A 50,068-nucleotide genomic window follows, 5' to 3' on the forward strand; every position below is an offset into this window, starting at 1 on the left:
TAACACAACCGTGTCGTATCGCTGCCCGGGGGCAACAATTTTCGTTGCGTCGGGGGCCGCCGTTAGCCTTTGGTTGATGTTTGCCTCGCTATGCTGCCGGGGGTTTTGTTGCGGGAAATAATCGAATGAAGATTGCGGTGCGGATAATCATTTCGCTTCTGTGCTTTGCCGGTGCGGTATTCTTTTACTTTCAGGCCAAGCAGGTTTTTTGCCAGCAGGTCTCTTTTATCCTGGATCCCACCTACCGTTGCGGCACGCTGGGTTGGTAAGCGCGCGGATTATCAGCGGATAACCTGCGGGTTTTACCGAATCCTGTGCGGGAGATCGCATCCTGCGCTAAAATTCAGTATGTTATGTCGTCAAATTATAAATCATCTCACTGTATTTATTAATGATTCATCGATTGATGCCGTCTATGGCAATGATTGAACGGAAGATGCGGTTGTTACTTTTATTGATCCTGCGCATCAAGTAGAATGCCGTTCAACGAGAACCCGTACCAACAGAAGTATTACTCGAAGCAATGACCCTGCTGGCGTTAGGTATAAATCACAAAACCGCACCGGTTTCTCTGCGTGAAAGGGTGACCTTCTCGCCAGAGTCTATCGATCAGGCGCTGACCAGCTTGCTCCAACAACCGTTGGTGCAGGGCGGCGTCGTGTTGTCCACCTGCAACCGCACCGAACTGTACCTTAGCGTGGAGCAGCAGGAACACATGCACGAGCAGCTGGTCGCCTGGCTGTGCGCCTACCATAACCTGCGTCCGGAAGAGGTGAAGAAAAGCCTGTACTGGCATCAGGGCAACGACGCGGTCAGCCATCTGATGCGGGTGGCGAGCGGGCTGGACTCACTGGTACTGGGTGAACCGCAGATCCTCGGCCAGGTGAAAAAGGCCTTCGCCGAGTCGCAACGCGGCCAGTCGCTGTCCGGCGAACTGGAGCGTCTGTTCCAGAAATCCTTCTCCGTCGCCAAGCGCGTGCGTACCGAAACCGACATCGGTGCCAGCGCGGTCTCCGTGGCGTTCGCCGCCTGTACCCTGGCGCGCCAGATCTTCGAATCGCTGGCCGATCTCAACGTCTTGCTGGTGGGTGCCGGTGAAACCATCGAGCTGGTGGCACGCCACCTGCGGGAACACAAAGTGCGGCATATGATCATCGCCAACCGTACCCGCGAGCGCGCGCAGCTGCTGGCGGACGAGGTCGGCGCGGAAGTGATCACCCTGCCGGAGATCGACGAACGCCTGGCGGACGCCGACATCATCATCAGTTCCACCGCCAGCCCGCTGCCGATCATCGGCAAGGGCATGGTGGAGCGGGCGCTGAAGGCGCGCCGCAACCAGCCGATGCTGCTGGTGGATATCGCCGTACCGCGCGACATCGAACCGGAAGTCGGCAAACTGGCCAACGCCTATCTGTACAGCGTGGACGATCTGCACGCCATCATTCAAAGCAACCTGGCGCAGCGCAAAGCGGCGGCGGTGCAGGCGGAGTCGATCGTGCAGCAGGAAAGCACCAACTTCATGGCCTGGCTGCGCTCGCAGGGCGCGGTGGAAACCATCCGCGACTACCGTTCGCAGGCCGACCAAATTCGCGCAGAGATGGAGGCCAAAGCGCTGGCCGCCATCGCGCAGGGCGCCAACGTGGAGCAGGTTATTCACGAGCTGGCCCATAAACTGACCAACCGTCTTATTCATGCTCCCACCAAATCCCTCCAGCAGGCCGCCGGCGACGGCGACGTGGAGCGGTTGCAGTTATTACGCGACAGCCTCGGGCTGGATCAGCATTAGTTTTCTTTATTAACAGGGTTTATTACCACGCATGAAGCCTTCTATTGTTGCCAAACTGGAAGCGTTACAAGAGCGCCATGAAGAAGTGCAGGCGCTGCTCGGCGACGCCGGCGTTATCGCCGACCAAGACCGGTTCCGCGCGCTGTCGCGAGAATACGCGCAGCTGACCGACGTCAGCCGCTGCTTCCTGGAATGGCGCCAGGTGCAGGAGGATCTGGAGACGGCGGAAATGATGCTGGACGATCCGGAAATGCGCGAGATGGCGCAGGAAGAGCTGAAACAGGCGCGGGCGGCCAGCGAAGCGCTGGAACAGCAGCTGCAGGTGTTGCTGCTGCCGAAAGATCCGGACGACGAGCGCAGCTGTTTCCTCGAAGTGCGCGCCGGCACCGGCGGCGATGAGGCGGCGATCTTCGCCGGCGATCTGTTCCGCATGTACAGCCGCTATGCGGAAAGCCGCCGCTGGCGCGTCGAGGTGATGAGCGCCAATGAAGGCGAGCACGGCGGCTTCAAAGAAGTGATCGCCAAAGTCTCCGGCGACGGCGTGTACGGCCAGCTGAAGTTTGAATCCGGCGGCCACCGCGTGCAGCGCGTGCCGGAAACCGAATCCCAGGGGCGCATCCACACCTCCGCCTGCACCGTGGCGGTGATGCCGGAAGTGCCGGAAGCCGAGCTGCCGGACATCAACCCGGGCGATCTGAAAATCGACACCTTCCGCTCCTCCGGCGCCGGTGGCCAGCACGTTAACACCACCGACTCGGCAATCCGCATCACCCACCTGCCGACCGGCATCGTGGTGGAGTGTCAGGACGAGCGTTCACAGCATAAAAACAAGGCCAAGGCGATGTCGGTGCTGGGCGCGCGCATTCGCGCCGCCGAGATGGCCAAGCGCCAGCAGGCCGAGGCGTCCACTCGCCGCAACCTGCTGGGCAGCGGCGATCGTTCCGATCGCAACCGCACCTACAACTTCCCGCAGGGGCGAGTGACCGACCACCGCATCAACCTGACGCTCTACCGTCTGGACGAGGTGATGGAAGGCAAACTGGACATGCTGATCCAGCCGATCGTGCAGGAGTATCAGGCCGATCAACTGGCTGCGCTGTCCGCCGAGCAAGAGTGATGGACTATCAACACTGGCTGAAAGCCGCCGCCGCGCGTTTGACCCACAGCGACAGCGCCCGGCGCGACGCGGAAATCCTGTTGGGTTTCGTGACCGGCAAGGCCAGAACCTTCCTGATGGCGTTCGGTGAAACCCTGCTGACGCCCCCGCAGCAACAGCAGCTGGAGACGCTGCTGGCGCGCCGCGAACGCGGTGAGCCGGTGGCCTATCTGGTGGGCGAACGCGAGTTTTGGTCGCTGCCGCTGTCGGTTTCGCCCGCAACGCTGATCCCGCGCCCGGATACCGAATGCCTGGTGGAGCTGGCGCTGGCGCGCCTGCCGCCGCAACCCTGCCACTTCCTCGATCTTGGCACCGGTACCGGCGCCATCGCGCTGGCGCTGGCCAGCGAGCGCTCCGATTGTTCGGCTATCGGCGTTGATGTGCAGCCGGAGGCGGTTGCGCTGGCGCAGCACAATGCGCACAAGCTCAAGATCGACAACGTCCGATTTCTACAGGGCAGCTGGTTTGCGCCGGTGGCGGGGCAACGCTTCGCGCTGATCGCCAGCAATCCGCCCTATATCGACGCCGCCGATCCGCATTTGTCGCAGGGCGACGTGCGCTTCGAGCCGGGCAGCGCGCTGGTCGCCGCCGATCATGGGTTGGCGGATCTGGCCGCCATCGTGCGCCAGGCGCCGCACCATTTGCAGCCCCAGGGCTGGCTGCTGTTGGAGCATGGCTGGCAGCAGGGCGAGAGCGTGCGCGCGCTGCTGCAGGCCGCCGGATTTTCCGCTGTCGCCACCCACCGTGATTATGGCGACAACGACCGCGTGACGCTCGGCCAATGGCCGGGATAAGCGCCTCTCATAATAACGACGCCCGGGCTATTTAAGGGAGCATCATGACTGCATACACCGCGTTGAAACATTTCCATTTGCTGACGGTCGCCATCAGTATTACCTTGTTTGTGCTGCGTTTCTTTTGGCAGTGGCGCCGCTCGCCGATCCTGGGCCGCCGCTGGGTCAAGATAGCGCCGCACCTGAATGATACGCTGCTGTTCGTCAGCGGCATCGCGCTGGTGGTGACGTTCGGGTTTTATCCGCTGCTGGGTATGGACTCATGGCTGACCGAGAAGCTGTTTGGCGTTATTATCTATATCCTGCTTGGCTACGTCGCATTGGGCAAGAAGACCAAAAGTCAGCGGCTGCGAACCGTGGCGTTCGTGCTGGCGTTGGGCTGTCTGTATCTGATAATTAAACTTGCCACGACGAAAATACCGTTTCTGATGGGATACCTATGAGTAGCATTGCTGATTTTGAATTTAACACCTCGCCGCTGAGCGAAGGGGTGATCCTGGTGTCGCAGTCGGTGCGGCGCGATTTCCCGGCTGCCGACGTGGAGCGCAAGCTGCAACAGCTGGTGGACGAAGCGCGTGCGCTGGTGCCGGCGGATATCACTCAGGAGCAGCAACTGGATGCGCTCATCGAGCTGTTCTACAAGACCTGGGGATTCGGCGGCGCCAGCGGCGTGTACCGTCTGTCGGACGCCATCTGGCTGGACAAGGTGCTGGAGGGGCGGCAGGGCACGCCGGTCTCGCTGGGCACCATCTTCCTGCATATCGCCAACGCGCTGGATCTGCCGCTGCTGCCGGTGATTTTCCCCACTCAGCTGATCCTGCGTGCCGACTGGCTGGACGAAGAGCTGTGGCTGATCAACCCGCTGAACGGCGAAACCCTGAGCGAGCACCAGCTGGAAGTGTGGATCAAGGGTAATCTGGGGCTGGGGGCAGAGCTGGAAGACGACGACCTCGACGAGTCGGAAAACGTCATGGTGGTGCGCAAGATGCTCGATACGCTGAAGGCCGCCCTGATGGAAGAAAAGCAGCTGGAAATGGCGCTGCGCACCAGCGAAACGGTGCTGTGCTTCGATCCGGAAGATCCGTACGAGATCCGCGATCGCGGGCTGATTTACGCCCAGCTGGAGTGCAACCATATCGCGATTTCCGACCTCAACTATTTTGTCGAGCAGTGTCCTGAAGATCCGGTCAGCGAAGTGATCAAAGTGCAGATCCATTCGATTGAACCGAAACAGGTGACGCTGCATTAATTCAACGACTCCGTGCAGTTTGCAAGGCGACGGTTACAACCTTAACAAAGGCGAAAGCATGAAACAGAAAGTGGTTAGCATTGGCGATATCGACGTAGCAAACGATCTGCCGTTTGTGCTGTTTGGCGGTATGAACGTGCTGGAATCGCGCGATCTGGCGATGAGCATCTGCGAACACTACGTCACCGTGACGCAAAAACTGGGCATCCCTTACGTATTCAAAGCCTCTTTCGACAAGGCCAACCGTTCTTCCATCCACTCGTACCGCGGTCCGGGCCTGGAAGAAGGGATGAAGATCTTCGAAGAGCTGAAAAAAACCTTCGGCGTGAAAATCATCACCGACGTGCATGAAGCGGCGCAGGCGCAGCCGGTGTCCGAAGTGGTTGACGTGATCCAGCTGCCGGCCTTCCTGGCGCGCCAGACCGATCTGGTGGAAGCGATGGCGAAAACCGGCGCGGTGATCAACGTCAAGAAGCCGCAGTTCGTCAGCCCGGGGCAGATGGGCAACATCGTCGACAAGTTCAAAGAAGGCGGCAACGACCAGGTGATTCTGTGCGATCGCGGTAGCAACTTTGGCTATGACAACCTGGTGGTCGACATGCTGGGCATCAACGTGATGAAGAACGTGACCGGCGGCCATCCGGTGATCTTCGACGTGACCCACGCGCTGCAGACCCGCGATCCGTTCGGCGCCGCGTCCGGCGGCCGTCGCGCTCAGGTGGCCGAGCTGGCGCGTGCCGGCATGGCGGTCGGCTTGGCCGGCCTGTTCCTCGAAGCGCACCCGGATCCGAATAACGCCAAGTGCGACGGCCCGTCCGCGCTGCCGTTGGACAAGCTGGAGCCGTTCCTGGCGCAGATGAAAGCCATCGACGACCTGGTGAAGAGCTTCCCGGAGCTGGATACCAGCAACTAAGCGCGCATCGCCATAAAAAAAAGCCCGACTTGTCGGGCTTTTTTACGTTTAGGCGCCGGTGGCCGCCAGCGCTTCCGGCAGCGTCGGGTAGAACTGCAAACGGCCCTCAATCGGCTGCACTCGCGCGCGCGCCAGGGTTTTCAGCGGCTGGAACGGCACGTCGGTGATCACCAGCTTTTTGCCCGCCGGCAGCACGTCGATAAAGCGCCGCAGGGCGCTCAGGCCGCCGGCGTCGAGCACTGGTACCGCATCCCACTGCAGCACGATCGTCCGGTAGCCTTCACTGCGCGCCAGCAGTTCGGTAAAGATGCGCTCGGCGGCGGCGAAGAACAGCGGGCCGTTTACCCGCAGCACCAGGCGGCCGTCGGCGGCGCTCAGCTCACTCAGCCGCGTCATGCGCGCGATGCGGCGCATAAACAGCAGCGACGCCAGCACGATGCCTACGGTAATGGCGATCACCATGTCGAACAGCACCGTCAGCGACATGCACAGCAGCAGCACCAGAATGTCGTCCTTCGGCGCCCGGCGCAGCAGATAAATCACCTTGTGCGCCTCGCTCATGTTCCAGGCGACCATCAGCAGCAGTGCCGCCATCGCCGCCAGCGGCAGGTAAGAGAGCCACGGTGCCAATACCAGCAGCGCCAACAGCACCAGCAGCGCGTGGATGATGGCGGACACCGGCGAGGTGGCGCCGGCGCGCACGTTGGCCGCCGAACGGGCAATCGCGGCGGTGGCGGTAATGCCGCCGAAGAACGGCGCGATGATGTTGCCCGCACCCTGGCCGATCAGCTCGCTGTTCGAGTTGTGCTTCTTGCCGGTCATGCCGTCGAGCACCACCGCGCACAGCAGCGATTCGATCGCGCCGAGCATCGCCATCGAAAACGCCGCCGGCAGCAGGGCGGAAACGGTTTGCCAGCTCAGGGTGAACGGCTGCCCGCCGCCGCCCGGCAGATCCCAGGGCAGCAGCAGCTGCGGCAGGATAGGCGGAATGCCCTGGCCGCTGCTGCCGTCGGCCAGCAGGTAGCTGAAGCGTGAGCCGATGGTCGCCACCGGGTGATCAAACAGCGCCAGCAGCCCCATCAGCGCGGTGCCCGCCAGCAGCGCCGGCAGGTGGCCTGGCACCCGCAGGCCGAGCTTGGGCCAGAAGATCAGGATCAGGAGCGTCACCGCGCCGATCAGGGTATCGCCGAGATCCAGCGTCGGCAGCGCCTGCAGCAGGGCGTACAGCTTGCCGACGTAATTTTCCGGCGTGTGCGCCAGCTGCAGGCCGAAGAAGTCTTTGATCTGCATGGTGGCGATGGTGATGGCGATACCGGAGGTAAAGCCGAGCGTCACCGGCAGCGGAATGTACTCGATCAGCCGGCCAAAGCGCGCCAGCCCCATCAGCAGCAGAAACACCCCGGAGATCAACGTGGCCACCAGCAGGCCGGCCAGGCCGAACTGTTGCGAAACCGGATAGAGGATCACCACGAAGGCGGCGGTGGGGCCGGAGACGCTGTAGCGCGAACCGCCGCTGACGGCGATGACGATACCGGCGATGGCGGCGGTATACAGGCCGTACTGCGGCGGCACGCCGCTGGCGATCGCCAGCGCCATCGCCAGCGGGATGGCGATAATGCCGACCGTCACCCCGGCGATAGCGTCTTTCAGCAACCGCGCCAGGCTATAAGGTTCCCGCCAGCAGGCGTCGATCAGCGCGCTGAAGGGGCGAATTTTGTTTATTTCATGCGTTTTCATCTACGGTGCGTACCAAATCTTCAAAAGTGAAAGGAATGGCGGGCCCGATGAGGTCCGTCTTGTCACGTGACAGATACCATACGCCTTTTGTTCAGCGGATTACCAGACCTGCATCAATTTGGCGCAGGAAATCAGAGAGTCGCCGTTTTATCCGGCGCTAAATGTCATGAATAGATAAGTCAGCCGCAGAATATGCGGCTGATCAGGAAAGGAATAATCAAGGTTTCAACGGTTAGTGTCAGGTGGGCAGGGATAAGCCGAGAAAGTGGGCTAAAGTGCTCACCAGCAACTGATGGTCTTCTTTCTGCGGCGCGCCGGAAATGCTGATGCTGCCGACGCAGCCGAGGCCGGTCAGGATGAGCGGGAAGGCGCCGCCATGCACCGAATAGTCGCGCACGTTCAGCCCGTAACGCTCCTCCAGCGACGTTTGTCGTTGCTGCAGGCGCAGGCCGATGGCGTAAGAGCTTTTGTGAAAATGGTTCACCAGATTGCGCTTGCGCCGCACCCAGTCGGCAATGTCCGGCGTGGCGCCCGGCAGGGCGTAATAAAACAGTGTCTGCCCGGCCAGCTGGATCTCGATGGCGATGCTCAGGCCGCGCCGCTCGGCGGCGGCTTTCAGCGCCGCGCCCAGCTCCCAGGCGGTGGCGGCATCAAAATGGGTAAAGGCCAGCGTCGCTTCCTGTTCGCTGAGCGCCTGCAGTTCATCGTCGATATTCATGCGGTTCTCCCCCGATAACACCAGGCACAGAGTAGCCTGAAGCGTGCGCCGTGAGATAGACGGCTTGGCGATAAGATAGAACTGCTACTCTATTAATAGATTGTGTAAAATCGCCGCCGCCGAAGCGGAGACGACAGGGATGCGTTATTCAACGTTTGCACATCAACCCCTGTCGAACCGAGGAGCGCGCTGACTATTTATGACTTACATTGCGTCTATTCCCGCCATTTACAGCGACGCCTGCATCACCTATGCCACGCTGTCGGTAAGCTATTTCGTTCTCAGTAAAAACGCGCCTTTCTCCTACCGTTCCGCGCTGTGGAAGCGCATCGTATTCGGCCTGCTGGCCGGGGTGGCGGTGCTTTATCTCAGCCAGGATCGGTTGGAGCTGACCGACAAGGTACACTACAGCTTTGCGATGATCCCGATGATCCTGGTGACTTTTTTCGGCGGCGGGATCAGCGGGCTGGTGAGCTTTTTGTTCGCCATGGCGCTGACCGGCGGTTTCACCGTCGATAATCTGTTTATCGCCTCAATCCTGGTGCCGCTGCTGCTGTCGCGCGTGTGGCTGAAGAAATCCCACTGGGTGTTTTACCTGACGATCGGCACCATCGCGCTGTACCGCATTGCGGTGGTATGGCTGCTGGTGGACATGAGCGGGCTGTGGTTGGACGTGTTGCTGTACCAGGCGGTTTCCGCGCTTTGCCTGGCGATCTGCTACCATGCGCTGAATTTCAAAGAGCGCCACATCTACGCCTATTTCGCGATGCGCGCACGCGCCACCACCGACAGCCTGACCCATATCAACAACCGCGCCAGCGTCGATTACCACCTGATGCTGCAGCGCGCCGAACGCCGTCCGTGCGGGCTGATGATCCTCGATCTGGATGACTTCAAAAAGATCAATGACACCTACGGCCACCCGGCCGGCGATGTGCTGTTGGCCAGCGTCGGCCGGCTGCTGCAAAACAGCGTGCGCAATGAGGATTTCGTCGGGCGTTACGGCGGCGAGGAGTTTATGGTGATCACCGCCAGTTACGATCCGCAGGTTATCGGCGGGGTGGCGGAGCGCATTCGCAGCGCGGTGGAAAGTTCGACGTTCTTGCTGAATGCGCAGGACGAGGTGCACATCACGCTGTCGATCGGGGTGTCGCTGTATCTACCCGGCATGACGCTGGACAAGGCGATCGCCATGACCGACGAAGCCTTGTATCAGGCGAAGCGCAGCGGTAAAAACCGAGTGGTGACCAGCCGCGTGATGCAACTGGCGCCGCTGGGCGCCGGTTTCCCGCGCGAGTAAGCCGCCTCCCGCCGCGCTGGCGGGAGGCGTTGGCTCAGGCCGCCAGCGTGTGTTCGCGGAAGGCCTCCAGCAGCTCTTCGGTGAACGTCAGGCGTTTCTGGCGATCGGCCAAATCGAGCGTGAATTTCAGCTTGCTCGGGCCGTCCAGGCGGTAAACCTGCGGATTGCCCTGCAACAGACCGATCAGATAACCGGGATCGACGCGGTTGTTGTCGCCGAACTCGATAAAGCCGCCGCGCTCGTTGCTCTCGATGCGCTTGATACCCAGCTTCTGCGCATGCAGGCGCAGCGCCGCGCACTGCAACAGGTTGCGCGCCGCGTCCGGCAACTGGCCGAAGCGGTCGATCAGCTCGACCTTCAGCTCATCCAGCTCGCCGTCGCTCTTCGCGCTGGCGATGCGCTTGTACAGCGACAAGCGGGTATTGACATCGGGAATGAAGTCTTCCGGTAGCAGCGTCGGCATACGCAACTCCACCTCGGTTTGGCTGCTGGTGAGATCTTCGAGCGACGGCTCGCGACCATTTTTTAACGCATCGACGGCGCTTTCCAGCAGTTCCATATAGAGCGAGAAGCCGACGGTGGTCATCTGGCCGCTCTGGTCTTCGCCCAGCAGCTCGCCGGCGCCGCGGATCTCCAGATCGTGGGTCGCCAGCGCGAAACCGGCACCGAGATCTTCCAGCGATGCGATGGCCTCGAGCCGTTTGTGAGCGTCGGTGCCCATGGCTTTCGGGTTCGGCGTCAGCAGATAGGCATAAGCCTGGTGGTGCGAACGCCCGACGCGGCCGCGCAATTGGTGCAGCTGCGCCAGGCCGAAACGATCGGCGCGCTCGATGATGATGGTGTTGGCGCTGGGGATATCGATGCCGGTCTCGATAATGGTGGTGCATACCAGCACGTTAAAGCGCTGGTGGTGGAAATCGTTCATCACCCGTTCCAGATCGCGCTCGCGCATCTGGCCGTGGCCGATGGCGATGCGCGCCTCCGGCACCAGTTCCGCCAGGCGCTGCGCCGCTTTCTCGATGTTTTCCACGTCGTTGTAGAGGTAGTAAACCTGGCCGCCGCGCAGCACTTCGCGCAGGATCGCCTCGCGCACCACCAGACTGTCGTATTCGCGCACGAAGGTCTTCACCGCCAGGCGGCGCGCCGGCGGGGTAGCGATGATCGACAGATCGCGCATGCCGCTCATCGCCATGTTCAGGGTACGCGGGATCGGCGTGGCGGTCAGCGTCAGGATATCGACGTCGGCGCGCATCGCCTTGATGCGCTCCTTGTGGCGCACGCCGAAGCGGTGCTCTTCATCGACGATCAGCAGCCCCAGGTCTTTCCAGCGCAGATCGCTCTGCAACAGCTTGTGGGTGCCGATGATGATGTCCACCTTGCCTTCGGCCGCCTCGTCCAGCACCTGCTGCTGTTCTTTGGCGCTGCGGAAGCGCGACATCATCTCGATACGGATCGGCCAGGTGGCGAAGCGATCGCGGAAGTTGTCGAAGTGCTGCTGCGCCAGCAGGGTGGTCGGCACCAGCACCGCCACCTGCTTGCCGTTTTCCACCGCCAGGAAGGCGGCGCGCATCGCCACTTCAGTTTTGCCGAAGCCGACGTCGCCGCACACCAGGCGATCCATCGCCAGCGGCTGGCACATGTCGCTCAGCACCGCATTGATCGCCTGTTCCTGATCCGGCGTGGTTTCGAACGGGAAGCCCTGGCAGAACAGCTGGTACTGTTCGCGGTTGTGCTTGAAGGCGAAACCGGCCTTGGCGGCGCGCTGGGCGTAGATATCCAGCAGCTCCGCCGCCACGTCGCGCACCCGCTCGGCCGCTTTTTGCCGCGCGCGCGTCCAGGCATCGCCGCCCAGTTTGTGCAGCGGGGCGTTTTCGTCCGCGCCGCCGGCATAACGGCTGATCAGATGCAGTGAAGAAACCGGCACGTACAGCTTGTCCTCACCGGCGTAGGCGAGGATCAGGTACTCGGCCTTGATGCCGCCGGCTTCCAGCGTGGTCAGGCCGACGTAGCGGCCGACGCCGTGCTCCAGGTGCACTACCGGCTGGCCGGGATGCAGCTCCGCCAGGTTGCGGATCAGGGTATCGGTGTTGATGGTGCGCCGGTTGTCCTGCCGGCGGCGGCTGACGCGCTCGCCGAGCAGATCGCTTTCGCAGATCAGCGCCCGCCGGCGCAGGCCGTCGAGGAAGCCGTGTTCGGCGGCGCCAACCATCATGTAACGGCCCGCCGTTTCCGCCTGATCGAGGCGCTGAATCAGCGCCGGCGCCAGCTTGATGCGGCCGAGCAGATCCTGCAGCGTTTCACGCCGCCCCTCGCTCTCGACGGAGAAAATCACGCTGCCGTCGAAGCCTTCGATAAAGCGCCGCAGGTTATCCAGCGGGGATTTATGCTGCGCCTGTACCGCCAGGTCGGGCAGGGTATGGTAGTCCAGATTGGTATTGCCGGCCTTGGCCGGCAGCTCATCGGTTTTCAGCGCGATGCGCGGCCAGGCCTTCAGCTCGCCGAACAGCGCATCGACGCGCAGCCACAGCGTATCCGGCGCCAGCAGCGGGCGCATCGGATCGACGCGGCGGCTTTCGTAACGCTGGTTGACGTCTTGCCAGAAACGCTCGGCGGCGCTTTCCAGATCGCCGGTGTTGACGATCAGCGTATTGGCCGGCAGGTAGCTGAACAGCGACGGCAGCGGCTGGCTGAAGAACAGCGGCTGCCAGTATTCGATGCCGGCCGGCCAGGCGCTTTTGCTGACCTGCTGATAAATGTGCTCGGCGTCGCGGCGCACCTCAAACTGCTCGCGCCACTGGCTGCGGAACAGCTCGATGGCGTTCTTGTCGGTAGGGAACTCGTGGGCCGGCAGCAGATTGATGGCCTCGACTTCGCTCAGCGTGCGCTGGGTATCGACGTCGAAGATGCGCAGGCTGTCGATTTCGTCATCGAAGAAGTCGATGCGGTAAGGCTCTTCGCTGCCCATCGGATAAAGATCGAGCAACGCGCCGCGGGTGGCGAATTCGCCGTGTTCCATCACCTGATCGACGCTGCGGTAGCCGGCCTGTTCCAGCTGCGCGCGCAGCTTGTCGCGCGACAGGCGCTGGCCTTTCTTCATCACCAGCGCATGGCCGTGCAGGAATTCGTGCGGGCAGACGCGCTGCATCAGGGTGTTGACCGGCAGAATGATCACGCCGCGCGCCATGGTCGGCAGGTGATATAGGCTCGACAGACGGGCGGAGATGATTTCCTGGTGCGGCGAGAAGCTGTCGTACGGCAGGGTTTCCCAGTCGGACAGCGTGGTCACCATCTGGTCGGTGAACTGCTGGATCTCGTCGCGCAGCCGCAGGGCGTTTTGCATGTCCGGCGCGATCAGCATCACCGGGCCAGGGTGGCGTTCGACGATCTCGGCGCACTCCACGGCGCAGGCCGCGCCGGTCAGTTGCCCCAGCTGGCGCAGATCGCCCGCGCGTTCGGGCAGAGAATAACGGGGGGATGAGGAACGGTTACGGTTATCGGAAGTGCTCATTCAGGTATCTTTAATCAATGTGTTAGATTGCGTCCCGGCACGGATAACCCGGCGCCTTTATGCTGTTTATAGTAGCCCAGCGGCCGCTAAACTGACACAGCAAAAAGCGCTGCACCCCGATGTTTCGCCTGATATTTGACCGGTTGAGCGCGTTAATTTTCGCCGGCCAGGGCGAGATAGTGTGCCATCTTGTCAACGTCGAGGTTGCCGCCGCTGACGATAACACCGACCTTTTTATCGCGCAGATCGAGCAGGCCGTTCATCGCCGCCGCGGCCGCCAGGCAGCCGGTCGGCTCAACCACCATTTTCATCCGTTCCATAAAGAAGCGCATTTGCCGACACAGCTGGGCGTCGCTGACCGTCAGAATGCCTTCGACATATTCTTGAATGATCGGGAAGGTCAGCCGCCCGACCTGTTGGGTCTGCGCGCCGTCGGCAATGGTTTTCGGCACCGGGATATGCACCGGTTCGCCGCGCTGAAAGGCTTGCTGAACGTCGTTGCCGGCTTCGGGCTCGACGCCGAACACCCGGCAGCCCGGCGACCAGTGATGCGCCGCCACCGCGCTGCCGGCCAGCAGGCCGCCGCCGCCGGTGCACACCAACAGCAGATCCAATGGCCCGGTCTCTTCAAACAGCTCCTTGGCGGCGGTGCCCTGGCCGGCGATCACCTGCGGATAATCGTACGGCGGCACCAGCGTCAGGCCCTGCTCTGCGGCCAGGCGCTGGGTGATTTCTTCACGATCTTCGCTGTGGCGCTGATAGATGACCACGTTGGCACCGTAGCCGCGCGTCGCCGCCAGCTTGGCCGCCGGGGCGTCGTGAGGCATCACGATGGTGGCGCTAACGCCCAGTTCGCGCGCCGCCAGCGCCATCGCCTGCGCATGGTTGCCGGAGGAAAAGGCGATCACCCCGGCCTGGCGCTGTGCCGCGCTAAGTTGCGCGATGGCGTTATAGGCACCGCGAAATTTGAAGGCGCCGATGCGCTGAAAATTCTCGCACTTGAAGAACAGCTGCGCGCCGGCGATCCGGTCGGCCTGGCGCGAGGTCATGACCGGCGTACGCAGGGCATGCCCGGCGATAACGTCGGCGGCGGTGGCAATATCGGCGGCGGTGATGCTGTGTGGGGCTGAACTCATGACGACCTCGCGCTGGTAAGTGATGGACGATGCGTTGCCTGGTGTGGATTTTTAATTTACTCTTTGTAAAATTATTGTCAAATGGTTAACTCAATGAGCGATCTCAGGCAGGAAAATGCGCTGTTGCTGCGCGAAGCGGAAAAAATTGTTCAGGCGCTGGGCGTGATGTTCGCGCCCGGTTGCGAAGTGGTGCTGCACGATCTGACCCAGCCCGATCATGCCATCGTCGCCATCGCCAACAATCTGTCCAACCGCCGCATCGGCGACGCCGCGACGGAAATGGGGCTGGAACGCATCGCGTCACCGGAGTTTCCTGACGTGGTGCAGAACTACGCCAGCGTGTTTCCGGACGGGCGCCCGGCCAAGAGCACCTCGATCGGCCTGCGCAATAGCCAGGGCCGCTTTGTGGCGGCGATTTGCCTCAACCTGGATGTGTCCATCTTCAACAGCGTCACCGCTATCCTGCAGCAGCTGACGGCGGTGGTGCAAAGCGCCGCGCCGCAGGCGGCAGAGAGTGCCCGCTCGCTGTCGGACATCGCCGCGGCGATCAACGCGTTCGCCGCGGCGCACGCCACCCAGCCGCGCGCCTTGTCTTCGGAACAGCGATTTCAGGTGGTGCAACAGCTGAAGCAGCAAGGGTATTTGCAGCTGCGCGGCGCGGCCACCATGGTGGCCGAAGCGCTCGGCATTTCGCGGGTATCGGTCTATAACCTGCTTAAGCGCGACGCCGGATGAGAGGCCGCCTGGCGCAATAAAAGGCCGTCGGGTGTTCCCTAAACGCGGGAGAGCCTTTATTATCCATGATCACTTTGCTTAAGCCACGGCTATCAAACGGATTTCATGTATCAACCTGTCGCGTTATTCATTGGCCTGCGCTACATGCGCGGGCGAGCCTCAGACCGCTTCGGGCGGTTTGTTTCCTGGCTTTCCACCATCGGCATTACGCTGGGGGTGATGGCGTTGGTCACCGTGCTGTCGGTGATGAACGGTTTCGAAAAGGATCTGGAAAACAACATCCTCGGCCTGATGCCGCAGGCGTTGGTCACCAGCCCGCAAGGATCGGTCAACCCGCAGCAGCTGCCGGCCTCCGAGGTGCAGAAGCTGCAGGGTGTTACGCGCGTTGCGCCGCTGACCACCGGTGACGTGGTGCTGCAAAGCGCCCGCAGCGTGGCGGTCGGGGTGATGCTCGGCGTCAATCCCGACGAGACCGATCCGCTGACTCCGTATCTGGTCAACGTCAAGCAGCAGCAGCTGCAGCCGGGCCAGTACAACATCATCATCGGCGAACAGCTGGCGGGGCAACTCGGCGTCAAACGCGGTGATGCGCTGCGCGTGATGGTGCCGAGCGCCAGCCAGTTTACGCCGATGGGCCGCATTCCCAGCCAGCGCCTGTTCACCCTTATCGGCACCTTCCACGCCAACAGCGAGGTGGATGGCTATCAGCTGCTGGTCAACCAACAGGACGCTTCGCGCCTGATGCGCTACCCGGCCGGCAACATCACCGGCTGGCGCCTGTTCCTGCAACAGCCGCTGGCGGTCGATACCCTCAGCCAACAGGCGCTGCCGGCGGGCACCGTCTGGAAAGACTGGCGCGATCGCAAGGGCGAGCTGTTCCAGGCGGTGCGCATGGAGAAAAACATGATGGGGCTGCTGCTCAGCCTGATCGTGGCGGTGGCGGCGTTTAACATCATTACCTCTCTCGGGCTGCTGGTGATGGAGAAGCAGGGCGAGGTCGCCATTTTGCAGACCCAGGGGCTGACTCGGCGCCAGATCATGTCGGTGTTCATGGTGCAGGGCGCCAGCGCCGGCATCATCGGTTCGCTGCTCGGCACGCTGCTCGGCGTGCTGCTGGCCACCAACCTGAATAACCTGATGCCGATCCTCGGCGCCTTGATCGACGGCGCTTCGCTGCCGGTGGCGGTCGACCCGCTGCAGGTGACGATCATCGCCGTGGTGGCGATGGCGGTTTCCCTGTTGTCCACGCTTTATCCTTCATGGCGCGCTGCCGCCGTACAACCCGCTGAGGCTTTACGTTATGAGTAACCATCTTTTGCTGCAGTGTGACAACCTGTGCAAGACCTATCAGGAAGGCAATCTGCACACCGACGTGCTGCGCAATGTCAGCTTTGCCATGCAGCAGGGCGAGATGATGGCGATCGTCGGCAGCTCGGGTTCCGGCAAGAGTACCCTGCTGCACCTGCTGGGCGGGCTGGATTCACCGACCTCCGGCGAGGTGATCTTCAAGGGCGCATCGCTGAACGCCATGTCTTCGGCGGCCAAGGCCGAGCTGCGCAACCGCCAGCTGGGCTTCATCTATCAGTTCCACCACCTGCTGCCGGACTTCACCGCGCTGGAAAACGCCGCCATGCCGCTGCTGATCGGCGGCGCCAAGCCGGCGCAGGCGCAGGAGAAGGCGCGGGAGATGCTGGCGGCGGTCGGGCTGGAAAAACGCAGCCAACACCGCCCGTCCGAACTCTCCGGCGGCGAGCGCCAACGCGTGGCGATCGCACGCGCGCTGGTCAACAACCCGGCGCTGGTGCTGGCGGACGAACCGACCGGTAACCTGGACAAACGCACCGCGGACAGCATCTTCGATCTGCTGGGCGAGCTGAACGTGCGCCAGGGCACCGCTTTTCTGGTGGTGACGCACGATCTGCAGCTGGCCAAGCGTCTGAGCCGCCAGCTGGAAATGGCCGACGGCCACCTGCAGGCGCAGCTGACCCTGATGGGGGCCGAGTAATGGCGGGAGCCTCACTGTCCTTCCTGACGGCCCTGCGTTTCAGCCGCGGCCGTAAACGCGGCGGCATGGTGTCGCTGATCTCGGTCATCTCCACCATCGGCATTGCGCTGGGGGTGGCGGTGCTGATCGTCGGCCTGAGCGCGATGAACGGTTTTGAGCGCGAGCTGAAGAACCGCATTCTGGCGGTGGTGCCGCACGGCGAACTCGAGCCGGTCAATCAGCCGTTCAGCGGCTGGCCGTCGATTCTGCAGCGGGTGGAAAAGGTGCCGGGCATTGTGGCCGCCGCGCCGTACATCAACTTTACCGGCCTGATGGAGAACGGCGCGCAGCTGCGTGCGGTGGAAGTCAAAGGCGTTGATCCGCAGCAGGAGAGCCGGCTGAGCGCGCTGCCACAGTATGTGCAGGGCGACGCCTGGGCCAACTTCAAGCCCGGCGAGCAGCAGGTGATCCTCGGCAAGGGCGTGGCCGACGCGCTGGGCGTCAAGCAGGGCGCCTATGTGACGGTGATGATCCCCAACAGCGACCCGGAAATGAAGCTGCTGCAGCCGAAGCGCATCCGTCTGCACGTGACCGGCATTTTGCAGCTCAGCGGCCAGCTCGATCACAGCCTGGCGCTGGTACCGCTGGCCGATGCGCAACAGTATCTCGATATGGGTGACAGCGTCACGGGGATCGCCATCAAGGTGAACGACGTATTCGCCGCCAACAAACTGGTGCGCGACGCCGGCGAAGTGACCAACGCTTACATTTACATCAAGAGCTGGATCGGCAAGTACGGCTACATGTACCGCGATATCCAGATGATCCGCGCCATCATGTACCTGGCGATGGTGCTGGTGATCGGCGTGGCCTGCTTCAACATCGTCTCCACGCTGGTGATGGCGGTGAAAGACAAAAGCGCCGACATCGCGGTGCTGCGCACCCTGGGCGCCAAAGACGGCTTTATTCGCGCCATCTTCATCTGGTACGGGCTGCTGGCCGGGCTGCTGGGCAGCCTGAGCGGCGTAGTGATCGGGGTGATCGCTTCGCTGCAGCTGACCAACATCATCCGGGGCATCGAGAAACTGGCAGGCCACTCCTTCCTGTCGGGCGATATCTACTTCATCGACTTCCTGCCTTCCGAGCTGCACTGGCTGGACGTGCTGATCGTGCTGGCGACCGCTATCGTGCTGAGCCTGTTGGCCAGTTGGTATCCGGCCAGGCGCGCCAGCCGCATCGATCCGGCGCGGGTGCTGAGCGGACAATAAAACCCACGGGGAGGCAGCGATGCCGCCCCGTTTTTTTAGCCTGGGGATGGCTTATGTACTACGGTTTCGATATGGGCGGCACCAAGATTGAGCTGGGGGTATTCGACGACAACCTGCAGCGCATTTGGCAAAAGCGGGTGCCGACGCCGCGTGAAGACTACCGGCAACTGCTGGCCACGCTGTGCGATCTGACCCTTGAGGCGGATGCATTTTGCGGCCGGCGCGGCAGCGTCGGCATCGGCATTCCGGGCCTGCCCAACGACGATGACGGCACGCTGTTTACCGCCAACGTGCCGGCGGCGATGGGGCGACCGCTGCCGCGCGATCTGGCGGCGCTGATCGGGCGCGAGGTGCGGGTCGATAACGACGCCAACTGCTTTGCGCTGTCGGAGGCCTGGGACGACGAGTTTCGCCGCTACCCGACGGTGCTGGGCATCATCCTCGGCACCGGCGTAGGCGGTGGGCTGATCGTCGACGGCAAGACGGTGCCTGGGCGCAACTATATCGCCGGCGAGTTCGGCCATCTGCGCCTGCCGGTGGATGCGCTCGAGGTGCTGGGGCGTGATGTGCCTCGCGTTGCCTGCGGGTGCGGCCACCAGGGTTGCATTGAAAACTACATATCGGGCCGCGGTTTCGAATGGATGTACGCCCATTTCTATGGCCGGCACTTGCCCGCCACCGAGATCATTGCGCATTATCTGGCGGGTGAGCCGCAGGCGGTGGCCCACGTTGACCGCTTTATGGACGTGCTGGCGATCTGTCTGGGCAACCTGCTGACGGTTCTGGATCCGCACCTGGTGGTGATCGGCGGCGGGCTGTCGAACTTCGACGCCATTTACCAGGCGTTGCCGCAGCGGCTGCCGGCGCACCTGCTGCGGGTGGCCCGGCTGCCGCGCATCGAGAAGGCGCGCTATGGCGACGCCGGCGGCGTGCGCGGCGCAGCGTTCCTCAATTTGGTAAACAGGGAAAAGTAAGGAGAGAGTTAATGCACACTCGCCATCGGCTGTGTCAGTTTCGCAAGAGTAAGCATGTGCTGCATCAGCGCTTTCGTTCACGCATTTTTCACCGTGACACCATGGCGGCGGCCGAGCTGAAAAAGCCGTTTGTGGTGGTGTTGACCGGGGCCGGCATTTCGGCCGAGTCGGGCATTCGCACCTTCCGCGCCGCGGATGGGCTGTGGGAAGAGCACCGGGTGGAGGACGTCGCCACGCCGGAAGGTTTTCAGCGCGATCCGGCGCTGGTGCAGGCGTTTTACAATGAACGCCGCCGCCAGCTGCAGACGGAGGAGATCGCTCCGAATGCCGCGCATCGCGCGCTGGCGGATCTGGAAGAGTGGCTGGGGGACAACTTCCTGCTGGTCACGCAAAACATCGATAATCTGCATGAGCGCGCCGGCAGCAAGCGGGTGCTGCACATGCACGGCGAATTGCTGAAGGTGCGTTGCACCCAGTCGGGCCAGGTGTTCGAATGGCCCGGCGATCTCAGCGTTGACGACCGTTGCCACTGCTGCCAGTTCCCGGCGCCGCTGCGGCCGCACGTGGTGTGGTTCGGCGAGATGCCGCTGGGCATGGACGATATTTATCAGGCGCTGAGCAAGGCCGATTTCTTCGTCGCCATCGGCACCTCCGGCCACGTCTATCCGGCGGCCGGCTTCGTGCATGAGGCGCGGCTGGGCGGCGCCTACGCCATGGAGCTGAACCTGGAGCCGAGCCAGGTGGAGAGCCAATTCGACGAGAAGCACTACGGCCTGGCCAGCGAAGTGGTGCCGCGTTTTGTGCACAAGTTCCTGGTGGGCAAGGTGGCGCGGGCCGACAAGCCCTGAGAAAGGCATCAGGGCGCACTGCGCGCCCTGATAGGATGGCGGGGCGTGTTAGCGCCCGGCTTTCAGCTTTTGGAAGTAGCTTTCGTACAGCGTGCTGGCGTCGCCGACGTCGTTTTGCCACTCGCCGTGCTCAATCACCGCCTTATCCGGGTAGAGTGACTTGTCGTTGGCGATCTCCGGCGACAGCAGCTTCTTCGCCGCCAGGTTCGGCGTCGGATAACCGATGGTTTCCGCCACCTGCACCGCGATTTCCGGCCGCAGCAGGAAGTCGATCAGCTTCAGCGCCCCCTCGACGTTGCGCGCGTTGGCCGGAATGGCCAGGCTGTCCATCCAGAAGATCCCGCCTTCCTTCGGCCAGACGATCTCCAGCGGCGTGCCGGCCTGGCGCGCCACGAAGGCCGAACCGTTCCACACCATACCGACGTTGACTTCCCCTTCCATAAACGGGTTGCCCGGGTTGTCGGAGTTGAAGGCCAGCACGTTCGGCATCAATTTCTGCAGTTCGTGGTAGGCGGCTTCGATCTCTTTCGGGTCGGTGGTGTTGCCGGAATAGCCCAGCTTGAGCAGCGCCATCTGGAACACTTCGCGCGCGTCGTCGGTCAGCAGCAGGCGGCCTTTGTACTGCGGCTGCCACAGATCGGCCCAGGACGTGACGGTAGAGGGCTCCTGCGCATCGCTGTTCACGCCGATGGCGGTGGCGCCCCAGATGTAAGGGATGGAATAGTCGTTATTAGGATCGAACGGCTTGTTCAGCAGGGCAGGATCGAGATCCTTGAAGTGGCTGAGCTTGCTCTTGTCGATTTTTTGCAGCATGCCTTCCTTGCTCATCTTGGCGATGAAGTAGGTGGAAGGCACCACCAGATCGTACGCGCCGTCTTTATAGGTCTTCAGCTTGGCGTACATGCTTTCGTTGGATTCATAGGTGGAATAGATCACCTTGATGCCGGTTTCCCTGGTGAACTGCTCCAGCAGCCCCGGCGGGACGTATTCAGTCCAGTTATAGAAATACAGCGTTTTGCCGTCAGAGGCGTTTGCAGAGCAGAAACTCAGCGCCATCATCCCGGCTGCGAGCAGATGTGACCACTTTTTCATGCAGCGTATCCTTCAGCAGTAATGAGCCGAACCCGTATGGGCAAACCGTTTGGCGGCCGCGCCATACCCCAGAAAGGGGCCATTATAGGGGCCGGGGCGGGGTGGGTAAAGGCGGTTATCCCAGCGGCAAATCAGCGGGTTAACCGAGCCTGGCCGATCAAAAACGGCCGCAGTCATATCACTGCGGCGAATGAAAGAGGCGGGCGCCACCGCGCCCGGCGGCAAGGGTTACTCGGCCTTGGGCGAGCGATCGCGCATCACCCACTGGCTGGCGATCACCAGCACCAGCGACAGCAGCAGCAAAATGGTGGCCAGTGCGTTGACCTCCGGCGAGACGCCGACTTTGACCATCGAGTAGATCTTCAGCGGCAAGATTTCGTAGCTCGGCCCGGTGACGAAGGAGGAGACGACCACGTCGTCCATCGACAGGGTGAAGCTCAGCAGCCAACCGGCCGCCACCGCCGGCATCGCCAGCGGCAGGATGATTTTGCGCAGAATGGTGAGCTCGCTGGCGCCAAGATCGCGCGCGGCTTCCAGCATCTTCACGTCGAAGCCTTTCAGGCGTGCGTAGACGGTCACCACCACGAACGGCAGGCAGAAGGTGATGTGCGAGAACAGCAGCGACCAAAAACCGAGCGAAATGCCGAGCAGCATGAACAGCACCAGCAGCGAGATGGCCATCACGATATCCGGCGACATCATCACTACGAACAGCATACCACCGACGAACGGCTTGCCGCGGAAGCGATAGCGGTACAGCGCCACCGCGGTCAGCGAGCCGATCAGCGTGGCGAAGGTGGCGGAGAGCACCGCCATGGTCAGCGAGTGGCCGGCGGCCTGCAGCAGGCTGTCGTTATTCAGCAGCGTGCTGTACCACTGAGTGGTGAACCCTTGCCAACTGATGCCGAAACGCGAGGCGTTGAAGGAGTTGACGATCAGGATGACGATCGGGATATACAGATAGGCGTATACCAGCGTCATAAAGCCGCCGCGCAGCAGACGTCCGATCATGCCAGATCCTCCTTCTTGTTCAGCAGGCGAGCGGCCCGGTAGTAGACCAGCAGCAACAGCCCCATCACCAGCGTCAGACAGATGCTGGTGGCCGCGCCGAACGGCCAGTCGCGGATATTGAGGAACTGGCTTTTAATCACGTTGCCGATCAGCAGATTCTTGGCGCCGCCCATCAGATCGGCGACGAAGAACAGCCCCATCGCCGGCAGCACCACCAGCAGGCAGCCGGCGATAATGCCCGGCATGGTCAGCGGCACGATGATGCGGATAAAGGTCTGCAGCTTGCTGGCGCCGAGATCGCGCGCCGCCTCCAGGCAGGACTTATCGAGTTTTTCGATGCTGGAGTAGAGCGGCATCACCATAAACGGCAGCAGGATATATACCAGGCCGAGGATCACCGCTTCCGAGGTGTACATGATGCGCAGCGGCTTGTCGATGACGCCGATCCACAGCAGCGCGTCGTTGAGATAGCCGCGGGTGCTGAGAAACAGCTTCAGGCCGTAGATGCGGATCAGCGAGTTGGTCCAGAAGGGCACGATCAGCAGAAACAGCAGCAGCGGCCGCACCTTCTGCGGCAGCCGCGCCAGGATAAAGGCGAACGGGTAGCCAATCACCAGGCAGCACAGGGTGGCGATCAGCGCCATGTTCAGCGAGTGCAGCAGCACCTGGGCGTACAACGGATCGAACAAGCGCCGGTAGTTGTCCAGCGTGAACACCATCTGCACCAGATTGGCGTCGTCGCGGGTCAGGAAGCTGGTGGCGATGATCATCAGGTTCGGCATGAACACGAACAGCAGCAGCCAGGCGACGACGCCGACGATCACCACATTCTGGAAGACTTTACGCGATTTCTTCATCGGCCAGCACCACCTCCCAGCTTTCAACCCAGGTCACCGCCATCTTCTGGTTGAGCGAGTGGTCGACGTCCGGATCGTCTTCATTGAAGAACTCGCTGACCATCACCGTCTTGCCGCTCTCCAGCTCAACCACTGACTCCAGCGTCATGCCTTTGTAGTTGCGCTCGCGCACGTAGCCGATCAGCCCGTCGTGCTGCGCGCTGTCGTTCACTTCTTCTACCCGCAGATCCTCCGGGCGCAGCAGCACCTTCAGCTTTTGGCCCGGCTCTACCGGCAGATCGGCGTAGATGTCGCACTCGCGGCCTTCGACGTTGGCGCGTACCCGCTGCGGATCGAGGCGCTGCAAGACCACCGCGTCGAAGATGTTGATCTCACCGATAAAGCTGGCGACGAACAGGTTCTTCGGCTCTTCGTAGATCTCACGCGGCGTGCCGTCCTGCTCGATGCGGCCTTCGCGCATCACCACGATGCGATCCGACATGGTCAGCGCTTCTTCCTGATCGTGGGTGACGAACACGAAGGTGATGCCCAGCTTGCGCTGCAGCGCCTTCAGCTCGTTCTGCATCTGTTTGCGCAGCTTGTAGTCCAGCGCCGACAGCGATTCGTCCAACAGCAGCACCTTCGGTTTGTTAACCACCGCGCGGGCGATAGCCACGCGCTGCTGTTGGCCGCCGGAGAGCTGGCTCGGCCGCCGCTTGGCGAACGCATCCAACTGCACCATGCGCAGCGCCTCTTCGACGCGTGGCGTCAGCTCCGCCGCCGGCACCTTTTGCATGCGCAGGCCGAAGGCGACGTTGTCGAACACCGACATGTGCGGAAACAGGGCATAGCTCTGAAACACGGTGTTGACGTGGCGATGTTCGGCCGCAATGGCGGTGATGTCCTGGCCGTCGAGCTCAATGCGGCCCCGATCGGCGTCTTCCAGACCGGCGATCAGGCGCAGCACCGTGGTTTTGCCACAGCCGGAGGGGCCGAGAATGGTGAGGAATTCGCCGTGGTTAATCGTCAAATCGAGATCGGCAATGATAGTTTTGCCATCGAACGCCTTGCTCAGGGCATGCAGTTCAACAAGGGGAGTCAGAGAGGATGTCTCAGTCATTTATCGTATTACTCTATCCCGTGGGCTAATGCAGATAGAACCGCAACTGGAAAAGACTGCCGGAGCTTGCGGGAACGCCCGCGATTCAAAATGAAGCTCAAACCAGTTGCGCCAATGGAAATTTTTCGAGCGCGCATGATAGACGCTGAATGCCGGAATTGAAAGCCGATCCGGCCCAGATGCCGCGTTTTTCATCATGATAGCGACAAATGACCCTGTGATGACAGTGTTATTTCCCTCAGAAATCATCACAAAGATTAATGATATTGGCGAATTCTGGTTAAAAATGACCTGACGCAATATTTGATCCTGATCGGTTCCGCATAATGAAACGCGATATTCTGAGGGGCCGCTACCATGGACAAATTACTTGACCGCTTTTTCAACTACGTCTCTTTCGACACCCAATCCAAAGCGAACGTAAAGCATGTGCCGAGCACCGACGGGCAGTTGAAGCTGGCGCGCGCGTTGCAGCAGGAAATGATCGCGCTCGGCTTCGAGCGGGTGTCGCTCAGCGAACACGGCTGCGTGATGGGCACCTGGCCGGGCAACGTCGCCTGGCCGGTGCCGGCGGTCGGTTTTATCGCTCATCTGGATACTTCGCCGGATTTCAGCGGCAAACACGTCAATCCGCAGATCGTCGAGAACTACCGTGGCGGCGACATCGCGCTGGGCATCGGCGATGAAGTGCTGTCGCCGGTGATGTTCCCGATCCTGCACCAGATGCTGGGGCAGACCCTGATCACCACCGACGGCAAAACGCTGTTGGGCGCTGACGACAAGGCCGGCATCGCCGAGATCCTCACCGCCATGGTGCGCCTGCGCGCGCGCAAAATCCCGCACGGCGACATCCGCGTGGCCTTCACCCCGGACGAGGAGGTGGGCAAGGGGGCGCAGCTGTTCGACGTGGCGGCCTTCAATGCCGAATGGGCTTACACCGTGGACGGCGGCGGCGTTGGCGAGCTGGAGTGCGAAAACTTCAACGCCGCCTCGGTGACGATCAAAATCCTCGGCAACAGCGTGCACCCCGGCAGCGCCAAGGGTGTGATGGTCAACGCGCTGTCGCTGGCCACCCGCATTCATCAGGCGCTGCCGGCGGACGAAACGCCGGAGACCACCGAAGGCTACCAGGGTTTTTATCACCTCAGCAGCATCAAGGGCAGCGTAGAGCGCGCCGAAATGCACTATATCCTGCGCGACTTCGAGCGCGAGGGGTTTGAAGCGCGCAAGCGCAAGATGGTGGACATCGCCCGCGAGGTCGGCAAGGGTTTGCCGCGCGATTGCTATATCGAAGTGAGCATCGAAGACAGCTATTACAACATGCGCGAACAGGTGGCGGAGCACCCGCACGTGATCGCGCTGGCGCAGCAGGCGATGCGCGACTGCGACATCGAACCGGTGATGAAGCCGATCCGCGGCGGCACCGACGGCGCGCAGCTGTCGTTCCGCGGCCTGCCGTGCCCGAACCTGTTCACCGGCGGCTACAACTACCATGGCAAGCACGAATTCGTGACCCTGGAAGGCATGGAACAAGCGGTGGCGGTGATCATGCGCATTGCGGCGCTGGCCGCCGAGCGGGCGCGGTAAACGCCTTTGTTCCCCGGCCGGCTTGCGCCGGCCCGCATTCCCTCTTCTGATATGCCTATGCCCGGCGGGGCTCAGTGGGCCTGCCGTTCTCTTAGCGTTCCCTACCTCATTGTTGTCGCCTTCACCACACAACCCGTGGTGAGGGTACCCCATTATCCTTCGATATAGAGTGCTGGTTATGCATACAGGCTTACTGTGTGCTTAACCGGTTTTACAGCTTCGGTGCGGTGAGCCCAGTGGCCTGGGAGTACTGCGGGAATGAGCGCTGTTAACCGCCATCAAACAGGACGTAAGAGGGGAACAATCATGGCAGAAGGAAAGAAAAATGCGCAGGTGATTAACGGCGTCAACGACGACATTACCGAGCTTAAATCATTGTCTACGCTGCGCCAGCGCGTGGTCAGCGACGGTGAAATCGTCTCCAAATCGGCCAATGGCTTTCGACTGGCAAATGGCAATACCGGGGTGATGCTGCGTAATGATGGACACGATTTTTATGCGCTGACGACGCCGGGAGGGCAGGCACTTAACGGGCAGTGGAATACCCTGCGCCCGTTCTCATTCAATTTGGCCTCTGGCCGGGTGGCGCTGCGCAATGGGGTGGATATTTCCGGTGGGGCGGTGGTTTCGCATAACGATGGCATTGCCGCAGTAACTACTGGACCCGCTTCCCTTATTAACGGTCAGACGTATAGTGCCCCTGCAATGAATACCAATTTCATTAGCGGCAATGTGACAACCACGATGGTGATGTCCACCCGTCTTGTAGCGGGAAAAGAAGATATGGGAGTGCTTGCCTATCGTGACGTTAAAGGGACATGGAATGAAATCCAGATAAGGCCAAACCATGAGCTATCGGTAGGGCAGTTGGTAAAGCGAAATGTCAATGGCTGGATTGTCGCAGCGGGAAATCAGACGGTTAATAACAATACAGAACGCACCACTAATGGCTTAAGCATTCAGGGGAATGGTGGCTTATTTGCCGAAACTTACCACCTTGAACGCATTGGGCAACACCAACTGATGGTGCTGCATGTCGGCAAAACAACTGGAGGTGAGGATGGGTGGTATGAGTTTCGTGAGAGGGGCAATGCCTACACCAACGGCGCCTGGCACAGCAGCTCCGATGCCCGCATGAAAACGGACATCACCCAAATTGCCGGCGCATTGGACAAGCTGGCCAATATTGGCGGCTACACCTACCTCAAACAGGGCGTGCCGGAGGCCGGGGTGATCGCTCAGGAAGTGGAGAGCGTATTGCCGCAGTCGGTAACCCAAACCGAATTGAAGCTCAACGACGGCAGCGTGCTGAAGGATGCCCGGGGCATCAATATCAACGGCGTGGTGGCGTTGCTGGTTGAGGCGCTTAAGGAAGAGCGAGCGGCCCGAGAAGGGTTGGAATCGCGGTTGGCGGCGTTGGAAGGCATGATTTCCAGCCAATAACGATAATAAAACGGCGATTTATTCAATCTCTGTGAGCTGGAAATAAAATTGAGCGTCCATCGACGCGGAAATATTTTTGCATGTCGACGTTTGCCAGACAGGGAATAAATCGCCTTCAGTGCATCTGAAGGAATAGTAATATCCAGGAGAAAATAATATGCCACAGGAACTGAATGGCCATGGCCCTACCGCCGGAGATTATATGGGCGGCAGCGGCGATAATCTCAATGCTCGACCTGATGGTTCGACGCCAGGCGGCTCGAACGGTAATGGCGGCAGAGACAGTAGCATCAGTGGGAACTCTCGGGAAGCCGCTAAGCAACGGCAGGTCAATGCTATCAAAAATGATCCTAACGTTAAGAATATACTGGGAAGCTTGCTGAAAATAAGACGAGCCCTTGCACCTTATGCCTCAGTATCTTTGACGGGGTTGGATGATAGCGGCAGATTGCAGGTTCAGGTCAATGACGTTCGCGCTGTTGATGAAATAGGTGTGCGTAACGCATTAAAGTCTGAGCCACAATTAAAAAATGTCATTGGTTTTGATTTTAATAAGTCTGGAGTGACCGGTTTTGTCGGTCATATTGATACTGGCCATAAGATCGGTAATTATCAGAGTGCACCCAACGGGAACAGTAATGGTAACAATTCTACCGCTGAAGATAAGGTGTCATTAGCCACCTATTCCGAGATGCTTAATGGAAAAATCCCACCGGGTTTCTGGCTTGATAATAATAGGGTGATGACTGAAATTACGGAACGGTATGAGATCAACGGAGGCGGAAAAGGGAGCGATCGCACAGGTTACCGGCAACGTAATGTCGAAGTGCCTTCTTTGACCTCGGCCTACCAACAATTTAAACAGGTAGAACGAGAAGTGGCTGAAGTGGCTCGTAAAGCTGAGGAGGCCCGTAAAGCTGAGGAGGCCCGAAAGGCTGAGGAGGCCCGAAAGGCTGAGGAGGCCCGCAAGGCTGAAGAGGCTCGCAAGGCTGAAGAGGCCCGCAAAGCTGAAGAGGCTCGCAAGGCTGAAGAGGCTCGCAAGGCTGAAGAAGCCCGCAAGGCTGAAGAGGCCCGCAAGGCTGAAGAGGCCCGCAAGGTGGAAGCCGCAAGAAAAGCGTTGTTCGCCAAAGCGGGGATTCTGGATGCACCGGGCTACTCCCCGGAAAAGCTAAAAGCGGCCAATGCGGCACTGGCTGCCGCAGGCGCCATGGTGCTTAACCGCGCGCCCGCGATGCTGCAAACGTCGACGGTCGGGCAAGGCGTGATGACGACCACGAGCGAACTGGCCGGCTGGGCAGCGAGCGCGTCGTGGCGGGCGGCTTATGAAGTTGGCAGTATACGCGCCGGCACCGTAGTCGCCGCCGGATCGGTGCTGGGGGCTTTTGCCCTCGGCTTCTACCCGACAGAGGCCGGAGCCGGGAGTGCCCAGGTGCCCGGGCGGGATGTCAATCTGTTTGCCCTCCAGGCGAGCCTGGCGGCGGCGGGCAGGGCGACCATCCAGCCCGGCATGACCTCGGTCGATTTGCCGGTGCGCGGATTTATCACCACCGACGATGACGGGAGACAGAGCGTCAACTTCGTCAGAACGGGCGTCGGCGGCGTATCGCCGAGCGTGCCGGTATTCAGACCCGTTCGCGATGAGCTGACGGGGCTGGACAAAATCACGCTGCCGGCGGTGGCGGGCACACCGGCCAGAACGATACTGATCAACCCGGTGCCGACCGGGCCGGCAGCGCCGGCGCATACCGGCAACGGCTCACCGGGGCCCAAATCGCCAGTGCATACCGGCACCGGCATCAGGCAGGCGGACAGCATCGTGGTCACCACCTTCCCGGCGGATGTGGTGCAGGATCTGCAAGATTTTATCCTGTGGCAGCCGGATGCGCTGGAAACCGGAGTTGAAGCTGTCTATGTGATGGTGCGTAGTCCGAGATATACTCCGGGTAAAGTAAGCGGCAAAGGACAGCAAGTGGGAGACGGCTGGTTGAATACAGCGGGGCAGGAACTGGGTTCCCCGGTTCCCAGCCAGATTGCGGATAAACTGCGTGGGCGAGAGTTTGCGAGCTTTGACGCGTTTCGTAAGGCGTTCTGGACTGAGGTGGGGAAAGATCCTGAACTGAGTAAACAATTTATTCCAGCTAATAAAAAACGAATGAGTCAAGGGTTGGCTCCACGTGCTAGAAATAAAGATACTGTTGGGGGGCGGCGTTCATTCGAACTTCATCATGATAAACTCATCAGTCAGGATGGTGGAGTCTATGATATGGACAATCTCCGTGTGCTTACACCTAAACACCATATTGACATTCATAGAGGTAAATAGTAATGGAACTGAAAAAAAACATCAGTGATTACACTGAAATTGAATTCAAAAAACTAATTGAAGCAATCATTAATTGTGACGGTGATGAGAAAACTCAAGATAACAACCTCGAGAGTTTTATCAATATTACTGAGCACCCTAGTGGTTCAGATCTGATTTACTATCCCGAAGGAAATAATAATGGAAGCCCTGAAGCCGTTATCGAAGAGATTAAGGAGTGGCGAACCAAAAATGGTAAGCCTTGCTTCAAACAAGGGTAACCGAGTTTAATCATTTTATGATTAATAAACGGTGATGAGCATTTCAACTGCGTCCAGCAAACTAGCGTTTGTTGGGCGTTTTTTTCGTATTTCAATCAACTAATCTAGCTGCCAGAAGGTGTTACGAAGCTCGAGTTAAACTCCGGGTAAAGTAAGCGGCAAAGGACAGCAAGTGGGGGACGGCTGGTTGAATACAGCGGGGCAGGAACTGGGTTCCCCGGTTCCCAGCCAGATTGCGGATAAACTGCGTGGGCGAGAGTTTGCGAGCTTTGACGCGTTTCGTAAGGCGTTCTGGACTGAGGTGGGGAAAGATCCTGCATTGGCGAAACAATTTGATCCCGGTAGCCTAGCAACAATGAAGAATGGGCGAGCACCATATGTTCGCAAAGCGGAGCGGGTAGGGAAAAGGGTTAAAGCTGAACTACATCATGTACAACCTATAAGAGATGATGGGGCTGTCTATAATGTAGACAATCTCAGCATTGTAACTCCTAAAAGGCATATAGAGATTCACTCTAAAAAATAGGTGGATAATATGGAAAATAAAATGATATCTGATTATACGGAAAAGGAATTTCTCGAATTTGTAAACGGAATTTATTATGACACTTATCCGACAGAAGAATCGCATATTAATGCGGTTATGGAGTTCGAGAGATTGTCTGAACACCCGTCAGGTTCTGACTTGCTGTATTATCCAGAGAACGGAAATCAGGGCCCTGAGGCTATAGTTAAAGTTATCAAAGAGTGGCGTGCCAAGAACGGGAAACCTAGCTTCAAACAAGGGTAACCGTGTCTAATCGTCTTATGATGATTAAACGGTAATGAGCATTTCAGCAGCGTCCAGCAAACTCGCGTTTGTTGGGCGTTTTTCGTATTTCAATCAACTAGCCTGGCTATCAGAAGGTGTCACGAAGTTTGAGTTAAACTCCGGGTAAAGTGAGCGGCAAAGGGCAGTAAGTGGGGGCGACTGGTTGCATAAAGCTGATCTGGAACTGGTTTCTCTTGCTCCAAGCCAAATCCCCAGTGCATACCGGCACCGGCATCAGGCAGGCGGACAGCATCGTGGTCACCACCTTCCCGGCGGATGTGGTGCAGGATCTGCAAGACTTTATCCTGTGGCAGCCGGATGCGCAGGAAACCGGAGTTGAAGCTGTCTATGTGATGGTGCGTAGTCCGAGATATACTCCGGGTAAAGTAAGCGGCAAAGGACAGCAAGTGGGGGACGGCTGGTTGAATACAGCGGGGCAGGAACTGGGTTCCCCGGTTCCCAGCCAGATTGCGGATAAACTGCGTGGGCGAGAGTTTACGAGCTTTGATTCTTTCAGAAGTGCTTTCTGGAAAGCAGTTGCCGCAGATCCTGAGTTAAGTAAACAGTTTGGTTCTGATGACATGGAGCGTTTGAAACTGGGTCGAGCCCCAACAGTCAGGTTTAAAGATTCAGTAGGCAAAAGAGTTAAGTATGAGATTCATCACCGGGACGAAGTGGCGAAAGGTGGGGAAGTTTACAATGTCGATAACCTTAATGTGGTGACACCTAAGCGACATATCGAAATTCATAAAGGAAAGTAAGATGACGATTAAAAACATTTCTGACTTTACAGAGAATCAATTTATTGATTTTGTAAGGAGGATAAAAGAAGCCGATTTTCCTACAGAAGCAGAGCATGATGATGCTATTTATCAATTTGGTCAGTTAACGGAACACCCCGATGGCTGGGATCTCATCTATCATCCGGCTTCTGGCGCGGATAACTCAGCGGAAGGGGTAACTAAGGCAGTTAAGGAATGGCGTGCCAAAAATGGCAAATCTGGCTTCAAACAAGGGTAACCGTGTCTAATCGTCTTATGATGATTAAACGGCAATGAGCATTTCAGCTGCGCCCAGCAAACTAGCGTTTGTTGGGCTTTTTTTCGTATTTCAATCAACTAACCTAGCTATCAGAAGGTGTTACGAAGCTCACCACCTTCGGGGCGTTTTACTCGTCAGCAACTGGATAAAAAGTACAAGCACGCGAGTGACTTTGGTGTTGCGGATACCAGAAAAAACAGAGAGACTCTGACTAAATACCGCGATGCGCTCGAGGCCCATTTGAATGATAAGGACACGGTTGAGAAAGGGACTTATAGACGAGAAAAAGGATCTAAGGTGTTTTTCAATCCTAACACAATGAATGTTGTTGTTTTAAAAGAAAACGGCGATTTCTTATCAGGGTGGAAGATAAATCCAGACGCAGATAACGGTAGGATATATTTAGATACGGGGGATTTATGAATCGGATGGCAATTATTGATCTGGCTAAGAGTTTTCTAAGAAAAGAGGTCGGTGCATTGGAGTTCTCCGAAAAAATATGTGTAGAAAGACGTATGCTCTACGGGGTTAAGGATCAGGATAGAAACGTTATGAATTGTGGGGAAGAGCTATTTATGATAGCTGAAGTTTACAATCCTGATTCAGAACGTGCTGATTATGAACTTGATGATGCCGGATTGCGTGCCGCAGTTATAACGACACTAGAAAAATTCAATTTTATCTGAACACTTATTAGGATAGGTGCTCTCGTAGATTTGAAATTATCTGGGTATTGGGCAAGGTAAAAAGAACCGCCTTCATAGTGACAGAATAGTTAACAAAAGTGACCCTAACGCCCAATAGACGAGAGTCTATTGGGCATTTTATTGTTTCGTAACGATGGCAAGGAAGTGAAGAGCTAATTTAATAGCGGTTACTCGGTTACCCTTCAAGGTCCGGCATCAGGCAGGCGGACAGCATCGTGGTCACCACCTTCCCGGCGGATGTGGTGCAGGATCTGCAAGACTTTATCCTGTGGCAGCCGGATGCGACGGAGATTGGTGTAGAGGCCATCTATGTGATGGTGAGTAAGCCCAGAAAAGGGGTAAAAGATTACGGACATGACTATCATTCCCCTCCCAAAACGGAGAGTATTAAAGGGTTAGGAGAACTAATACCTGTTCCAGGTAAAACGCCGAAGCAAGGCGGTACTGGGCGCCGTAATCGTTGGAAGGGAGATAAAGGACGTAAGATTTACGAATGGGACTCGCAGCATGGTGAGTTGGAAGAGTACCGAGCCAGTGATGGTTCCCACCTTGGTGCATTCGATCCTAATACGGGGATGCAGGTTAAAGGCCCTGATCCAAAGCGAAATATTAAAAAATATCTATGAGAGGAAATTATGGGGCTAAAATTACATATTCAGTGGTTTGAAAAAAGCTCTGAAGAATTTCAAGGTGAAGAGTACTCCAAGGATTTAGGGGATGATGGTTCGATCATTGAAAGTTTGGGGATACCGTTAAAAGACAACATTAATAATGGGGTCTTTGATGTTGAGAAACTGTGGGTCCCTTTGTTACAGCCTTATTTTTATAATGGGATTGTGCTGGATAGATATTTATATCAAATCTCTTTCGATTATAATGATAATTGGTAGTTCAATAAATGATTTCTAATCAGGGTGACAGCGAGATACTTGACCGTTAAATAGGGTTTAAAGTATAGATTGTTAGTATGGTAATAGAGTGTAGGATAATAAATTTTCTGATAATTTTTTAATCGACATCCAATAAATGAAAGTTTGTTGGATGTTTTTTTATATTTTTTTGAATCAGATAATAAAAATAGGTTCTGCGTCAGTGCATAATGCGCTGGAAACCGGAGTTGAAGCTGTCTATGTGATGGTCAGTGATCCGTTGGACTCGGGGCGTTTTACGCGTCAGCAACTGGATAAAAAGTACAAGCACGCGAGTGACTTTGGTGTTGCGGACACCAGAAAAAACAGAGAGACTCTGACTCAATATCGCAATGCGCTCGAGGCCCATTTGAATGATAAGGACACGGTAGAAAAAGGGACTTACATAAGAGAGAAAGACTCCAAAGTCTTTTTTAACTCAAGGACCAATAATGTTGTTGTAATTAGACGTGATGGATATTTCTCGACGGGAATGAAATTAAGCCCTGGGACGCCACAGTATAAAAACTATATGGAAAAAGGAGTGTTGTTATGAGTATGAGGTTGATTGAAATCGCGCAGGCATTACTCGACTCTAAATTAACCGCTGATGAGTATGAGTCACAGTATCTTAATGTGTGGAGAAAAGAACGCGATGACGGGACATTAAGAAAAGATAGTAATGATGTTGGGTATTGTGCAGCAGAGCTTTTCAGCTTGGCTGATTGCTATACATCTTCTCCAAATCGGGATGGTAGCGATTTGGATGAGAATGAACTCAAGATAGAGGTAAAAAAAACGCTTGAGAAGTATAATTTTCTCAAAAAAGAGTAAGTTCTATATATTTTGTAAATAAATAGACACGCTCTGCCATCATGACGATGAGAAAGAGGGTTTTCTTAGCACCCAGTAAAGAAAGTTTATTGGGTGCTTTTACCTACTCATGTTTGCTTATGGTGGGCATTAGTATTGTAGTCCGATATTCTAATATTGCTGATTTAGATGCGTCGAGACGTTAGCTTATCTGGAAATCTGCAGTGATAGATGCTGTCAGGCCAGAAAGAATGTCCTTTTAACATAGCGCATTTTTATTTTTTGGCACTAGCAACCCCTATGCATACGGGGACGGTAGTGACATCAAATATCGATAACGTACAGCGAATCAGATGGCCTGCATCACCCCGGTTATTCACATGATGGAGGTTTTTTGGGATACGCTGACCTTACTTATAGCCACTCGAATTTAATGGGGTGTTAACCGCCCGCTATACAAAATGCAGTAACCAGGTCTGCAACGTTCCACTCTTTGGTATCCGATACCTGACCATCGCCTATTTCGATTAGGCGCAATTCGCCATTGGCATTTTTGGCGATATCGATCGAATAAAAAGGCGTTTTAATACGCGATGCGATCTGATGAACGATGGCCGGTATTTCGCCATCGGCGGAAAAAACCTGGCCGTTTAGCGAAAAGTATCGGCGCTCACTGTCGTCAATCAAGTTTTCAAAGCGTCTTAAGCTAACGCCGCCTTCAAGCTCCCCTCGGTAATGCGCAATCAGTTTAATAACCTCTCTGATTTCAGCGGCATTGTGAGCTACCGAGCCTCGGGATGTGGTCAGCGATTTCACATAATCCTTAACAAAGTAAGCGGGCCAACAAAGTTGGGTGACCAGAGTGTCGAAATCTGTATCAGCCGTGGTGAGCACGGTCTCTGCGGTATATGACTTACATGGCTCATACCAGCCGGTTATATGATGATTACGCAAATAGTCATCCGGGGACTCAAGCATTTCCCCTCCATTAGCTGCTACCGTACGGTGCAGCTGGCGATACTCCTCTGCATTCAGCATCCAACCACGCCAGATTACCGGTATGCCTGGTTCAAAGCGGCCCGAAAAACGGGTTTTTCCTAATGCTGCGGCTTCTGAGGAAAGTAGAAAGCAGCGTATTCCTCTATCTTTGACGCAGGTAAATTCCTCGGCAAAATTTTCATCCGGTCTGCCTTGGTTTGAATAATCATCAGGATAAATAATTTGCATGGATAACACCTTGTATTAATTAGTATTGTAAATAATTCAGTGATGGCCTTAAAAAATAACGTCAGTGGGGCTGAGAAGCAATGGTTTGTTTGATTTTATGTGATATGCATTATTTTCAAAATAATAATGATAGGGGCATTCGTGTGGTGGATAAATTGAGGTCTCGATAGAAACGTATTGTTGAGGGCGGGCCAGCTTTTGCACCCTAAAGAAAAGGCCCGCATAAGCGGGCCGGTATACATGTTCAGTAGGCGCCGTCGCCCCGAGAACTCAGTCGTTAAAGTACCAATACCCGCTGTTGACCAGCGCGGTCAGCAGCGCCAGGAACGACGGGTCGTCCACCGCGTCGCCGAGCAGGGCGGCGTCGACGCTGAAGTTTTGGCACAGGGCGTCTGCGGCCTGCAGCTGGTCGGTGTCGATCAGCTCGCCGTTGACGAAGCAGCGATCGCCGACGCGCAGCACGCGCAACCCGCCCAGGCGCTGCAGCGCTTCACCCTGTTGCAGCAGCTCGTAGATTTCCCCGGCCTGATACGGTGGCTCCGGCGGCGCCAGATCCAGCTCGTGGCGCGACTGAGAGATGAACTCGCCGAACCAGTGCTGGAAGTGTTCCGGCTGTTGCACCAGATCCAGCATCATCTGCCGCAAGGCGTCCACTTCCTGCGGCAGGATCTCCGCCGGGTGTTCGCGCAGTTTAACGTCCGGATCGCCGTAGCGCTTGCTGCCCAGCTCGCGCGCCAGCACGTAGTCGGCGAAGCCGCTCACCAGCTCGCGGCCGTTCGGCGCGCGGAAGCCCACCGAGTAGTTGAGCGCGTTTTCCAGCGCGTAGCCTTCATGCGGGAAGCCCGGCGGAATGTAGAGAATGTCGCCCGGCTCCATCTCTTCGTCGATGATGGCGTCGAACGGTTCCACCTGCAGCAGATCCGGATGCGGGCAGTGCTGTTTCAGCGGCGTTTTTTCCCCGACGCGCCAGCGGCGGCGGCCGGTGCCCTGAATGATGAACACGTCGTACTGATCGAGGTGCGGGCCGACGCCGCCGCCCGGCACCGAGAAGGAGATCATCAGGTCATCCATCCGCCAGTCCGGCAGTTGGCGGAACGGGCGCATCAGCGCCGCGGAAGGCTCATGCCAGTGGTCCACCGCCTGCACCAGCAGCGACCAGTTGTTTTCGCTCAGGTGGTCGAAGCTCTCGAAGGGGCCGTGCGCAACCTGCCAACGGCCGTCCTGGTGGCTGACCAGGCGGCTGTCCACTTCGTTTTCCATCGCCAGCCCGGCCAGCTCATCCGGGGAGATCGGATCGATAAAGTTTTTGAAGCCGCGCTTGAGAATCACCGGACGCTTTTGCCAATAACGTTGCAAAAAATCGTTCCAGTCCAGGTCTAATTGATAATCCATGTTCTATTCCAGGAGAGAGGAGTGAGCCTGAGTGCGATTATAACGGAAGTTTGGCCCCGTGGATCGGGGCCGCAGAGGCATAATTTACTCGTTGTGGTGGGTGTCGTGCTGGCGGGCGAAGGTGACCTGCATGCGCGCGCCGCCGAGCGGGCTGTCGCTGATGACGATTTCGCCGTCGTACTGCTCGATGATCTCCGCCGCCACCGACAAACCCAGGCCCTGGCCGGGGCGCAGGGTATCCACCCGCTGGCCGCGCTGGAAGATCAGCTGGCGCTTGCTTTCCGGGATCCCCGGGCCGTCGTCGTCGATGACGATGGTGAGGTTTTTCTCGGAGTGCAGTGAGGTGATCTCAACAAACTCCAGGCAGTATTTGCAGGCGTTTTCCAACACGTTGCCCATCACTTCCATAAAGTCGTTCTTCTCGCCCATAAAGGTCACCTCTGGCGAGATGTCCAGCGTGATCACCACCCCCTTGCGCTGATAAACCTTGTTCAGCGCCACCACCAGGCTGTCGAGCAGCGCCGGTACCGAGTGGATCTCGCGCGTCAGCACCGTTTGACCGGAGTTGATGCTGGCCCGGTGCAGGTAGTAACCGATCTGCTGCGAGATGCGGCCGATCTGATCCAGCATGATCGGCTCGGCTTCTTCGATGGTGGTCTGCTTGCCGCTGCGCAGCGAACGCAGGGTGCTTTGCAGCACCGCCAGCGGCGTTTTCAGGCTGTGGGTCAGATCCGACAGGGTGGTGCGATACTTGGTGTAACGCTGGCGCTCGTTACGCACCAGAATGTTCAGATTGCGCACCAGCCCACGCAGCTCGCTGGGCGGATTTTCGTCGAGCTGATCGCGTTCGCCGTTCTCCAGCTCGCCCACCTGATTGACCAGCGCCTTGATCGGCCGCAGGCTCCAGTAGGCCGCCAGCCACAGCAGCGGCACCACCAGCAGCAGGTTGGCCAGCAGCACATAGCTGAACCACTCCCACACCACGTCGGAGCGCTGCAGCTCCTGCGGAATGCTGTCGACCACCACGATGGTCAGCGCCGGCAGGCGTGCCGTGGCGGCATAGGTGTTGACCGCCACCGAGTGGGTCAGCGCGTTCTGATCGGTATCGTCGTAATTTTTAAGCTGATCCTGCGCTTTGGGGTTATCCCCCAGCACTTCACTGCTGACGCGGGTGTCGGTGTCGATTTCGTAGAAGCCGGACTCCTCCAGCCACTCCTTGTTGATCAGCTTCTCCAGCTCCGGCACTTTGCGCTGGCTCCACAGCAGGTTGCCTTTATCGTCGTAGATAAACACCAGCGTGGGGAAGTTGAGATCAATATCGGGGGGAATGGCGATGGTGAGCTTGTTGTCTTTCCACTGCGCCAGGCTGAAGAACAGGTTGCTCTCACCGCGCAGCAGGCGGAAGGCGGTCTTGTCGAAGCTGACAATATAGCCGACGACCGCCACCAGGCCATAAGAAAGCGACAGCGCCAGGATCACCCCGGCGGTCGCCATCAGGAAACGGGCGCGCAGCGAAAACGGCTTTTTATCCTTGTTGAACATCATGTTCACTTCGCGTCAAAACGATAGCCCTGGCCACGTACCGTGGTGATCACTTCCTGCGGGTATTCCGCCTGCACCTTTTTACGCAAGCGGCCCATCAGCACGTCGATGGTGTGGCTTTCGCGCAGTTCGGCGTCCGGGTAGAGCTGCAGCATCAGCGAATCCTTGCTCACCACCTTGCCGGCGTTGCGGATCAGGGTCTCGATGATGGTGTATTCAAAGGCGGTCAGCTTGATCTGCCGATCGTTGACGCTCAGCTCGCGGCGCGACAGATCGATCTGGAACGGCGGCAGAACGATCACCTGCGAAGCCAGGCCGCTGTTGCGGCGCATCAGCGCCTGCATGCGGGCGATGACTTCTTCCAGGTGGAACGGTTTGGTGACATAGTCGTCGGCGCCGGCTTCCAGCACCGCCACTTTGTCCTGCCAGCTTTCGCGGGCGGTCAGCACCAGGATCGGCAGCTTGGTCTGGTGTGCGCGCCAGCGGCGGATCAGGCTCAGGCCGTCTTCGCCCGGCAGCCCGAGATCGACAATGGCGATATCCGGCGCGTGTTCCTGTAGGAAATAATCGGCTTCCTTGGCGTCTTCGGCCGCATCGACCTGATGGCCCATCTCGCGCATCTGAACGGCAAGGTGGTGGCGCAGTAAACCATTATCTTCAACAACCAGTACTCGCATGGCGAACTCCTGTGACTATGCGGGTGAACGTCCTGTCACCCACGCGATAAAAGGGAACACGCTCTGCGGCGTGTCAGGGGATAGCGTGCGGCCACCTGAACCATTTTGACAAAAAATGCTGAGGCTATGGTAGGTATAACCCGCCCGGCCCGCAAGAGAGCCGAAGCAATGTAGTAAAATAAGCGCTATCAAGTTGTTCGCCGACATTATCGATAGGTTCTGGTAAACGTCGGATAAACAGCGGCGGGGCAACGTTAAACACAACTTAAACGCGTCGGGCATTGGCTGCGCGATGAAACGATGAACAACATTGCCGACAGGATCAAAAGGTACTAATAAGGTATTATCATCCCATCAGCACACTTTCAGGAGCGACGGATGAAGCAGTTAACCCAGGAACAACGCATAGCGGGCGCATTTTACGGGCAGATGCTGGGCGATGCGCTCGGCATGCCTTCCGAGCTGTGGCCGCGTGAGCGGGTTAAACGCCACTTCGGCTGGATCGAGGGCTTCCTCGATGGGCCGGCGGAGAACACCGCCGCCTGTTATTTCAAGGCCGGGCAATATACCGATGATACCGCGATGGCATTGGCGCTGGCCGATGCGCTGCTGGAAGCGGAAGGCGAGGTGGTGCCGGAACTGATCGCCCGCAACGTGATCCGCTGGGTGGACAGTTTTGACGCCTTCAACAAGAACATTCTTGGCCCCAGTTCCAAACTGGCGCTGAGCGAGCAGAAAGCGGGCACGCCGATCGCCGAGTTGGAAAACAACGGCATCACCAACGGTGCGGCGATGCGCATTTCACCTTTGGGCTGCGTGCTGCCGTCCGCGCCGCTGGAGGATTTCTGCCGGCAGGTGTGGCTGGCCTCCAGCCCGACGCACAAATCCGACATCGCCGTTGCCGGCGCGGTCGCGATTGCCTGGGCCGTCGCGCGGGCGGTGGAGGGGGCGGACTGGGCCTCCATTCGCCTGGCGTTGCCGGGGGTGGCGGAGTATGCCCAGCGCCGTCAAGAGACGACGTTTAGCCCCTCGCTGGCGGCGCGCATCGAGCTGGCGTTTCAGGTGGTGGATGAAGCCACCGGCACCGAGCGGGCCGCCGAACGGGTGTATCAGCTGATCGGCGCCGGGGTGAGCACCATCGAGTCGGTGCCGGCGGCGCTGGCGATGGTGCAACTGGCGCAAACCGACCCGACCCGGTGCGCGGTGCTGTGCGCCAATCTGGGCGGCGACACCGACACCATCGGCGCGATGGCCACCGCGATTTGCGGCGCGCTGCACGGCGCAGAGGCGATCGAGCCCGGGCTGCTGGCAGAGTTGAAACGGGTGAATCCGCTGGACGTCGAGGCTTATGCGCAGGCGTTCGCGCGTTTTCGCCGCCGTCGGCAGGGCGAGGCGTAAGCCGCCGCGTGACGCAGCGGATCAGCTTTCGCTGGTAAATTCGTACATGTCGCTGCGGCAGAAGCTTTCGCTGTATTCGATCGGTTTTTTATGGTGGTCGAACAGCGTCTGGCGCACGATCAGCAGCGGCATCGGTTCCGAGAGCTGCAGCGCTTGGCGGATGTCGTCGTCGGCCATCGCCGCGCTGACCTGGCTGCGCAGCGATCCCATCTCAACCTTATTGCGCCGGAAGTAGTCGTACAGCGAAATGCCGATCTCGTCGACGTTGGCAATCGCTGCCACCACCACGTAGGACACCGCCACCGACATCGGCCGCCGATCGATCAAGTGAATGCGCTTGAGTTTATAGATCGGCGTTCCGGGCGCCAGCTGGAGCTTTGCCGCCAGTTCGGCGCCGGCGGGCATCCGTTCGCGGCTGATCCATTGCGTATCCGGCCGGCGTCCCTGCTGTATCACCTCGCGCGAGAAGCCTTTGACGTCCGCCAATGAATAGAACAGCTTCGGCTCGGGCCGTTGCGGTTGGATAAAGGTGCCGTAACCACGCGAACGGCCGATGATGCCGTCCTGCTCGAGGCAGGCCAGCGCTTTGCGTACCGTGATGCGCGAAATGCCGAGTTGTTCGGTGAACAGGCGCTCGCTGGGTAAAAAATCCCCCGCATTCAGCAATCCTTGTTCGATGGCCTGGCGCACCGAGGCGTTGAAGCGCAAATACAGCGGCATCGCGCCCGCGCTGGCCAGATCCTGCTGCAGTTTGTCCAGCAGACGCTGGTTGGTCTCCTTGCTCATAGCCGGCGGAAGTCCTGTAGCCGTAATGCGATGGCCTATTTAAGGGGATTTCGCCGGGCAGTGCAACTGCCGCCGACGACCCGGTGAAATGAGGTAGAGTAGTGTGTCGGCCCCCTGAACCTGGAGAAACCCCACCCCCTATGAGCGACACCGCACAACTCGCGCACGACGCGGCGATCCTGGCCGCCTTCGCGCAGCAGCGTCGGCAAGGCCTGACCCGGCGTTCGGCGCTGCATCAGGCCCTGTTGCAACTGATTGCCACCGGAGAACTGCCCTGGCGGACCAAGCTGCCGCCGAGCCGTGCGTTGGCGGCCCGATTAACGGTGGCGCGCGATACGGTGGAACAGACCTACGCGCGGCTGGAGGCGGAGGGGTTCATCAGCCGAACGGTGGGGCGCGGCAGCTTTGTACGCTATCGCTGCGACACGCTGCTCGGCCGTGAACTGCTGGCGACGGCGACGGGGCAAGAGGCGCGGCTGGCGGAGCGCGAGCTGAGCGATCGCGGCCGGGCGCTGCTGGCGGTCAGCCATACGCCGCATACCTGCCGCCGGGCCTCGCTGACGCCTTCGCTGGCGGATCTGCGGGCGTTTCCCATCGAGCAGTGGCTGCTGCGGGAGAAGCAGGCGCTGCGGCGGCACGGCGCACGGCTGTTGGGGTATGCCGATCCGCAAGGGCTGCCGGAGCTGCGCGCGGAGATTGCGCTCTACTTGCAGCGGGAGCGGGGCGTGAAGGCCACGGCGGAGCAGGTGATCGTGGTGACCAGCTCGCAGCAGGCGCTGGCGCTGTGTACCCAGGTGCTGTTCGATCCCGGCGATGCGGTGTTCGTCGAAGAGCCGGGCTACCAGGGGGCGAAAAAACTGGTGCAGTCGGCGGGGCTGCAGGCGTGGCCGATCGGCATCGATGAGCAGGGGCTGGACGTTGGGCAGCTGATGCAGGCCTCGGGCGGCGGGCGCGGGGTTTACCTCACGCCGTCTCATCACTATCCGCTGGGGTATTCGCTGAGCCTTGAGCGGCGGCTGGCGCTGTTGCAGTGGGCGCAGCGCCGGCGGGCCTGGATCATCGAAGACGATTACGACGCCGAGTTCAACTACGATCGGCAAACCAAGGCGGCGCTGCAGGGGCTGGACAGCGGCGGGCGCACGCTGTACATCGGCACCTTCAGCAAGACGCTGTTTCCGGGGCTGCGCATCGGTTTCGTGATTGCGCCGCCGCAGCTGGTGCGGCCATTGGTCGCCGCCAGGCAGTTTCAGGACGGCTACACCTCGGCGCTGGCGCAGATGACGCTGTTCCACTTCCTGCACGAGGGCGGCTACGCCGAGCATCTGCGCAATATGCGCACGCTGTACAAGGCGCGGCTGGAGGTGCTGTACGAGGCGGTGCATCGTCACCTGGCGGCCTGGACGCGCCCGGCGCTGCCGCAGGGTGGGCTGCAGCTGGTTTGCCCGTTGGCGGATGCGGCGACGGAGCGGCGGCTGGTGGCGGCCGCCGCCGAACGGGGAATACGGCTGCACGGTCTGGCGGACTTCTACACCGGCACGCCGCAGCGTGGGGCGCTGGTGCTCGGCTTCTCGGCCTATACGCCGGATGAGATCGTGCGCTTTATCGCCACGCTGGCGCAGGTGTTCAACGCACTGCCGGTGGAAAGCGACGGCTAAAATTGGTCTGCTCCGTGTTTTGAATTGGTCCGTATTGCGCCGCCGCCGCGCGGTGTATTCTGCCGCTATCCGATTGTTTCCCTAATGGAAATAATATTTGACTCCGTGAGGCGCTATGTACCCAGCAAACCCTGAAGTGACTATCCGCAGAATCAATGGCGACGACAAAGCGCAATGGCTGGCGCTGTGGCAGGGCTATCTCGATTTTTACCGTGCCGACGTGGCGCCGCAGGTGACCGATCGCACCTTCGAACGTCTGGGGCAGGATGAACAGATGTACGGGCTGGTGGCGGAGGATGCCGACGGCCGGCTGCTGGGGCTGATGAACCTGGTGTTCCATCCGTCCACCTGGAGTGCGGTCGGCTATTGTTATATCGAAGATCTCTATGTGTCGCCGCAGGCGCGCGGCCATAAGGTGTCGGAAAAGCTGTTCGAACAGGCGTATCGATTGGCAGAGGTGCGCGGCAGCGATCGGGTCTACTGGATGACCCAGGAGTACAACGCGCCGGCACGCTCGCTGTACGACAAAATCGGCAGAAGAAGCTCGTTTATCGTTTATTCCCGTTAATCGCAGGAGGGCGTTGATGACAATGAATCGTTATGGTCAGCCGATCGGGGAATCGATGCCGGATTGGCAGCCGGCTCGCCGCCCGGGCGGCGCGACGCTTGGCGGACGTTTCTGCTCGCTGGCGCCGCTCGAACCGCAGCGGGATTACGCCGCGCTGTTCGAGGCGTTTCAACTGGCGCCGGACGGCCGCGACTGGACCTATCTGTCTATCGAACGGCCCGATACGCCGGCGGCGATGCTGCAGCATCTGGAGACGCTGCAGGCCAACCCGGCGCTGGTCAATCTGACGGTGTTCGACGCCGCCAGCGACGCGCCGGTGGGCACGGTGGCGCTGATGCGTATCGACGAAGCCAATGGCGTGCTGGAGATTGGCCACATCAGCTGGTCACCGTTGATGAAACAGCGATCCAGCGCCACCGAAGCCATCGCGCTGCTGCTGCGCTACGCCTTCGACACGCTGGGCTACCGCCGCTGCGAGTGGAAGTGCGACAGCCATAACGCGCCGTCCCGCCAGGCTGCGCTGCGCTTGGGTTTTCACTATGAGGGCAATTTCCGCTTTGCGGTGATCGCCAAGGGGCGCAGCCGGGATACCGCCTGGTTCGCCATCACCGCTGACCGATGGCCGGCGGTGCGGCAGGCGCTGGCGCGCTGGCTGAACGCGGATAACTTCGATGTGCAGGGGCGGCAGATAGCCAGGCTGCAGGTGTTGCGCAGCGAATAATAAGCAAAAAGGCGGCCCAGGGGCCGCCTTTTTATCGGGCTAAAGCGCTTACTTCAGCTCGTCGACCAGGGTGGTGGCGCGGCCGATGTAGTTGGCCGGGGTCATCGCCTTCAGACGGGTTTTCTCTTCTTCCGGCAGCGCCAGGCCATCGATGAATGCCTGCATGCCGGCGGCGTCCACGCGCTTGCCGCGGGTCAGCTCTTTCAGCTTCTCGTATGGCTTCTCGATGCCGTAGCGGCGCATCACGGTCTGGATCGGCTCGGCCAGCACTTCCCAGTTGTGATCCAGTTCGTCCAGCAGGTGCGCCTGGTTCACTTCCAGCTTGCTGATGCCTTTCAGGGTGGACTGATAGGCGATCAGCGCATAGCCCAGGCCCACGCCCAGGTTACGCAGCACGGTGGAGTCGGTCAGATCGCGCTGCCAGCGGGACACCGGCAGTTTGCTCGCCAGGTGGCCCAGCACGGCATTGGCCAGGCCCAGGTTGCCTTCGGAGTTTTCGAAGTCGATCGGGTTAACCTTGTGCGGCATGGTGGAAGAACCGATTTCGCCGGCGATGGTCTTCTGCTTGAAGTGGTTCAGGGCGATGTAGCCCCAGATATCGCGGTCGAAATCGATCAGAATGGTGTTGAAACGCGCCACGCAGTCGAACAGCTCGGCGATGTAGTCATGCGGCTCGATCTGGGTGGTGTACGGGTTCCAGGTGATGCCGAGCGAGGTCACGAAAGCTTCGCTGAACTGGTGCCAGTCCACTTCCGGGTAAGCGACGATGTGGGCGTTGTAGTTGCCGACCGCGCCGTTGATTTTACCCATGATCTCCACGCGCTCCAGCTGACGGTACTGGCGCTCCATGCGGTAAGCCACGTTGGCGAACTCTTTGCCGACGGTCGACGGGGTCGCCGGCTGGCCGTGGGTGCGCGACAGCAGCGGGATATCGCGGTATTCCAGCGCCAGCCCTTTCAGCGCGTCGATGATTTTGCGCCAGTAAGGCAGCACCACGTCCTGACGGGCGCTTTGCAGCATCAGCGCGTGCGACAGGTTGTTGATGTCTTCGGAGGTGCAGGCGAAGTGGATGAACTCGGACACCGCGTGCAGCGCAGGCACCGCCGCCACTTTTTCCTTCAGGAAATATTCGACCGCTTTCACGTCATGGTTGGTGGTGCGCTCGATGGTTTTGATGCGCTGAGCGTCTTCTTCGTTGAATTCCGCGACGATTTTGTCGAGGAAAGCGTTTGCGTCGGCGTCAAAAGCGGGAACTTCCTTGATTTCTGCGCAGGCCGCCAGTTTTTGCAGCCAACGTACTTCAACCTGTACGCGGAATTTCAGCAGACCGTATTCGCTGAAAATGGGGCGCAGTGCGCTGACTTTATCACCGTAGCGTCCATCAACGGGGGAAACGGCGGTCAGTGAGGATAATTCCATCGGTAGCAACTCCTGGGATCGATTAACAATGAGCAACGATATTTTGCGCCTGCTTGAACAGACGATTACGGGAAAACATTAACTGCAGGCGGCTGCCGCCGACCTGTTGCCACAGCACGGCGGCGCGAATGCCGGCCAGCAGCGTGGCGCGAACCTTGGCCTGCACCTGCGGGTTCTGCAAGATTGCCGGCGAGCCGGTCACCTGGATGCGCGGCCCGAGCGGGCTGACTACGTCGACGTAAATGCCGGCCAGCGCGCTGATGATGGTGTCCGACTCCAGATCGAAGTGCGCTAGCTGGCGCTCGAGCTGGCCGAGGCGTTCGCCGAGCGTGTTCATCGCCTGTTTGTTGGCGTTGAGCTTGCGCTCCAGCACCATCAGGCTGATGGTGTAGCGGGTCAGTTCCGCGCCCGGCCCTTTGTTGTTGGCGTTAAGCACGGCCATCAGGGTTTCGAGACCGACCATCAAATTGCGTTCTTCACCGCCGAACACCGCCAGCGTGGAGGGCGGATCCATTTGCAGCAGGCTTTTCAGTGAGGTTTGAAAGGCTTCGCGGTTGCATTGCCCTTCATGGGCCAGTTGCTGAACCAAACGCGCCGCCTGGCTGATACCCGCCATGGCCAACGTGATGTCATAATAATTCTTCGCCACGATTACTCCTGTAAACGCTGTGAACGGTACATGGCTTACTGCATAAGGTTGTGTGTATCGCCAAGGTAACGGCGGCGGCCGCGAACGGGAACGATCGGGCGTGGCTGTAACAACGATGACAACGAATGCCGCGGATCATGCCACAAAATCGAGGGTAAACCCAGCGTCGAATACGCCCGTGACGAGGCAGGGGCGCCGTGCGGCGCAGAACTGCGCAAATAGGCGGCGAAAATCGCCGGTGAGGCGGCGCGAACTTATTGTTGCGGCGGCAAATAAAGTGCGGCGGCTGCATCTATACTGCCAACGTGAGCCCTCAAATAAAGACCTTTATATGCACGTAAAAAACAAGCAGCCGCTGCCGGCGGTGACGCTGGCGGCCATCGGCGTGGTGTACGGCGATATCGGCACCAGCCCGCTGTATACCCTGCGCGAATGCCTGACGGCGGAGGAGGGCATCACCATGACGCCGGCCTCGATCTACGGCTTTTTGTCGCTGATTTTCTGGCTGCTGACGCTGGTGGTATCAATTAAATACGTCTGTTTCGTGATGCGCGCCGACAACGACGGCGAGGGAGGGATCCTGACGCTGATGTCGCTGGCGATCCGCAACCTGGATGCGCGTTGGGTGCCGGCGGCGGTGCTGACTGGGCTGGTGGGCGGCAGCTTCTTTTATGGCGACGGGGTGATCACCCCGGCCATTTCGGTGCTCTCGGCCATCGAGGGGCTGCAGATTATCGCCCCCGAGCTGGACAGCTTTATCGTGCCGCTCTCGCTGCTGGTGCTGACCGCGCTGTTCGTGATCCAAAAGCACGGCACCGGCAGCGTCGGCAAGCTGTTCGCGCCGGCGATGGTTGTCTGGTTCCTGACGCTGGCGCTGCTGGGCCTCGGCGGTATTTTGCATCACCCCGGCGTGCTGCGGGCGCTGAACCCCTATTGGGCGGTGAATTTCTTCCTCGAATACAAGGCGGTATCGTTCTTCGCGCTGGGCATGGTGGTGCTGTCGGTGACCGGCGCCGAAGCGCTGTACGCCGATATGGGCCACTTCGGTAAAAAACCGATCCGCCTGGCATGGTTTACGCTGGTGGCGCCGTCGCTGGTGCTGAACTACTTCGGCCAGGGGGCGCTGCTGCTGGCCAACCCGGCGGCGATCAACAACCCGTTCTTCCTGCTGGCGCCGACCTGGGCGCTGATCCCGCTGCTGGTGATCGCCACGCTGGCGACGGTCATCGCCTCGCAGGCGGTGATCTCCGGCGTGTTCTCGCTGACGCGCCAGGCGGTGCGGCTGGGCTACCTGCCGCCGATGCGCATCATCTATACCTCCGATCAGGAATCCGGGCAGATTTACATTCCGGTGGTGAACTGGCTGCTGTTCGCGGCGGTCCTGATCGTGATTATCAGCTTCAAACACTCCAGCAACCTGGCTTCGGCTTACGGCATCGTGGTGACCGGCACTATGCTGCTGTCGTCGATTTTGCTGAGCATCGTGGCGGTGAAAAACTGGGGCTGGCCGCGCTATCTGGGCGGGCTGATGCTGGTTGTCATGCTGTGCATCGACGTGCCGCTGTTCGGCGCCAACCTGATCAAGCTGGCGACCGGCGGCTGGCTGCCGGTGGCGCTGGGGCTGACCATTCTGCTGATTATGCTGACCTGGAAGACCGAGCGTTCGCGCCTGATCCGCCGGCTGCGCGACAATCAGGAGGGGCTGACCGCGCTGATCGAGTCGCTGGAGAAGGCGCCGCCGAAGCGGGTGCCGGGCACCGCGGTGTTTATGGAGCGTACGCCGCACGCGGTGCCGCTGGTGCTGTTGCACAACCTGAAGCACAACAAGGTGCTGCATGAGCGCGTGGTGCTGCTGACCATCGTCACCACCGACATGCCGTACGTGCACAACGTGCAGCGGGTGGCGATCGAACAGCTGTCGGCGAGCTTTTGGCGAGTGGTGGCGAGCTACGGCTGGCGCGAGACGCCCAATGTGACGGACATTCTGTACCGCTGTGGGCTGGAGGGAATGAGTTTTACCATGAACGAGACCTCGTTCTTCATGTCGCGCGATACGCTGGTGCTGGGCAAGCGGCCCTGGTATTTGCGCATGCGCGGCAAGGTGTTCCAGCTGTTGCAGCGCAACGCGCTGCGGGCGCCGGATCTGTTCGAAATCCCGCCGAACCGGGTGATCGAACTGGGGGCGCAGGTGGAGTTCTGAATAAAAAAAACGCTGCGATAACGCAGCGTTTTTCTTTGCTGGGCAATTACGCGAGGCGCTGTTCGATGATGCCGCCGCCGAGGCAGATTTCGCCCTGGTAGAACACCGCCGACTGGCCGGGGGTGACGGCGGAGACCGGCTCGTCGAAACGCACTTCGATGCGTTCGCCATCGAGCGGGGTCACGGTGCAAGGGATATCCTGTTGGCGATAGCGGGTCTTCACCGTGCAGCGGAACGGGCCGCTCAGCGGCAGGCGATCCACCCAGTGCAGCTGCTGCGCGATAAGGCCGACGGACATCAGGCGCGGATGATCGTGCCCCTGCGCGACCACCAGCACGTTGTTGGCCACGTCTTTATCCACCACGTACCACGGATCTTCGCTGCTGTCTTTCAGGCCGCCGATGCCCAGCCCTTTGCGCTGGCCCAGGGTGTGATACATCAGGCCCTGGTGTTCGCCGACGGTCTGGCCGTCAACGCTGACGATCGGGCCCGGCTGCGCCGGCAGGTAGCGGCCGAGGAAGTCGCGGAACTTGCGCTCGCCGATAAAGCAGATGCCGGTGGAATCTTTTTTCTTGGCGGTAACCAGCTCCAGCTGCTCGGCGATGCGGCGCACCTCCGGCTTCTCCAGCTCGCCGACCGGGAACAGGCTTTGCGCCACCTGCTCGTGGCTCAGGGTATAGAGGAAGTAGCTCTGATCCTTGTTGCCGTCGACGCCGCGCAGCAGGCGGCTTTTGCCGTCCACGTCCTGGCGGCGCACGTAGTGGCCGGTGGCGATAAAATCGGCCCCCAGATCTTCGGCGGCAAACTCCAGGAAGGCTTTGAATTTGATTTCTTTATTGCACAGGATGTCCGGGTTCGGCGTGCGGCCGGCCTTGTACTCTTCCAGGAACAGCTCAAACACGTTGTCCCAGTATTCCGCCGCAAAGTTCACCGTGTGCAGTTCGATGCCCAGCTTGTCGCAGACTGCTTGCGCGTCGGCCAGATCGGTCGCGGCGGAGCAGTACTCTTCGTCGTCGTCTTCTTCCCAGTTCTTCATGAACAGCCCAGCGACCTGATAGCCCTGTTGCTGTAACAGATAGGCGGTAACGGAAGAGTCGACGCCGCCGGACATACCGACGATTACTTTTTTCTGGCTGTTGTCTGACATGGGGATCTCACGAACTTGAACACGAACCGTGCTGATAAAAACAAGCGCAGGATTTTACCACGTTGGCCGCGCCGGCGCACTGTTCATCTTGTGCTGCCCGGCGCCTTTAAAACGGCCAGGCGAAGCTGCCGACCAGTGCCAGCGGGTAGCGCTCCGGCTGCTGGTAGCTGCAAATGCTCTCCGCCACCAGCGCGGAGCGCAGGTTGGGCGCCTGCAAAATCTCGTCGGCGCTCAGCCACAGGCAGCGATCGATGTCGCTGTCGTGCGGCTCGGTCGGCAGCGGCTGTTCCAGCTCGATAACGAAGCAAAAACGCAGGAACGGCGTGCGATCCGGCGCGATCCACTGGTGCAGGCGCAGGAACGCCTGCGGCGTGGCGCGGATGCCGGTCTCTTCCCACAGCTCGCGCTCGGCGGCCTGCACCAGCGTCTCGTCGGCCTCCAGGTGGCCGGCCGGCTGATTCCACAGCGCTTTGCCGTTGATGGTTTCTTCGACCACTAAAAATTGGTTCATCGCGTTTTACCGGGGAATGCTGCTTTGATTTTCAGGAAGAAGTAAGCGTTATCCCGGTATCCATAAGCCATCCGCTTCATCACCTTTATCTTATTGTTCATCCCTTCCAGCACGCTGG

The 50,068-nt window shown here is 59.2% G+C and carries 49 protein-coding genes and 2 pseudogenes; 33 read left to right on the plus strand and 18 right to left on the minus strand.

Annotated elements, in window-relative coordinates; all coding sequences use genetic code 11:
• The first annotated feature begins 125 nt into the window (after positions 1 to 125).
• The 7 genes from M6G53_RS12990 to kdsA all read left to right on the plus strand — a co-directional run bounded on the left by M6G53_RS12990 (position 126) and on the right by kdsA (position 5,898).
• Positions 126 to 269 carry a hypothetical protein gene (locus M6G53_RS12990; RefSeq protein WP_253331995.1) on the plus strand — a complete coding sequence of 48 codons (144 nt, stop codon included), beginning with the start codon at positions 126 to 128 and terminating at the stop codon, positions 267 to 269.
• A 254-nt stretch (positions 270 to 523) separates the two neighbouring features.
• Complete coding sequence (gene hemA, locus M6G53_RS12995; RefSeq protein WP_253331997.1) at positions 524 to 1,786, plus strand: glutamyl-tRNA reductase; 1,263 nt, start codon at positions 524 to 526, stop codon at positions 1,784 to 1,786.
• Between the two features lie 31 nt (positions 1,787 to 1,817).
• Positions 1,818 to 2,903: a peptide chain release factor 1 gene (prfA, locus tag M6G53_RS13000; RefSeq protein WP_253331999.1), complete on the plus strand. Its 1,086-nt coding sequence runs from the start codon at positions 1,818 to 1,820 to the stop codon at positions 2,901 to 2,903.
• A complete protein-coding gene (gene prmC / locus M6G53_RS13005; protein ID WP_253332001.1) occupies positions 2,903 to 3,736 on the plus strand; it encodes a peptide chain release factor N(5)-glutamine methyltransferase in 834 nt (277 codons plus the stop codon). The genes prfA and prmC overlap by 1 nt, the downstream gene beginning before the upstream one ends.
• Before the next feature lie 44 nt (positions 3,737 to 3,780).
• Positions 3,781 to 4,179 (plus strand): SirB2 family protein, encoded by a 399-nt coding sequence (locus M6G53_RS13010; RefSeq protein ID WP_301286207.1) that lies wholly within the window; start codon positions 3,781 to 3,783, stop codon positions 4,177 to 4,179.
• Positions 4,176 to 4,985, plus strand: coding sequence for an invasion regulator SirB1 (gene sirB1 / locus M6G53_RS13015; RefSeq protein ID WP_253332003.1), 810 nt, complete (start codon positions 4,176 to 4,178; stop codon positions 4,983 to 4,985). The genes M6G53_RS13010 and sirB1 overlap by 4 nt, the downstream gene beginning before the upstream one ends.
• A 58-nt stretch (positions 4,986 to 5,043) precedes the next feature.
• On the plus strand, positions 5,044 to 5,898 hold the full coding sequence (gene kdsA / locus M6G53_RS13020; RefSeq protein ID WP_004941087.1) for a 3-deoxy-8-phosphooctulonate synthase: 855 nt from the start codon (positions 5,044 to 5,046) through the stop codon (positions 5,896 to 5,898).
• 48 nt (positions 5,899 to 5,946) lie between these two features.
• Here kdsA and dauA read toward each other — a convergent pair whose 3' ends face one another.
• Entirely contained in the window at positions 5,947 to 7,635 is a 1,689-nt protein-coding gene (gene dauA, locus M6G53_RS13025; protein ID WP_253332005.1) for a C4-dicarboxylic acid transporter DauA, read from the minus strand.
• 238 nt (positions 7,636 to 7,873) lie between these two features.
• Positions 7,874 to 8,353, minus strand: a complete 480-nt coding sequence (locus M6G53_RS13030) for a heme-degrading domain-containing protein (RefSeq protein ID WP_253332007.1) — start codon at positions 8,351 to 8,353, stop codon at positions 7,874 to 7,876.
• Between the two features lie 199 nt (positions 8,354 to 8,552).
• Between M6G53_RS13030 and M6G53_RS13035 the strand changes: the two genes are divergently transcribed.
• The gene (locus M6G53_RS13035; RefSeq protein WP_253332009.1) at positions 8,553 to 9,653 is read left to right on the plus strand and encodes a GGDEF domain-containing protein; all 1,101 of its coding nucleotides are present in this window, start codon (positions 8,553 to 8,555) and stop codon (positions 9,651 to 9,653) included.
• A gap of 34 nt (positions 9,654 to 9,687) precedes the next feature.
• Here M6G53_RS13035 and mfd read toward each other — a convergent pair whose 3' ends face one another.
• On the minus strand, positions 9,688 to 13,161 hold the full coding sequence (gene mfd, locus M6G53_RS13040) for a transcription-repair coupling factor (protein ID WP_253332011.1): 3,474 nt from the start codon (positions 13,159 to 13,161) through the stop codon (positions 9,688 to 9,690).
• A 152-nt stretch (positions 13,162 to 13,313) separates the two neighbouring features.
• The gene (locus M6G53_RS13045) at positions 13,314 to 14,297 is read right to left on the minus strand and encodes a threo-3-hydroxy-L-aspartate ammonia-lyase (RefSeq protein WP_253332013.1); all 984 of its coding nucleotides are present in this window, start codon (positions 14,295 to 14,297) and stop codon (positions 13,314 to 13,316) included.
• Positions 14,298 to 14,390: 93 nt separating this feature from the next.
• On the opposite strand from M6G53_RS13045, the gene M6G53_RS13050 reads away from it, so the two are divergent.
• The 6 genes from M6G53_RS13050 (at position 14,391) to cobB (ending at position 20,106) form a co-directional block, all read left to right on the plus strand.
• Entirely contained in the window at positions 14,391 to 15,032 is a 642-nt protein-coding gene (locus M6G53_RS13050; protein ID WP_253332014.1) for a helix-turn-helix transcriptional regulator, read from the plus strand.
• Positions 15,033 to 15,137: 105 nt separating this feature from the next.
• Complete coding sequence (gene lolC, locus M6G53_RS13055; protein ID WP_253332016.1) at positions 15,138 to 16,340, plus strand: lipoprotein-releasing ABC transporter permease subunit LolC; 1,203 nt, start codon at positions 15,138 to 15,140, stop codon at positions 16,338 to 16,340.
• On the plus strand, positions 16,333 to 17,037 hold the full coding sequence (lolD, locus tag M6G53_RS13060) for a lipoprotein-releasing ABC transporter ATP-binding protein LolD (protein ID WP_253332018.1): 705 nt from the start codon (positions 16,333 to 16,335) through the stop codon (positions 17,035 to 17,037). The genes lolC and lolD overlap by 8 nt, the downstream gene beginning before the upstream one ends.
• Positions 17,037 to 18,284: a lipoprotein-releasing ABC transporter permease subunit LolE gene (gene lolE / locus M6G53_RS13065; RefSeq protein WP_253332020.1), complete on the plus strand. Its 1,248-nt coding sequence runs from the start codon at positions 17,037 to 17,039 to the stop codon at positions 18,282 to 18,284. Before lolD ends, lolE begins: the two co-directional genes overlap by 1 nt.
• A gap of 53 nt (positions 18,285 to 18,337) precedes the next feature.
• Positions 18,338 to 19,258 carry an N-acetylglucosamine kinase gene (nagK, locus tag M6G53_RS13070; protein ID WP_253332022.1) on the plus strand — a complete coding sequence of 307 codons (921 nt, stop codon included), beginning with the start codon at positions 18,338 to 18,340 and terminating at the stop codon, positions 19,256 to 19,258.
• An 11-nt stretch (positions 19,259 to 19,269) separates the two neighbouring features.
• On the plus strand, positions 19,270 to 20,106 hold the full coding sequence (cobB, locus tag M6G53_RS13075; protein WP_219230262.1) for a Sir2 family NAD+-dependent deacetylase: 837 nt from the start codon (positions 19,270 to 19,272) through the stop codon (positions 20,104 to 20,106).
• 48 nt (positions 20,107 to 20,154) lie between these two features.
• Here cobB and potD read toward each other — a convergent pair whose 3' ends face one another.
• The 4 genes from potD to potA form a co-directional block, all read right to left on the minus strand.
• Positions 20,155 to 21,198 (minus strand): spermidine/putrescine ABC transporter substrate-binding protein PotD, encoded by a 1,044-nt coding sequence (gene potD, locus M6G53_RS13080; RefSeq protein ID WP_253332024.1) that lies wholly within the window; start codon positions 21,196 to 21,198, stop codon positions 20,155 to 20,157.
• A 228-nt stretch (positions 21,199 to 21,426) separates the two neighbouring features.
• Positions 21,427 to 22,209, minus strand: a complete 783-nt coding sequence (gene potC, locus M6G53_RS13085; protein WP_253332026.1) for a spermidine/putrescine ABC transporter permease PotC — start codon at positions 22,207 to 22,209, stop codon at positions 21,427 to 21,429.
• Positions 22,206 to 23,066, minus strand: a complete 861-nt coding sequence (potB, locus tag M6G53_RS13090; RefSeq protein ID WP_049272004.1) for a spermidine/putrescine ABC transporter permease PotB — start codon at positions 23,064 to 23,066, stop codon at positions 22,206 to 22,208. Before potB ends, potC begins: the two co-directional genes overlap by 4 nt.
• On the minus strand, positions 23,050 to 24,165 hold the full coding sequence (gene potA, locus M6G53_RS13095) for a spermidine/putrescine ABC transporter ATP-binding protein PotA (protein WP_253332028.1): 1,116 nt from the start codon (positions 24,163 to 24,165) through the stop codon (positions 23,050 to 23,052). The genes potB and potA overlap by 17 nt, the downstream gene beginning before the upstream one ends.
• 357 nt (positions 24,166 to 24,522) lie before the next feature.
• On the opposite strand from potA, the gene pepT reads away from it, so the two are divergent.
• The 14 genes and pseudogenes from pepT (at position 24,523) to M6G53_RS13165 (ending at position 34,079) form a co-directional block, all read left to right on the plus strand.
• Positions 24,523 to 25,752 carry a peptidase T gene (gene pepT, locus M6G53_RS13100; RefSeq protein ID WP_193169191.1) on the plus strand — a complete coding sequence of 410 codons (1,230 nt, stop codon included), beginning with the start codon at positions 24,523 to 24,525 and terminating at the stop codon, positions 25,750 to 25,752.
• 306 nt (positions 25,753 to 26,058) lie between these two features.
• Positions 26,059 to 27,195 carry a tail fiber domain-containing protein gene (locus tag M6G53_RS13105; protein WP_253332030.1) on the plus strand — a complete coding sequence of 379 codons (1,137 nt, stop codon included), beginning with the start codon at positions 26,059 to 26,061 and terminating at the stop codon, positions 27,193 to 27,195.
• A 157-nt stretch (positions 27,196 to 27,352) separates the two neighbouring features.
• Positions 27,353 to 29,518 (plus strand): pyocin-S2/colicin E7-DNase domain-containing protein, encoded by a 2,166-nt coding sequence (locus tag M6G53_RS13110; protein ID WP_253332032.1) that lies wholly within the window; start codon positions 27,353 to 27,355, stop codon positions 29,516 to 29,518.
• Positions 29,519 to 29,520: 2 nt separating this feature from the next.
• Positions 29,521 to 29,778: a bacteriocin immunity protein gene (locus M6G53_RS13115; protein WP_042784274.1), complete on the plus strand. Its 258-nt coding sequence runs from the start codon at positions 29,521 to 29,523 to the stop codon at positions 29,776 to 29,778.
• Positions 29,779 to 29,935: 157 nt separating this feature from the next.
• A pseudogene (locus tag M6G53_RS25590) lies at positions 29,936 to 30,304 on the plus strand (HNH endonuclease signature motif containing protein); the annotation flags it as partial.
• 9 nt (positions 30,305 to 30,313) lie between these two features.
• Positions 30,314 to 30,568 (plus strand): bacteriocin immunity protein, encoded by a 255-nt coding sequence (locus tag M6G53_RS13125; protein WP_253332034.1) that lies wholly within the window; start codon positions 30,314 to 30,316, stop codon positions 30,566 to 30,568.
• A 215-nt stretch (positions 30,569 to 30,783) separates the two neighbouring features.
• The gene (locus M6G53_RS13130; RefSeq protein ID WP_301286208.1) at positions 30,784 to 31,350 is read left to right on the plus strand and encodes a pyocin-S2/colicin E7-DNase domain-containing protein; all 567 of its coding nucleotides are present in this window, start codon (positions 30,784 to 30,786) and stop codon (positions 31,348 to 31,350) included.
• A 1-nt stretch (position 31,351) separates the two neighbouring features.
• Positions 31,352 to 31,609 (plus strand): bacteriocin immunity protein, encoded by a 258-nt coding sequence (locus tag M6G53_RS13135; RefSeq protein ID WP_049273089.1) that lies wholly within the window; start codon positions 31,352 to 31,354, stop codon positions 31,607 to 31,609.
• Between the two features lie 117 nt (positions 31,610 to 31,726).
• The gene (locus tag M6G53_RS13140) at positions 31,727 to 32,053 is read left to right on the plus strand and encodes a colicin D domain-containing protein (RefSeq protein WP_253332036.1); all 327 of its coding nucleotides are present in this window, start codon (positions 31,727 to 31,729) and stop codon (positions 32,051 to 32,053) included.
• Positions 32,054 to 32,058: 5 nt separating this feature from the next.
• Positions 32,059 to 32,316: a colicin immunity domain-containing protein gene (locus M6G53_RS13145; protein ID WP_226873076.1), complete on the plus strand. Its 258-nt coding sequence runs from the start codon at positions 32,059 to 32,061 to the stop codon at positions 32,314 to 32,316.
• 209 nt (positions 32,317 to 32,525) lie between these two features.
• Positions 32,526 to 32,963 (plus strand): annotated as a pseudogene (locus M6G53_RS13150) (colicin E3/pyocin S6 family cytotoxin); the annotation flags it as partial.
• Between the two features lie 9 nt (positions 32,964 to 32,972).
• A complete protein-coding gene (locus M6G53_RS13155) occupies positions 32,973 to 33,227 on the plus strand; it encodes a colicin E3-like toxin immunity protein (protein WP_049272261.1) in 255 nt (84 codons plus the stop codon).
• Positions 33,228 to 33,378: 151 nt separating this feature from the next.
• Positions 33,379 to 33,801: a colicin D domain-containing protein gene (locus M6G53_RS13160; RefSeq protein ID WP_253332038.1), complete on the plus strand. Its 423-nt coding sequence runs from the start codon at positions 33,379 to 33,381 to the stop codon at positions 33,799 to 33,801.
• Entirely contained in the window at positions 33,798 to 34,079 is a 282-nt protein-coding gene (locus M6G53_RS13165) for a colicin immunity domain-containing protein (RefSeq protein ID WP_060456918.1), read from the plus strand. The genes M6G53_RS13160 and M6G53_RS13165 overlap by 4 nt, the downstream gene beginning before the upstream one ends.
• Before the next feature lie 420 nt (positions 34,080 to 34,499).
• On the opposite strand, the gene M6G53_RS13170 is transcribed toward M6G53_RS13165, so the two are convergent.
• The 4 genes from M6G53_RS13170 to phoP all read right to left on the minus strand — a co-directional run bounded on the left by M6G53_RS13170 (position 34,500) and on the right by phoP (position 38,896).
• Entirely contained in the window at positions 34,500 to 35,285 is a 786-nt protein-coding gene (locus M6G53_RS13170) for an ATP-grasp domain-containing protein (protein ID WP_253332039.1), read from the minus strand.
• Positions 35,286 to 35,555: 270 nt separating this feature from the next.
• Complete coding sequence (locus tag M6G53_RS13175; RefSeq protein WP_033638200.1) at positions 35,556 to 36,677, minus strand: ribosomal protein uL16 3-hydroxylase; 1,122 nt, start codon at positions 36,675 to 36,677, stop codon at positions 35,556 to 35,558.
• Positions 36,678 to 36,761: 84 nt separating this feature from the next.
• Complete coding sequence (phoQ, locus tag M6G53_RS13180) at positions 36,762 to 38,219, minus strand: two-component system sensor histidine kinase PhoQ (RefSeq protein WP_253332066.1); 1,458 nt, start codon at positions 38,217 to 38,219, stop codon at positions 36,762 to 36,764.
• Positions 38,220 to 38,224: 5 nt separating this feature from the next.
• Positions 38,225 to 38,896 carry a two-component system response regulator PhoP gene (gene phoP / locus M6G53_RS13185; RefSeq protein WP_253332041.1) on the minus strand — a complete coding sequence of 224 codons (672 nt, stop codon included), beginning with the start codon at positions 38,894 to 38,896 and terminating at the stop codon, positions 38,225 to 38,227.
• Positions 38,897 to 39,274: 378 nt separating this feature from the next.
• Between phoP and M6G53_RS13190 the strand changes: the two genes are divergently transcribed.
• Positions 39,275 to 40,294, plus strand: coding sequence for an ADP-ribosylglycohydrolase family protein (locus M6G53_RS13190; protein ID WP_253332043.1), 1,020 nt, complete (start codon positions 39,275 to 39,277; stop codon positions 40,292 to 40,294).
• Positions 40,295 to 40,315: 21 nt separating this feature from the next.
• Here M6G53_RS13190 and M6G53_RS13195 read toward each other — a convergent pair whose 3' ends face one another.
• The gene (locus tag M6G53_RS13195) at positions 40,316 to 41,080 is read right to left on the minus strand and encodes a GntR family transcriptional regulator (protein WP_253332045.1); all 765 of its coding nucleotides are present in this window, start codon (positions 41,078 to 41,080) and stop codon (positions 40,316 to 40,318) included.
• Positions 41,081 to 41,220: 140 nt separating this feature from the next.
• Between M6G53_RS13195 and pdxR the strand changes: the two genes are divergently transcribed.
• The 3 genes from pdxR (at position 41,221) to M6G53_RS13210 (ending at position 44,024) form a co-directional block, all read left to right on the plus strand.
• The gene (gene pdxR / locus M6G53_RS13200; RefSeq protein ID WP_253332047.1) at positions 41,221 to 42,735 is read left to right on the plus strand and encodes a MocR-like pyridoxine biosynthesis transcription factor PdxR; all 1,515 of its coding nucleotides are present in this window, start codon (positions 41,221 to 41,223) and stop codon (positions 42,733 to 42,735) included.
• Positions 42,736 to 42,850: 115 nt separating this feature from the next.
• Entirely contained in the window at positions 42,851 to 43,303 is a 453-nt protein-coding gene (locus M6G53_RS13205) for a GNAT family N-acetyltransferase (RefSeq protein ID WP_253332049.1), read from the plus strand.
• Between the two features lie 16 nt (positions 43,304 to 43,319).
• Entirely contained in the window at positions 43,320 to 44,024 is a 705-nt protein-coding gene (locus M6G53_RS13210) for a GNAT family N-acetyltransferase (RefSeq protein ID WP_253332051.1), read from the plus strand.
• 48 nt (positions 44,025 to 44,072) lie between these two features.
• Here the strand turns inward: M6G53_RS13210 and purB are convergent, their stop codons facing one another.
• Together purB and hflD are read right to left on the minus strand one after the other, a co-directional pair.
• Positions 44,073 to 45,443: an adenylosuccinate lyase gene (gene purB / locus M6G53_RS13215; RefSeq protein WP_253332053.1), complete on the minus strand. Its 1,371-nt coding sequence runs from the start codon at positions 45,441 to 45,443 to the stop codon at positions 44,073 to 44,075.
• Between the two features lie 22 nt (positions 45,444 to 45,465).
• Positions 45,466 to 46,092: a high frequency lysogenization protein HflD gene (gene hflD / locus M6G53_RS13220; RefSeq protein WP_253332055.1), complete on the minus strand. Its 627-nt coding sequence runs from the start codon at positions 46,090 to 46,092 to the stop codon at positions 45,466 to 45,468.
• 331 nt (positions 46,093 to 46,423) lie between these two features.
• Between hflD and kup the strand changes: the two genes are divergently transcribed.
• The gene (gene kup, locus M6G53_RS13225) at positions 46,424 to 48,292 is read left to right on the plus strand and encodes a low affinity potassium transporter Kup (RefSeq protein WP_253332057.1); all 1,869 of its coding nucleotides are present in this window, start codon (positions 46,424 to 46,426) and stop codon (positions 48,290 to 48,292) included.
• A 46-nt stretch (positions 48,293 to 48,338) separates the two neighbouring features.
• Here kup and mnmA read toward each other — a convergent pair whose 3' ends face one another.
• The 3 genes from mnmA to M6G53_RS13240 all read right to left on the minus strand — a co-directional run.
• Positions 48,339 to 49,439, minus strand: a complete 1,101-nt coding sequence (gene mnmA, locus M6G53_RS13230) for a tRNA 2-thiouridine(34) synthase MnmA (RefSeq protein WP_253332059.1) — start codon at positions 49,437 to 49,439, stop codon at positions 48,339 to 48,341.
• A gap of 106 nt (positions 49,440 to 49,545) precedes the next feature.
• Complete coding sequence (locus M6G53_RS13235) at positions 49,546 to 49,950, minus strand: NUDIX domain-containing protein (RefSeq protein WP_253332061.1); 405 nt, start codon at positions 49,948 to 49,950, stop codon at positions 49,546 to 49,548.
• Positions 49,947 to 50,068 (minus strand): transposase (locus M6G53_RS13240; RefSeq protein WP_253332068.1); only part of this gene is annotated, 122 nt, incomplete at its 5' end. The genes M6G53_RS13240 and M6G53_RS13235, both read right to left, overlap by 4 nt.

Origin of the sequence: Serratia nevei (assembly GCF_024160145.1) — a bacterium.
Taxonomy (GTDB): Bacteria; Pseudomonadota; Gammaproteobacteria; order Enterobacterales; family Enterobacteriaceae; genus Serratia; species Serratia nevei_A.

Bases quoted from the DNA above. Each gene is read 5' to 3' on its own strand.
- M6G53_RS12990 (WP_253331995.1), top strand. From the start codon at position 126: ATGAAGATTGCGGTGCGGATAATCATTTCGCTTCTGTGCTTTGCCGGT.
- hemA (WP_253331997.1), top strand. From the start codon at position 524: ATGACCCTGCTGGCGTTAGGTATAAATCACAAAACCGCACCGGTTTCT.
- prfA (WP_253331999.1), top strand. From the start codon at position 1,818: ATGAAGCCTTCTATTGTTGCCAAACTGGAAGCGTTACAAGAGCGCCAT.
- prmC (WP_253332001.1), top strand. From the start codon at position 2,903: ATGGACTATCAACACTGGCTGAAAGCCGCCGCCGCGCGTTTGACCCAC.
- M6G53_RS13010 (WP_301286207.1), top strand. From the start codon at position 3,781: ATGACTGCATACACCGCGTTGAAACATTTCCATTTGCTGACGGTCGCC.
- sirB1 (WP_253332003.1), top strand. From the start codon at position 4,176: ATGAGTAGCATTGCTGATTTTGAATTTAACACCTCGCCGCTGAGCGAA.
- kdsA (WP_004941087.1), top strand. From the start codon at position 5,044: ATGAAACAGAAAGTGGTTAGCATTGGCGATATCGACGTAGCAAACGAT.
- dauA (WP_253332005.1), bottom strand. From the start codon at position 7,635: ATGAAAACGCATGAAATAAACAAAATTCGCCCCTTCAGCGCGCTGATC.
- M6G53_RS13030 (WP_253332007.1), bottom strand. From the start codon at position 8,353: ATGAATATCGACGATGAACTGCAGGCGCTCAGCGAACAGGAAGCGACG.
- M6G53_RS13035 (WP_253332009.1), top strand. From the start codon at position 8,553: ATGACTTACATTGCGTCTATTCCCGCCATTTACAGCGACGCCTGCATC.
- mfd (WP_253332011.1), bottom strand. From the start codon at position 13,161: ATGAGCACTTCCGATAACCGTAACCGTTCCTCATCCCCCCGTTATTCT.
- M6G53_RS13045 (WP_253332013.1), bottom strand. From the start codon at position 14,297: ATGAGTTCAGCCCCACACAGCATCACCGCCGCCGATATTGCCACCGCC.
- M6G53_RS13050 (WP_253332014.1), top strand. From the start codon at position 14,391: ATGAGCGATCTCAGGCAGGAAAATGCGCTGTTGCTGCGCGAAGCGGAA.
- lolC (WP_253332016.1), top strand. From the start codon at position 15,138: ATGTATCAACCTGTCGCGTTATTCATTGGCCTGCGCTACATGCGCGGG.
- lolD (WP_253332018.1), top strand. From the start codon at position 16,333: ATGAGTAACCATCTTTTGCTGCAGTGTGACAACCTGTGCAAGACCTAT.
- lolE (WP_253332020.1), top strand. From the start codon at position 17,037: ATGGCGGGAGCCTCACTGTCCTTCCTGACGGCCCTGCGTTTCAGCCGC.
- nagK (WP_253332022.1), top strand. From the start codon at position 18,338: ATGTACTACGGTTTCGATATGGGCGGCACCAAGATTGAGCTGGGGGTA.
- cobB (WP_219230262.1), top strand. From the start codon at position 19,270: ATGCACACTCGCCATCGGCTGTGTCAGTTTCGCAAGAGTAAGCATGTG.
- potD (WP_253332024.1), bottom strand. From the start codon at position 21,198: ATGAAAAAGTGGTCACATCTGCTCGCAGCCGGGATGATGGCGCTGAGT.
- potC (WP_253332026.1), bottom strand. From the start codon at position 22,209: ATGATCGGACGTCTGCTGCGCGGCGGCTTTATGACGCTGGTATACGCC.
- potB (WP_049272004.1), bottom strand. From the start codon at position 23,066: ATGAAGAAATCGCGTAAAGTCTTCCAGAATGTGGTGATCGTCGGCGTC.
- potA (WP_253332028.1), bottom strand. From the start codon at position 24,165: ATGACTGAGACATCCTCTCTGACTCCCCTTGTTGAACTGCATGCCCTG.
- pepT (WP_193169191.1), top strand. From the start codon at position 24,523: ATGGACAAATTACTTGACCGCTTTTTCAACTACGTCTCTTTCGACACC.
- M6G53_RS13105 (WP_253332030.1), top strand. From the start codon at position 26,059: ATGGCAGAAGGAAAGAAAAATGCGCAGGTGATTAACGGCGTCAACGAC.
- M6G53_RS13110 (WP_253332032.1), top strand. From the start codon at position 27,353: ATGCCACAGGAACTGAATGGCCATGGCCCTACCGCCGGAGATTATATG.
- M6G53_RS13115 (WP_042784274.1), top strand. From the start codon at position 29,521: ATGGAACTGAAAAAAAACATCAGTGATTACACTGAAATTGAATTCAAA.
- M6G53_RS13125 (WP_253332034.1), top strand. From the start codon at position 30,314: ATGGAAAATAAAATGATATCTGATTATACGGAAAAGGAATTTCTCGAA.
- M6G53_RS13135 (WP_049273089.1), top strand. From the start codon at position 31,352: ATGACGATTAAAAACATTTCTGACTTTACAGAGAATCAATTTATTGAT.
- M6G53_RS13145 (WP_226873076.1), top strand. From the start codon at position 32,059: ATGGCAATTATTGATCTGGCTAAGAGTTTTCTAAGAAAAGAGGTCGGT.
- M6G53_RS13155 (WP_049272261.1), top strand. From the start codon at position 32,973: ATGGGGCTAAAATTACATATTCAGTGGTTTGAAAAAAGCTCTGAAGAA.
- M6G53_RS13160 (WP_253332038.1), top strand. From the start codon at position 33,379: ATGTTTTTTTATATTTTTTTGAATCAGATAATAAAAATAGGTTCTGCG.
- M6G53_RS13165 (WP_060456918.1), top strand. From the start codon at position 33,798: ATGAGTATGAGGTTGATTGAAATCGCGCAGGCATTACTCGACTCTAAA.
- M6G53_RS13170 (WP_253332039.1), bottom strand. From the start codon at position 35,285: ATGCAAATTATTTATCCTGATGATTATTCAAACCAAGGCAGACCGGAT.
- M6G53_RS13175 (WP_033638200.1), bottom strand. From the start codon at position 36,677: ATGGATTATCAATTAGACCTGGACTGGAACGATTTTTTGCAACGTTAT.
- phoQ (WP_253332066.1), bottom strand. From the start codon at position 38,219: ATGTTCAACAAGGATAAAAAGCCGTTTTCGCTGCGCGCCCGTTTCCTG.
- phoP (WP_253332041.1), bottom strand. From the start codon at position 38,896: ATGCGAGTACTGGTTGTTGAAGATAATGGTTTACTGCGCCACCACCTT.
- M6G53_RS13190 (WP_253332043.1), top strand. From the start codon at position 39,275: ATGAAGCAGTTAACCCAGGAACAACGCATAGCGGGCGCATTTTACGGG.
- M6G53_RS13195 (WP_253332045.1), bottom strand. From the start codon at position 41,080: ATGAGCAAGGAGACCAACCAGCGTCTGCTGGACAAACTGCAGCAGGAT.
- pdxR (WP_253332047.1), top strand. From the start codon at position 41,221: ATGAGCGACACCGCACAACTCGCGCACGACGCGGCGATCCTGGCCGCC.
- M6G53_RS13205 (WP_253332049.1), top strand. From the start codon at position 42,851: ATGTACCCAGCAAACCCTGAAGTGACTATCCGCAGAATCAATGGCGAC.
- M6G53_RS13210 (WP_253332051.1), top strand. From the start codon at position 43,320: ATGACAATGAATCGTTATGGTCAGCCGATCGGGGAATCGATGCCGGAT.
- purB (WP_253332053.1), bottom strand. From the start codon at position 45,443: ATGGAATTATCCTCACTGACCGCCGTTTCCCCCGTTGATGGACGCTAC.
- kup (WP_253332057.1), top strand. From the start codon at position 46,424: ATGCACGTAAAAAACAAGCAGCCGCTGCCGGCGGTGACGCTGGCGGCC.
- mnmA (WP_253332059.1), bottom strand. From the start codon at position 49,439: ATGTCAGACAACAGCCAGAAAAAAGTAATCGTCGGTATGTCCGGCGGC.
- M6G53_RS13235 (WP_253332061.1), bottom strand. From the start codon at position 49,950: ATGAACCAATTTTTAGTGGTCGAAGAAACCATCAACGGCAAAGCGCTG.